Below are 50293 nucleotides of genomic sequence, written 5' to 3'. Positions count from 1 at the left end.
AGATCACGGTCACCGAAGGCGCCGGCACCGCGCAGGCGCGCACGATCCAGTACGACTACGACGCCCTCGGCCGCCGCACCGCCGAACGCCTCGATCCGGCCGGCCTGAACCTGATCACCAGTTACGCCTACGACGCCAACGACAACCTCGTGCGCCGCACCGACGCGACCGGCAACGTCACCCGGTTCTATTACGACGAAGCCGACCGAGTGATCTATACGATCGATCCGCTTGGGGTGATGACGCGCAATTGGCGCGACGCCGACGGCAAGGTCGTCGCCACGCGTACCTACATCGCGGGGACCGATCCGTCGACGCTGACCGATACCACGACGATCGCGCAATTGGATGCACGACTGGCGTGGACGAACGATCCGGGCGAGTACCGGGTCTACGATCGCGATGGCCGTGTGAAGTTGGTCGTGTCGGTGCTCGGCGCCGTGCAGGAGTACACGTACGACGCGGCCGGTCGGATTTCGGAGATCCGACGCTACGCGACGCTGACCTCGTTGAGCGATTGGAGCCCGAACGGTCTGGTCGACCGCTTGTTCCACGGCATCGCGCAGGTCGCCGACTTCAATCTGGCGGCACTGCGCAACGATGCCGCCGACCAGATTGTCTATCAAGTCTTCACCACGCTCGGCGAGCTGCGCACCACGGTCGATAACTCCGGCACGGTGATCTCCTACGTGTACGACGCGGCCGGTCGCCAGACCGTGCACAAGCGCTACGCGCATGCGGCCCAACTCAACCCGACCCTGCGCGCCAAGCTGACCGCCGGCACCGCCTCGCCGCAAGACGTCGTCGACGTCGTTGCGACCTCNGGCGCTGGTCGCGCGCGCTACACCGTCGATGGCAACGGCTCGGTGATCGAACTGCTGTACGACGGCGGCGGCCGCCCGGTCGGCACGCGCGCGTACGCGACCGCGATCGCGGTCAACACCGATGCGACGTTCAAGTCCCAGCTGATCGCCGGCGATCCAGCCGCGATGGGCATGGTGCGCGACCGCGTCGCGGCGATCGCCGACGACGCGCGCGACCTGCGCAACTATCAGGTCTATGACAGCGCCGGCCGCATCGCCGCGACCATCGACGGCGCCGGTTACGTCAGCACGCGCAGCTACGACGCCGCCGGCCGCGTCGTGCAGGAGCGGCGCCACGTCCAAGCCGCGACCATCGCCGCGCCGTTGCTCGCCAAGCTGAGCGCCGGCACCGCCAGCGTCGCCGACATCGCCGCGATCACGCCGGTCAACAACGCCGCCGACGCGGTCGTGCGCCATATCTATGACGCAGCCGGTCGCGAGCGCTACACGCTGACCCAGAACAGCGCCACCACTTATCTAGTCAGCGAACGCCGCTACGACGGCGCTAGCCGGGTCACCGCGCAGTATCAATACTCCGTGCCGATCGCACTCGGCCCGGTGGCGACACCGGCGCAGGTCGGCGCCGCGCTGAATGCGGCGGGCGCCTACAACACCGCCGACCTGTACCGCTCGACTCAATACGTCTTCGACGCCGCCGGTCGCGTGCGTTTCACCGTCGATGATCTGGGCGCGGTCAACGAACAGCGGTACGACGGCGCCGGCCGGGTCGTCGAAACCCGTCGCTACGGCAGCACCATTTCGATCAGCACCCCGATGAACGAAGCGGCGGTCGCCACCGCGGTCGCCGGCATCGCCGACGTGCGTAAGACCACGACGGCCTACGATGCGATGGGCCGGGTGGTTCGAGTCACCGATGCGCTGAACCAGTACGAGGAGTACACCTACAATCCGCTGGGCCAGATCACCGCGCTGCGCAACAAGAACGGGCATGTCTGGAACTACGAATATGACGCTGCCGGCCGCCGCACGGCCGAGATCAGCCCGGAAGTAGGCATCGGCAACGCCGACATCAATGGCATGCAGGGTTACCGCGTCGGCCGCATCGTCACCCGTACCGCTTACGACGCGCTCGGCAACGTCATCAGCCGCACCGAAAATGCCGACACCAATCAGCCGCGCGTCACCCGCTACGAGTACGACAACCGCGGCAATCAGATCCGCACGATTTTCCCGGACGCGGGCCGGCTCGATGCGAACAAGCAGTTGGTCGCAAGCGGCATCCAGTCGACCATCGAAGTCAGCTACGACGCGCTCGGCCGAGCCGTGGCGCAGAAGGACGTGCGCGGCTTCTACAGCTACAAGGTCTACGACAATCTGGGCCGGCTCGCCTACGACGTCGACCAGGAAAACTACGTCACCGCCTATGCCTACGACGGCTTCGGCCAGCAGACCAATCTGCGTCGATACGCGCAGAAATTGAATGTCGGCGCGCTGGGCGGCTGGGGCGAGGGCCAGCCGCTGTCGATGGCGCAGATGCAGGCCGCCGCCGCGACGTCGGTGGCCGACCGCACCATCACCACCCGTTACGACCAGCGCGGCCTGGCGGTGCAGATCGAACAGACCCAGGTCGCTTACTTCACCTCGACCGGCGCCAGTGCCGTCGGTTCGCCGACCGTGCGGGTCGAATACGACGGCTTCGGCAACAAGGTCAAGGAATCGGTCCTGCTCGAAGGCACGCCGGGCCAGGCCGACGCGCGTTGGGCCGACACCTATACCTACTACGATTTGGTCGGTCGGGTGACCATGACGGTGGATGCCGAAGGCTACGTCACTCGCACCGGCTACAACGTCGCCGGCGAGGCGGTCGAGACCATCGAATACGCCAAGGCGATTGCCACCGGCGGCCTGAATACCAGAACGCCGCCGGCGCAGCCGCCGTTGGGCGATGCGACCAGCGGCTACGACCGCGTGACCCGTTGGTCTTACGACGCGTTGGGCCGCAAGATCGACGAAACCATGGTGCGTCATTTCCAGGGACGCGATGGCAGCAGCGGCGTGCGCGATGTCGCCACCCAGTTCCGTTACGACGGTGAAAACCGCGTCACCCAGATCATCAACGACACCGGCACCACCTCCACCGTTTACGACGCGCTCGGCCGCGTGCTCAACGTGACCGAGCCGATGCGCAAGGTCATCAACGACGGCACGTTCGGCATGCTGGCGCAGAACGCCGGCTACGACCTGAATCATCCGAACGTGTATGCGGACGTTTCGCCGTTCACCGAGATGATGTACGACGCCTTCGGAAACCTGCTGCGCACCTGGAAGCACGTCAGCGGCAAGCGTCCCGATGGCAGCTTCGACAGCGATCCGAACAAGGACCAGATCGAGTGGATCCGCTACGACTGGCAGGGCCGCGCGGTCGGCAATACCGTCAGCAACGGCGATACGACGTATACGGACTACGACGCGGCCGACAACATTATCCATCGCTGGTATAGGCTCAGCGGCTCGGACGGCAGTCGCGACGTCGATGTCCATTCATGGTATTCGTTCGACAAGGCCGGTCGACAGACCGGCATGAGCCAGACACGAAACCGGGCCAGCGACGGTGCGCAGCTGGGCGTCGACATGGCGCAGCAGGCGACCTACAACGCCTTCGGCGAGATCGTCGAGAAGAGCTTCCCGGGTGTCGGCGGCACCCACAATTACAACTACGACGCCGCTGGACGCCTGCTCAGCAACAACGAGGCCTACGGCACCCGCAGTTTCGGTTACAACCTGGCCGGCCATCAGCTGCGCGAGTCGCACATCGCGTTCACCAGCGAAGGCCAGACCGTCGAGGCGGTCAGCTGGAACACCACCGATCGTCTGGGCCGTAATACCCTGACGCGGCTGCCGTCGCATACTGCCGATCCGGTGATGATCTCGACGATTCAGCAGCGTGTTGATCGCTGGGGCAACGTGCTCGAGGTGGTCGACGCGCGCGGCTACCGCACCAACTACCGTTACAACGAACTCAATCAGGTCACTCGCGACGAACGGCCGCTGGTGGTGGTCGTATCTGAAAGTGGCGTCGGCGTGTGGCAGCGCCCGGTCAATGAGTGGTTCTACGACGCACTAGGCCGTCTGCTCGCCACCCGCGATGCCAACGGCAGCGTGCGTAGCAACGAATACGATGCCGTCGGCCGTCTGATCACCTCCAAGGACGGCTTGGGTCAGGCGACGTTGTTCGCCTACGACGCGATGGGCAATCAGCGCATTACCCAGAATCCGCTGGGGTATCTGACCTACAAGGACTACGACCGCCAAGGCCGACTGGTCGAGATCGGCGACTACCTGGCCAGCGGTGGCGGCCGCGCCCGGGCCTCGCTGCAACGTTACGTGCTCAATCAAAGCGGCGATCGCCTGCAGGTATTCGACGCGCTCAACAATCGTTCCCTGTACGACTACAACAGCAATAACCAGGTGTTGCGAAGCCAGACCGCGACGGGCGTATGGACCAGCTACACCTACGATGTGATGGGTAACAAGACCGGCGAAAGCACCGCGTTGAGCGGTGCCACGTTCCAGGATCGCGACGGTGAGCTGGTCAACGGGAACGAGCTGACCTGGAATTACGACGCCTACGGCCGGCTGGTCGATCACAACAACCTCAGCGGCCGCGATTTCGATTACTACTACCACCCCACCAGCGGGCAACTGCAGTCGGAAACCCAGTCCGGCGGCCCCGCGGCCGACGCGGTGCGGCATACCGTCTACTACCCCAACGGCAAGATCAAGGCGATCTACGAAAACAGCGTCGCGCCGCGCTATCGCTACGAATACGACGCCGCCGGCAACCGTACCTTGGAGGAAGTGAACACCGTCGATGGCGGCGGCCTGACCGTACATACCATCACCCGCACGGTGTACGACAGCCATAACCGTATTCAACGCGTGACCCAGGACGATCTGTCGTCGGGCGCCAGCAAGCGCGTATTCGATCTGTCGTACAGCTACGACGCGGTCGGCAACCGCCGCAGCGCCGTCGCCCGCTCGGGCTACGGCCCGGCCGCCGACAGTGTTCCGGTAGACGCCAACAACGCGCCGACCCTGTTGCAGGGCATTCCGTGGCATTCGGTCCGGCCCGGCACCACCGGGGAATTCTCGTTGGTGTTCAGCGAATACTTCCGCGATCCGGAGCAGGACCCGCTGAGCCTGAGGGTCGACTTGGTCGGCGGCGGGGCCTTGCCGCCCTGGCTCACCGTGAAGCGCGATCCCGCCAGCAACCTGATCACCTTCATCGCGCGCCCGGACGCGAACGTGCCGGTCCAGGATCTGCAGATCCGCATGACCGCCTACGAGACCGCCAATCCATCGGCCGCGACCGAAGCTACGTTCGTGCTGTTCGTGCGCAATAACGTCGAGCCGCGGCTGCACAACACCAACACCGAAACGCTGCTGGTCAAGACCGGCCAGGCCTGGAGCAAAGACCTGTTCGCGGCCGATTTCTTCTACGACCTCGACATCGGCGACCAGATGCGCCTGAGCGTGGTCAATGCCGCGTCGTTGCCGGCGTGGCTGCAGCTCGATACCAGTTCGCCCGGCGCGCTTCGTCTGCGTGGCGTACCGCAAAGTGGTACCTACACGTTGCAGGTCCGCGCCACCGATCAGCTCGGCTGGGAATCGCAGATCAAGACCGTGCAATTGGTGGTGGCGCCAAACCACGCGCCGAGCGGGCCGTCGCCGCTGCCAGCCAAAGCGATCCCGGTCGATCGCGACTTCCTGTGGTCGATGCCGGTGTCGGAGGTGTTCTACGACGCCGATGGCGACGGCCTGGAGATTCGCGCGAGCGGCTTGCCGTCCTGGCTTACATTCCAGCGCACCAACGTGCAGGGCGTATCGCAGTTGCGTCTGGTCGGGCGACCACCGGAAGGGCTGGCGTCCGGTCTGGTTTACAACGTGGCCTTCACCGCGACCGATCCGGACGGCGCGACACGCACCGCGACCCTGACCTTGACCACGCGCGCGGGCAACCAACGGCCGACCGCGCCGCAGTTCACTTTCGCGGCCACCGGCGTCCTCGGTCTGGCGTATTCGTTCCAGCTGCCGGCGTTCCACGACGGTGACGGCGACGCGCTGACCTACCGCGCCACCAACCTGCCGCCCGGTTTGAGTTTCGACCCGGCCACGCGGATGCTGTTCGGCACTCCGAGTCAGCTAGGCGAATACGAATTCAAATACACCGCGACCGACGGAATGGGTGGCATCACCACCTTGCCGGTCCGACTGTTTGTACGCGGCAACACCGCCCCGGTGGCGCCGACGGTACCCGCCCAGAGCGTGATGGCCACGACCGGCTGGAACTACGCGTTGCCGTGGTTCACCGATGCCGACGGCGATCTGGCGATGTATACGATCACCGGACTGCCGCCCGGAGTCGGTTACGACGCGGACACCAAGACCATGAGCGGCGCGCCGACGACACCCGGCACGTACACCGTCACGGTCCAGGCGTTCGATCAATGGGGCGCGTCGACCGCCACGCAGTTCACTCTCACGGTGACGCCGCGCCCCCCGGAGAATCTGGCTCCGTACGTGAATCGCCAGGCGGAGGGCGCTTACTTCATCGTGGTGATCGACGAGCCGGGGATCCCTCCGCTGCAGCGTTACTACATGCCGGCCGACACCTTCCGCGATCCCGACGGCAATCCACTGACGTACTCGGTGATCGCGCCGTCCGGCTGGGGCGTCGGGATCTTCCACACCGGCGAACTCTTCGTCGAAGGCCGTCCCTACGCGGGCGTGGAGAACTACGAGTACGGCATGGAGTTCCGTCTGCGTGCGACCGATTCGCACGGCGCCTACGTGGACATGGTGTTCGGCGCGACCGTGAAGACAGTGCGCAACGGCGGTGGCGGCGGTCCGGGCTTCCCGCAGGATCCGGCCAGTCTGCCGGGCGGCGGCGAGCAGGCGGCGCTGGTGTTCGACATGGGGCCGGCGCAGAGCAGCGCGGTGGCCGAGAACCAGGACAGTTTCGACTCGGCCCAACCGGTGTCCGCCCAGGCCGTCGTCAGCGCGGCCGCGGCCGGCAATGCGCCGGTGCAGACCACGACCTACTGGTTCGTCTACGACGCCGAGAACCGGATCAAGATTAATAACGGCGATCTGGTGAACGGGCAGATTCTGGTGTCCAGCCGCAACTCGGAATCGTACGAAATCATGTACGACGCCGGCGGCAACGTCGCCGCCCGTGCGATCGCGATCGGCGACGACGTGCGCCTGGAACGCTACAGCTACGATTTGCGCGGCAACCGGGTTCTGGAGTTCCACCCGCTGACCCTGCGCGGCGGTCAGGTGGCCAACGACTACGAAGGCGTGTCCAAGCAGCTTTTTTACGATGCCAACAACCGATTGAAGGAAGTTCGTCAGTATTACGGCGCCAGCGCGATGTTCGTGCATAGACAGCGGGAAAACGAAGTCGACGAGGTCTACGGCTTCTATCCTTACGGCGGCTGGTTGTTCTATGGCGAGCGCTACGACTACGACGCCGACGGTCGCATGCTTTATCAGGAGACCTGGCAGAGGCCGCAATACGCGGACGAAAGTTGGGTCATGACGGTATATGGCGATGCCCAACGGCAGATGGAAGACATCACTGTGCTGCAACGGCGCAGCCGCACCGATAACGTCGGCGGTTACGACGTGGGCGGACGTCTGGCCAGCTATCGCTACACCGGGGTCTCCAACAACAACTCCGAGTACACCCACTACTACAACGTCACTTTCCAGGGCTGGGAGACGTATCAGGAAGAGTCGGTTACCGGTACCAGTTCGAACCACAACTACCGAACCACCACCAATACGCTGACCTACGATCCGTTCGGCCATCTGATGTCGCAGCGCGAAAACACGCCCTTGCGCAACGGATCGCTCGACGACCGCATGCGTTACTACGCCTATAACGGCGATGCCCGCGTGCTGACCCGCCGCGAAGGCAGCCTCAACAGCAGCGGCCAGTTCGTGCAGCCAGGCGATCAGGGGCCAAATAACTACATGCTGGTCCACGCGGCGGGCCAGCAGCTGGCCGAGCTGCGTCAGGGCAGCATCGCGAGCTTCAACAACAGCACGTATTTCACCAAGCAGATCCAGAGTCTGAGCGGCTTGGGCAACTACGACGCTGGCGACGGCAGCAGTGTGCCGGTGCAGGCAGGTGACACCTTGCGCAGCCTGGCCGTGCGCATCTATGGCAGCGACACGCTGTGGTACGTGCTCGCCCAAGCCAACGGTCTGGGTAACCCGGATCAGGAACTCGCGGCCGGCACGTTCATCACCGCGCCGAGCACCCGTGTCAGCAGCAACGATTCCAATACGTTCAAGCCGTACAACCCTGCCGAGGCGGTCGGGTCGACTACTCCGAATCTGCCGTACATACCGCCTCCGCCGAAGGCGCAATGCGGCGCGATGTCGAAGTTGATTTCGGTGGTGGTGACGGCGGTCGTCAGCTACTTCGCCGGCCCGGTCGCGGGCGCCGCGGCCGGCAACTATGCCGGCCAGATGAGTCAGCTGATGCTCAACGGCCAATACGACTGGGGCAGAGCACTACGTTTGGGTCTCAATCCCTTGGGAGGTAACAGCGACGATCTGGCCCGTTCGATCTACGACCCGGGCTCGCATGGCGCGCCCGGAATGATCGACTACAAGAGCATCGCGGTTTCGGCCGCGGCGGCTTATGCCGGTGGGCAAGTCAATGGCTGGGTCAGTCAAGGAATCGGAGGCACGGCTGGTGCCGTCGCTGGCACGGCGGTCGGCGCCGCGGTGAGTTATTCCACTGGCTATGCGGTGGGGCGTACGCTCGGGATGGAAACGCATTTCAGCTTGCGTGAAATGGCTGCTCAGTCCGCTACCGCAGTGGCCGGATACGGGATATCAAAAGCCTCGGGTGTCGAATACGAACAGGCCGGCGCGAGAAGATCCTGGATACGCTCAAGGCCGTTTTCCTGGCAGGCGATAGCGTCGGACATGCTGAGCAACTTAGCCGAATATGGCATTCGAAAAGCCGTCGGGGTCGAAGCGCATTGGCATACAAGCATGATGCTGGCGGATGCGGCAGGTAACGCGCTGGGCCATGCGCTTGTCGGCGGGGCGGCTGCACGCCGCGTCGGCCGTATCGAACAGCAGCACATGAGCCAGCAACTCTACGATGCAGCGTGGTCGAACGCAGGGCCTTTCGCTATCGGCTTGTCAGCGCAGCGCGTGAGTTCATCTTCTGTCAACTATCCGCAGACCGATCCAATGAGTGGCGTCAGCTCCGCAGTCGAAATGGGTCCGGGCCAAGCGGCTGCCGCGTTGATGGGCCTTAGCCAAGAACAGACGCAATTCATCGTGCGGGTCCAGAGAGAAAAGAATGCACCGGCATTCGATCCCGGCAGTGGTGACACGTTCGATAGCTACCACGCGATGTACAACACTGTCGACGGCTCAAAGCCATTCGACGTGCCTACCGTAAAGGCTTATGGTAACTATCAAGCGTACTTGGATGAATTAGCCACTTACAACCAGCAGTGGGCCGGTGTGGGAGTCAGGATGGCTCCCGTCGCGCAGCGTTGGGCCACGAATGCCGAGTTTGATCAGGCGTGGTACTGGGGCAGGAGCTGGGGCGCCATCAAACCTCTGGACGACTTCTTAGCGGGGGTGCAGTCCTACGCAAGTAGAGGCAGACAGATTGCTCGCGAATCCCTTGATAACTCTAGCTCCGAAGCGGAGTTACGGGCAAAGATCTATATAAATGGCGCGGTGGTGCTTGGAGATACGGTGCTCCAGGGTACGATCGGTACGGTTCGAACTGTCACCAGCCCTGATACGCGTGATTCCTTGGTGGCATTCCTGGCCGACCCGGAGCAGGGTTCGAAACGCGCAGCGAAAGCGATATGGGATATGCCGCTTGAGGACAAGTTTGCGACGGTATTGACGACTCTGATGGGCGGACAAGGCGCACGCCGTCTATTGCCCGAAGGGCGAGCGCGTTCGCCTTTTAGTCATAACATCGAAGGCTGGGGCGATCTCGGGCTGTCCGAGCGCCCGGATGTCGCCTCGACTCGCGGTAAATCAAAACCGAATCGATACGGTGAGAAGGTGTCGGGGGCGGCAGAAATGCACGCGACCGAACATCTGTGGCGGGACAACGATGTTCCCAGGACACTTGAGGGCGCCATCGATTTTGTTGATAGCAACGGAGCGTTCAAAGAGGGGCTTGTCGACTACACGGTGACTGCGCCTAATCAAGTTGTGGTTGATCACGGCGGTGGGTTGCGGGTCAAATATGTCATAGTCGAAGACGGCGTCTTCGATAAGAACTACGGGGTCGGCAAATATGCAAGCTATGAAACAAAGCAGTATCCAAATCTGACTCACAACAAGATCATGTCGTGGGGAGATTTATTCGGCGAGATGGCGGTGGTGCGCGTGCGGCAAAGCGTGCTTAACAGTGATCGAAAAATGACGGCAATTTTCGGTCACGAATTTCACGAGCTTCGTGGAATTCATGCCAAGGCAACCACAACCGCTCTGCCATATTTGTCAGTGCTGCCATTGATCGAAAGACTGCATGTTGGGGCTGTGGCTTTTGGTGATAATCTCGTCAACAAGATGGTCAAAGAAGGCATTTGATGAAAATCGATGAATTCAAAGCGGAGCTGAAAGACGTCGAGCGTCTTTGGCATGAAGATGTTTTTTCCGATTCGGTATTGGAGAAATTCATACTGTCTAACCTCCCGTATGACGAGATGGGGGGCTTGGTTCCGTCCGATCTGTTTACGCAGGCAGTGCTAGATTTTTTGGCGGAGAGAGGCGCCATGCAAATCAGTCATCGCGGGGGCGGTGGAGTTGGCTATTTTTCGGATGGTGCGTTTGTCGACACGTCTCATTACGCGAGTGTGTATCTTTCGATTTTTTCGAAATGGCAGGATAATGCCTGGGTGGTGATGGAAACATCCGAGTCGGGTGAGGTATCTATACGGTTCAATTCGTAATTTATTCTGATGCTGTTCTCGGCGAAAAGTGGTGTTTTCGCGAGAGCGTGGCTTCGTCCTCGTCTGACGGCATGATGGATTTGGGTGTCGGCCGAATTAGGGGCCGAAGTGAACTTTCCACTACCGCGACAGCCAAAGAACCAACGGCGGTAGCGGTTGAACGCAATCACGCGCTGCGCGTGGCGCTGAAGTTGCGGTCCATTTGCTCAGTTCACGGGCGAATCACTTTTGATGATCGAAATAAATTGAAGCGATCAGTTTGTCAGGCTGGCCGTCGAAGCGTTGCCGGAACGGTGTTTGGCAAGAGACCAAGCCGCTGTCGGGTACGCAGTCTCGATCGCACGCCAGGGCATGGATCGGCTTTTGAATGCAGTGGGATTCAGACGGATACCCGGGGCGCGACGCGCTTGCAGCCGGCGGTTCTCTAACCCGATGTCCACCGCGCGATGCATCGATGCCCAAGCGCAAGCCATCGAGCTGCGCGCGCAAGGGTTTCAGCCCGGGCGCAAGGCTGCGAGGCTTGCGATCGCAAGGCGAATAGCGTCGCGCGCGAGGCTCGCGGGGCCGGTCGCAAGGCAGATTGACTGGCGCTCGGGGTTTGAGGCTTGCGCGCAAGGCTCCGAGGGTTGCGATCGCGGAGCGTCGAGGCCGGCGCGCAAGCCTTTGAGCCTTGCGGTCGGGATTCGTAGGCTTGCGGTCCGAGCATAGAGCCTTGCCAGCGAAGCGTTAATCGCCAGCTTCGGTGGATGGCACTGCGTCCAGGGGCCGCAAAGGCTTCCGCCGCGACGAAAAACACTTGCCAGCGGGCCGCAATGGGCGGGCGATGGCTCGCCGGGCACCGCGCGTGGGTCGGTTAGGCCGGCGCTTGCGGTTGTGATTGATCCAGGTCTTGCGACGATAGCTGCGACAGCCGCCGGCCGGAGCAAGGGCGGGGGGCCGGAGACCAGAGGTCAGAGTGTATTTTCTCGAAGGGGCTGGCCTGGATAAGGACTCGATCCAGGATGAGGGATTACTCCAAGTCGTTGCCGGATAAGCGAAAATAAACCAACGTCGACTGGTCGAGCTGTTTGTGGCTCACGTGACCGCTCGAACGGCGGCCGATCTGGTCGGAATCCATCGCAACTGCGCCGAGCTGAAACTGAGGCCAGGGTTGGTCGCGGTAAAGCGCGCGCAGACTGGACTTTCGGATCCGCTTTAGTTAGTCCTGAAGCCACCACCGTCAATCGCCGGATGCGCGGGTAAGTAAGATTCACTTGTTACTCGTCATAAACCCACGCCAACCAGCCTCAGCCCGATGAACCTCGCCGTGTTTTCATGGAAGATCCGCGAACGCTCCGACGCGTGGCTGACGGCGATGCATTGGACGCGCGACGAATTGCTGGTGATCGCGGTGGACTTCGACGACTGGGACCAAGGGTTTCTTCGGCGCCGGGTCGAATTGCATTGCCAGTCGCCGACTCAGGTGCATTGCCAACTCGGCGGGGTCCGCGAGATCGCGTGCGATTCCAGTCATCCCTTGTTGCTCAGTCACCAGGGGCCGCAGTCGCAGTTGTTCTTTTCCAGCGTGGCCGCTTCGGCCGGCGAGGTCTATCTGGCCGCGCACGCGGCGATCGCTTCGGCATCGCAAGGCTGGCACGATCCGGCCGGCGTGCTGTGCTATCCGGTGGAGCGTTTCGAGCGCCTGCTGGCCAGCGGCAACGGCATGTTGGCGCAAGGGCCGGACGCGGTGATCCAGGCGCTGGCGCGGGCGTTGAGCGGCTTGTTGCGGGTCAATGTGGTGCCGGCGGATCCGTTGACGGGAAACGAGCAGAAGGTGGTCTTGACCCTGGATAGGCGTTGGGTCGTCTGCGATTCGGTGGAGGCGATCGAGCGGGAGGACTGAAGCAGGTTCAGGCCCGCGTGCCGCGTCGCTTACCGCCGCCCGCACGCTTGCGCACCGATGATGCGGCCGGCTCGAGCTCGGCAAGCAAGCGCGGAGCCCGCTCGCGGATGTAATCCCACAACCGATTCGCCACCGGCCCCTGCGGCCGGTCGCCGCGCCGCGCCGCGACCAATTCCTCGCTGCCGCCCGGCAGGTGACGGCCGGCGACGGAGTGCAGGCGGCCGTCGTGGAGTTCTTGTTCGATCAGGAACCGGGGCAGGTGGCCCCAGCCCATGCCGTGCAGGATCACTTCTTTCTTCATCGATTGATCGGCCACCACGCACTGATGCGCGCCTTCGATCATGAAGTAGTTGATGTCGGGCGAATGGCGCGCGGTGTCGCGCATGACGCATTGGGTGAAATCGCGCATCTGCGCCGGGGTGATCGCGCGGGTGACCGGAAACGGCAGCAGGCCCGGCGCGACCACCGGCAGCAGCGGGACCGTGCACAGGTCGATCCACTCCAGGCGCGGGTCGGTCTTGTCGATGCGATGCACGATCAGGTCGGCGTCGCCGTCGAACAAGCGCTCCCACGGGCCGGTCACCGCTTCGAAATGCAGGTGCAGGCGGGTGCCGGGGCATTGGCTGAAGAAGCGGCTGAGCAGGGCGAGCATCTGCGGGCGCGGGCACAGGTCGCCGATCACTACGCGCAGTTCGCTTTCCTCGCCCATGGCCAGTTGCGCGGCGTGAGAGCGCAGTTGTTCGGCTTCGCGCAACAGGCCTTGGGCGCGGCGATGCAGCGAGCGGCCGGCGTCGGTGGGCTGCACGCGATAGCCGCTGCGGTCGAGCAGGCTCAGGCCGAGCTGGGTCTCCAGTCGGGCGACCGCGGCGAACACCGCCGGGTGCGAGCGGTGCAGCACGGTCGCGGCGGCCTGGAAGCCGCCGGCGCGGATCACCGCATCGAAGCATTGCAGGTCGTGCAGGGTGAAGGCGCCCATGTCCGGTTTTCTTACAAGGTGTGTGCGATCTTTGTAATATCAGTTCGGTTCGGCCGCAATCACTCTATGGGCCACGGCAACCGCCGTTGCAGAGGCGATCGGGCCGGCGGCATCCGGCGCGGCGCTTCCAAGCACCTATCGAGAAGCGCCGATCATGAATGAGTTGTCCTTTGTCACCGCCGGCGACGGCACCCGTATCGCCTACCGCATCGACGGCGCCAGCGACCGGCCGGTGCTGATGCTGTCGAATTCGATCGGCACCGACCTGCGCATGTGGGACGGCGAGGTCGAGGCGCTGTCGCGGCATTTCCGCGTGCTGCGCTACGACACCCGCGGCCATGGCGGGTCTGGGATCCCGTTCGGGGCTTATTCGATGGATCGATTGGGCCGCGACGCGATCGAACTGCTCGATGCGCTGAACATCGAACGCGTGCATTTCCTGGGTCTGTCGCTGGGCGGTTTTATCGGCCAATGGCTCGGCGTGCATGCGCCGGAGCGGATCGACCGGCTGATCCTCAGCAACACCTCGTCCTATCTCGGCCCGGCCGGGCAATGGGACGAACGCATCGCCTCGGTGCTCGGCGCGGCGGATATGAGCGAGACCGCGCAGATGTTCCTCGGCAACTGGTTTCCCAAGGCCATGCTCGACGCCGGCGCTCCGGTCGTCGAAACCTTCCGCGCGATGCTATTGGCGACCGATCGCCAGGGGCTGGCCGGTTCCTACGCCGCGGTGCGCGACGCCGACTTGCGCCGCACGATCGCGCTGATTGAACGCCCGACGTTGGTGATCGCAGGTCAGTACGACACCGTGACCGCGGCCAGTCACAGCGATGCGATCGCGGCGACGGTGCCGGGCGCGAAACTGCTGGTGCTGCCGGCGGTGCATCTGAGCAATGTCGAATTTCCGCGGGAATTCGTGGCCGCGGTGCTGGAATTCCTGCGCGCGGCTTGAGTGCGGCATGCGCTGTCTGCCGCGACGTCAGGTGCGATGGATGCGGCGGCGATGAAAACGCTCGTATCGAACGCGCGGGTAATGCTCCTGGCTTGAGCCCGAAGCTCGAGGAGCGGATGCGTTACAACCATGACCGACGACGGCGGACCGCGATCACGTCGTCGTCCTGCTTCCGCTCACCGCGTCGAAAATCGAGGACGCGGCCCTTTGTCCAGAGTCGCCGTTCGTCTGGCTCGGCGTTGCCGCGGCGTTGCCCGGCGCCTGCGGCGGAAACCACTGCACCCGAGCCAGCCATCCGTTGAGGAAGCGGCGCAGCGCCGGATGCGCGCCGGCGAGGTTGCGGTAGTAGTCGATCCGGCCCTGGCGATAGCGCGCGTACAACGCGGCCTGATCGGCGCGTTGCAGCGCGCCTAGGGTCTGCGGACCGAAGCGGCCGTCGGCGGTCAGCGGCGGACCCAGCAACTGCTGCAGCAGCGCGATCGCGTGGAAACCGGCGTTGACGTAGAAGTCGAACACGATCTCGGCCAGGAACTGCAGTGGGATCGCGTCGCCGTCGATCGGGTCCCAGTAAATCTTGCGGTAGATCGCCCCGGCCTGCGCGGTGTCGAGCGCGCGCAGGTTGCCAAGGGTCGGCGCGAGGCCGAGCAGGGGATGCGCGTAGTGCTGGAAGGTGCTCAGGGTGATGCCCAGATTGGTCGCGCCGCCGGGATCGGCCGGGTCGTCGACCCAACCGCCTTCGAACTTGAGCAACTGCGGGAGATACAGGTCGAAATTCGCCATCCGTCGGGCTCCGTTTGGCAGGGGACGTGACGGGCTCGGCGGTCGGAGGCGCTTCGCCGCCGCCGATGCGCGGCACGCACATGGGTATCAACGCGGTTGCCGCGGATGTGTGAGTGCGAATGTCGGCAGGATCGTTTCGGCTAAGCTTTCTTGCCGGGAGGAACCGCGCAGTTCGCGCACCGATTCGCGCGGCCGGTTCGAACGCAGGCATGGGAGCCACCGATGACGTTGCATCGTTCGATCGAGGATTGGCAGGCGGCTTCACGCGAGCAGCGCGAGCGCGCCGCCCGTTCGCTGGCCTTGCCGCAGGGGTTCGAATTCCACGCGCTGCGTGGGTTCGAATGCGGCGCAATGGCGTTCGACATCGCTCAGTTCCGCTACGGCGGGACGATGTTCTCGTTGGTGCCGGGCGCGGCCGCGACGCTGGGTTTCGACGGCGAGCGCTGGGAGCCCAGCGCCGAGATGCACGACAGCTGGAACGAAACCGCCGAGGAATACGAGATCGACGAGGGCCTGGTCGAGCATGCGGTCGCCAACACCACGCCGGTCAGGCAATGCCGCTTCGGGCCGATGCTGGTCGAGTGTGAGTACCGCGAGGTCGGTTGGCGCGCGGTCGATCGCGATTCGCCGCGTGTGGTCGAAGCGTTGCGCCAGTACCCGCGCGGGGTCAGGCAAATGGGCGATCCGGCCTTGCGCGTGCGAGTCGGCGACGACGGCCGTGTCGATGCCGACGAAGCCGACCCGGCGCAGGACAGCAGCGCCGGCGTGGCCGCGGCGCTGGCCCGCGACGGTTTTCGCCTGCCATCGCCGGACGAATGGGAGTACCTGTGCGGCGCCAGTTCGCGCGAGCTATTCCGCTGGGGCCCGCATGTGCGTTGCGATCGCTATCCGACCGACGTCAGCCCCGAGGAATCGGTTTGGCGCCGGCTGTGGCCATGGTCGGGCGGCGCCCATCAACCGTCGCGGGCGAGCGGCGCGAAGGGCTTGTGGCTGCATCGGCAGGCCAACGCCTTCGGCCTGCGCATCGCCTTCGACCCGTACAAGGTCGAACTGACCGACGACCCGGCGATCACCCGCGGCGGCGACGGCGGAATGACCATCTGCGGTGGCAGCGGGTTCATGGCCGGCTGGCTGGCCTTGGCCAGCGCCTGGACCGATCAGATCCAGGCGGCCGAGACGGATCCAGAGGGCGGCAAGATCTACTTGGGCTACACCGTTGCGCGCCGGGTGGTGCCGCTGGATTGAGTCGGCTGGAGTGAGTCGGCTGGGGTGAGCGGGCTGTAATGGGCGGCTGGAATAAAACGCGCCCGGCGCCGGCCGCATCCGGCAAACCCCATTCGCATCCGCCCACGGCCGATCTTGTTATCGTGTCCGCCCCGCGAACGCGTAACAGGACCCCTTCCCGCAGTGGCCCGCCGTACCACCCCGACCGCCGACGCCCCCGACCTGCTCAGTGTCGATCGCGACGGCCTGCGTCCGCTGGCCGAGCGCATGCGCCCGCGCACCCTGGACGAAATGGTCGGCCAGCGCCGGCTGCTCGCGCCGGGCTCGGCCTTGCGCCGCGCGGTCGAGTCCGGACGCGTGCATTCGATGATCCTTTGGGGCCCGCCGGGTTGTGGCAAGACCACCCTGGCGCTGCTGCTGGCGCATTACTCCGATGCCGAGTTCAAGGCGATCTCGGCGGTGCTGTCGGGCCTGCCGGAGGTGCGTCAGGTGCTGGCCGAGGCCGCGCACCGGTTCGCCGACGGCCGCCGCACGGTGCTGTTCGTCGACGAGGTCCACCGCTTCAACAAGACCCAGCAGGATGCGTTCCTGCCGCATATCGAGCGCGGCACCATCATTTTCGTCGGCGCGACCACCGAGAACCCCTCGTTCGAACTCAACTCGGCGTTGCTGTCGCGCTGCCGCGTGCACGTGATGGAGGCGGTGTCGCCCGACGACATCGCCCAGACCTTGCGGCGCGCGCTGCAGGACGAAACGCGTGGCCTGGGCGAGCAGACGATCCGGGTCGAGGACGACCTGCTGATGCAGATCGCCACCGCCGCCGACGGCGACGTGCGGCGCGCGCTGACTCTGCTGGAAATCGCCGCCGAACTGGCCGCCGATGAGGACGGCGCTATCACCGCCGGCACCCTGGCGCAGGTGCTGGCCGACCGCACCCGCCGCTTCGACAAGGGCGGCGAGCAGTTCTACGACCAGATCTCGGCGCTGCACAAGTCGGTGCGCAGTTCCAATCCCGATGCGGCGCTGTACTGGTTCGCGCGCATGCTCGACGGCGGCTGCGACCCGCATTACCTGGCGCGGCGCCTGACCCGGATGGCGGTCGAGGACATCGGCCTGGCCGATCCGCGCGCCTTGCAGATGTCGGTGGACGCCTGGGACACCTATGACCGGCTCGGCAGCCCCGAGGGCGATCTGGCCCTGGCCCAGGTGGTGATCTACCTGGCGAGCACGGCCAAATCCAACGCCGCCTATGCCGCGTTCAACGCGGCCAAGCGCGACGTGGTCGAGCACGGCACCCAGGACGTTCCGCTACATCTGCGCAATGCGCCGACCAAGCTGATGAAGCAGTTGGGGTATTCGAAGGGCTATCAGTACGATCACGACGCCGACGGCGGCATCGCCCTGGACCAGACCGGTTTTCCCGATGCGATGGGCGAGCGGGTGTATTACCAGCCGGTCGAGCGCGGGCTGGAGATCAAACTGCGCGAGAAGCTGACCCGCTTGCGCGCGCAGCGCGAGCAGGCGCGCGGCGAGGGCGATGCGGAGTGAACTGGAGCAATGAACTCGTTGCTGCGTAGCTGTGAGGTTTTTTGTGGGCGGGGCTTCAGCCGCGATTCTTTTCGCTCAGATTGGTGAATCCGGGCAACCTGAGCGAAAAGCGTCGGGGCTGAAGCCCCTCCCACAAAAGACTTCGGACTTGCGGCGCTGCTCGTATTGACGTTGCATCGTCGATGTCGATGTCGATGTCGATGTCGATGTCGATGTTGTTGCTTGCATCACCGCCTGCACCAGCGCCATTCGAGCCACTCAGGGAGCCACCGGATGACCCGCACCGCCTTGCTGCAATTGCTCGCCGTCGGCCTGGGCGGCGCGTTCGGCGCGATGCTGCGCCACGGCGCCAATCTGCTGCTGCCGCGCGCGTCGGCGCCGTGGCCGGCGTTGTCGACCCTGTGCGTCAACGTGATCGGTTGCCTGTGCGCGGGCCTGCTGCTGGTCTGGCTGGGGCAGCGCGAGGACGCGGATTTCTGGCGCGCGCTGCTGCTGACCGGCGTGCTCGGCGGCCTGACCACGTTCTCGGCGTTCGGCGTGGACCTGCTCGCGCTGCTGCGCGCGGCGCGTTACGACTGGCTGGCGCTGACGATCGCGGCGCACGTCGGGCTGGGCCTGCTGGCGATCGTGATCGGCTGGCGGCTCGGGCAGTCGTTGTGGCCGAAGGTCTGAGGGCTGCGGTCGGGGTTCGCGATCCATGCATCGGCCACCGGTCGTTTCATCCGCACCCGCGGCCGCCCGCCTCGCTCACTCCAGCGGCGAATTCGGCCGCACCCGGGTCATCCGCAACACTTCGTCGCTCGGCGCCTGCGACTTGTTGGCCAGCACCTGCTGCAGCGATTCGACCTCGGCCCAGACCATATGCTGCAAGGCCTGCAACAAGGTGGTGCCGGCGTCCGACAGCGCCAGCCGGCCGTCCTGGCTCAGCGCCAGCCCGTCCTCGATCAACGCATGTTTCATATGACTGGTCTCCGGCTGCACCCCGCGCTGCAACCCCACCAGCACGCTCAACAGAGCGTGTTCCCGCAATGACACCTTGAACAAAGCCGCTTCCCCTCTCGCATAAAGGCGCACAGGTCTTTTGTGTGCCGATAATCACGATATGGGAGCCGATGTGATGACACCTTTGACAGGCATCGATGCACGCGAAAGTGGCGTTTTATAAGGGCTGACGGCACGATGGCAAGGTCATGGGGCGGCCGGCCCGATGCCACCGGGCCGGGGCCATGTGTCTTCCTGGCGTTGTAACTGTCACCTTGATCGCGCATCTTCGCCGCACCCGCCCCGGCGGCGGGACCTCGCCCCGGCTGAGCCACCAGGAACTGGAACACCATGCTGATCTACGACCGCGTCGTACCGTTGAACCGCCACACCCATCGCCGTCTGCGCCTGCGCACGGCCACGCACAACGCCCGTTTCGCCGCCCAGCTCAATTCGGTGCCGCTGACCACGGTCGAGTTCCCGCACGCCGCGTCCGAATACACGATCGTGTTCGCGCGCCTGGAGAACGGCGACTTCCTGCCGGCGGTCGTGGTCGGCCTGCGCAACCAGCACAACCTTTACGTCGACGAGAATTCGCGCTGGAAGCGCGGCTACGTGCCGGCGTTCCTGCGCCAATACCCGTTCATGCTGGCCGAGGACCGCGACAGCGGCACGCTGACGGTCTGCGTCGACATGGCCTACGACGGCCTGTCGGAGGAGGACGGCGACCTGCTGTTCAAGGAAGACGGCGAGGACAGCGAGAACCTTGCGCGGGCGATGGGCTTTCTGTCCGACTTCCACAACGAGTTCAAGCGCACCGCGGCGTTCACCGCGCGCTTGAAGGAGCTCGATCTGCTCGAGCAGCGGGTGATCCGTTTCGGCGGCGAAGGCGAACAGCGCGAACTCGGCGGCGTCTATGTGGTGTCCGAAGAGCGTCTGCTCAAGCTCGGCGATGCGGTGATTCCGGACCTGCTGCGGTCCGGTGCGCTCGGCTTGATCTATACGCACCTGGTGTCGATGCAGAACCTTGAGCGTTTGTCGGCGCTGGAGCAGGAAGATACGGCGAAGGCCGCGGCTGCGGCCGCGCCGAGCGCTGCGACCGCGAACGGTTCCGCGGGTTGAGCGGCCGAGCGAGTCGAGCGGACGAGCGAATTGAGCGGGCCGGCGAGTTGAGCGGCCGAGCGAACTAGCCGCAACCGCTCTTGTCGCGAGCGCTTTTGCTGTTGCAGTTCCCCCCTTTGGAAAAGGGGGGCAGGGGGATTCGCTTTTGCTCCCAGGCGACGTCAGCCGCAAGATCAAGATCAAAAGCAAATCCCCCGCATCCGCTGCGCGGATGCCGCCCCCTTTCATAAAGGGGGCAAGGGCCCGCTTGGGTCGAATGGTTAGTCCCTATCTGGCAGGTAACTCACTTGCGTCGGCGAGTCGTCCGATTCAACCGTTGCAGTCTCCGCCTTTGTAGTTCCCTCTTTGGAAAAGAGGGCGGGGATTCGCTTTTGCTTCCAACCGGCGCCGGAGGCGGCTTGAACACGTCGCGAAGGAAAACCACGCGCACATGTGACTGCCACAATTTGGTAATGCCGAATTCGCTGTGCGCATCAACGCTGTTGCAAGTTGCGCGCCGACACAATCGCAGTCGATCGATGCAACCGTCGTGCACAGTCGCGTTGCGGATCGTCGGCCGCGAACTCGAACACCGCGCATCGCCGCGATGGGTCGCTATCGACAAATTTCTCGGATCGCATCAGCCGATGATGTTGCGTAATCGCAACATCATCGATTTCAGCCAGCTGCACATGCGCACGCGAACCGCGCACAAAACGCCATAAAAACCGCAGGCAAACGAATGCGTCTACACGCTTCGAACCGAGTATCAAAAACCCGCAACCACAACGCGCAACATTTCTCACCTGTGTGATACCGCTCATCTCGCAATGAGATGACAAGTGATCCAGTGCGTAATTGATGCGTCATCGCATCAACTTGTGACATTCGCTCGCCGAGATTGACAAGCACATGACCAAGTTCATGTGCCTTGTCATGTAGCAGTTCCAACACCGTCACATAGCGAACCTACCTTTGCGCGGTCTGCCGACCGGTACTCGGGACGGCGCAACAGGGATGGTTTCGGCTCGATGTCTCTACGCCTCATCGCAGCCGTCGGACTGAGCTTGCTCGGACCGGCGCGCTTACACGCGCAGGAAACTTCGACGACGGCGCAAGCCGCCGCGCCGATCGCTCGCTTCGACGTGATGGCCTATCAAGTGGTCGGCAACAGCCAGCTGAGCAATCTCGATATAGAAAAGGCGGTGTACCCGCATCTGGGCCCGCAGCGCAGCGAACACGACGTCGAAGCCGCGCGCGCCGCCTTGCAGGCGCTGTACGACCAGAAGGGCTTTCCGACCGTCAGCGTCGTGATCCCGGAGCAGGACGCCTCGACCGGTCTGGTCACGCTGCAGGTCAACGAACAGAAGGTCGGCCGGCTGCGCGTCAACGGCGCGGATTATTTTTCGCCCGACGACATCGAGCGCGCCGCGCCGTCGCTGGCGCAGGGTCAGGTGCCTAACTTCAAGGATGTGCAGCGCGATATCGTCGCCTTGAACCAATGGCCCGATCGCCGCGTCACTCCGGAGATCAAGGCTGGCGCCACGCCGAACACGGTCGACGTCGACCTCAACGTCGAAGACAGCCTGCCGCTGCACGGCTCGTTGGAGCTCAACAACCGCAACAGCGCCAACACCACCGAGCAGCGTCTGGCGGCGAGCGTGCGTTACGACAATCTGTGGCAGCGCGGCCACAGCGTCAGCCTGTCGGCGCAGCTCGCGCCGCAGCGGCGCGAAGACGCCGAAGTGTTTTCGGCCTCGTACCTGGCGCGGTTCGGCGCGTCGCCTTATTCCTTGCTCGGTTACGCGGTGCGCAGCAAGAGCGACATCGCCGTGGTCGGCGATCTAAACGTGATCGGCAACGGCACCCTGGCCGGCGTGCGGCTGATGCGCTCGTTCGCCGCGCGCGAAGGCTTCTTCCACTCGCTGAGCCTGGGCCTGGACTACAAGGACTTCAACGAGAACCTGGTGCAGGGCGCCGACCGCGGTTCGGTGCCGATCGAGTACCTGCCGATCAGCGTCAACTACAACGCCGACTGGGTGAAAGAACGCTCGGTCAGCGACCTCGCCCTGTCGGCGGTGTTCAACCTTCGCGGCGTCGGCGACGGCCGCGCCGCCTTCGACGCCAAGCGCTATCAGGCTCAGCCGAATTTCTTCTACCTGCGCGCCTCGGGCTCGCACACCTGGAAATACAGCAACGACGCGCAGCTGATGCTGCGCCTTCAAAGCCAGTTCGCCGGCGAGCCGTTGATCAGCAACGAGCAATTCAGCATCGGCGGGCTCGACAGCGTGCGCGGCTATTACGAATCCGAATCGCTCGGCGACCTGGGCGCGGCGGCGACGCTGGAAGCGCGCACGCCGTCGTTCTCCGATTCGCTCGGCGATGCGTTCCAGGAACTGCGCCTGCGCGCGTTCGTCGATGCCGGTTATGCGCGGATCAACGATCCGCTGCCTGATCAGCTTCGCAGCGAGACCCTGGTCAGCGCCGGCATCGGCGCATCGCTGAAAGCCTTCGGTCATTTCAACGGCTCGGTCGATGTCGCCAAGCCGCTGTCGAGCCCCAACGGCCGCGACCGCAAACCCGACGGGGTCGAAGTCGGCGTGCGCCTGTGGGGCGAGTTCTGACCATGCAACACCGGTGCGCCGCCTTCGCGGGCGTCGCGACCTGTCGTTTTGCCGGCCCGGCGCGCATGCGGGGCCGAACTATACCTACTGGGGATGTGTCGTGAACCGATTGCGCGTGATGCTGGCCACTGTGTTGTTGTTGCTTTCGCTGCCGGCGATGGCGGCCTCGTGGTGGGACGGTAAGTGGAACTACCGGGCCAAGGTCGATCTCAACACCACCTCGGCCGGCGCCGGCGTGAGCGAGCCCGGCGGCCGCACCCAGGTGCTGGTGCGCCTGCATTCGGGCAACTTCAATTTCGCCGACGCCAAGGAGGACGGCAGCGACGTGCGTTTCATCGCCGCCGACGACCGCACGCCGCTGAAATACCACTTCGAGAAATACGACGGCCTGGTCGATCAGGTCGCGCTGGCCTGGGTCGATCTGCCGGACCTGCAGGCGAACGCGTCGGCGTCGATCTTCGTCTACTTCGGCAACCCCGAAGCGACCCCGGGCGCCGACGCCAAGGGCAGTTACGACGCCGACAGCGTCGCGGTCTATCACTTCGCCGACCAGGGCACCGCCGGCAACGATCAGACCGCCTACGCCAACAACGCGCAGCCCCCGCTGACCCTGGCCCAGGCCGCGTTGATCGGTTCGGGCCTGCAAATGAATGGTCAGATGCCGCTGAACGTGCCGGCCTCGTCGTCGTTGAACATCACCGCCGCGCAGGCGTTGACCGTGTCGGCCTGGGTAAAACCGGCCGCGGCGAATGCGAGCGGTGTGATCGTGTCGTTGCCCGGCGCGCTGACCTTGCTGCTCGACGCGGGCGTGCTGTACGCCGAAGTGCCGAGCGCCGCCGGCGTGTTGCGCAGTTCGGCCGGAGCGCCGCTGAAGGGCGATGGCTGGGCGCATGTCGCGGTGCGCGCCGGCGACAACAAGGTGACCGTCTATCTCAACGGCGCATCGGTCGGCGAAGTCGCCGCGGCCTTGCCGGCGGCGAACGCGGGCCTGACCATCGGCGGCGAGAAAGCCGCCGCCGACGGCAGCGCCGTGCGTGCCAACTTCATCGGCCTGATCGACGAACTGCAGGTGTCGAAAATCGCCCGCCCGGTCGGCCTGATCCAGGCCGCCGCGCACAGCCAGGGCCTGGACGCACGCCTGCTTACGTTCCAGCCGGTCGAGCAACGCTCCGGCGACGGCGGCCACAACTACTTCGGCATCCTGTTCAGCGCGCTGACCGTCGACGCCTGGATCGTGATCGTGATCCTCGGCTTCATGGCGGTGATCTCGTGGTGGGTGATGATCGGCAAGGGCGTGTTCGTCAACACCACCGCCAAGGCCAACGAGCGTTTCCTGCAGGCGTTCCGCAAGTACGCTGGCGAGTACCCGCTGCACGACACCGCCTGGGTTAAGGGCGCGCAAGACAACGGCCCGCTCAACGGCGAGAAATCCAATCTCGCGCGCTTGCTCGACGTCGGCCTGGACGAACTGCGCAACCGCGTCGCCGCCGGCGGCGGGCGTTCGGTGGTGCGCACCCAGTCGATCGCCGCGATCCGTTCCGCGCTCGATGCCGCCGCGGTGCGCGAAGGCCAGCGCCTGAACAAGATGATGGTGCTGCTCACCATCGCGATTTCCGGCGGCCCCTTCCTCGGCCTGCTCGGCACCGTGGTCGGCGTGATGATCACCTTCGCCGCGGTCGCCGCGGCCGGCGACGTCAACATCAATGCGATCGCGCCCGGCATCGCCGCGGCGTTGCTGGCGACCGTCGCCGGCCTTGCGGTCGCGATCCCGGCATTGTTTGGTTACAACTACCTGCTCAGCCGCACCGAAGCGATCGGCGCGGACATGCAGGTGTTCGTCGACGAACTGGAAAAGCGCATCGCCGAGGACTATGCCGGCGACGCGCCGCTGCCGTCGCAGCTGACCCGCAGCGTGTCGACGGAGACGCTGCCGTGAAGGTGCAGGGCAAGAAACCCTACGACGACATCAACATCACACCGATGCTGGATCTGGCGTACGTGCTGCTGGTGATCTTCATCATCATGACCACCGCGGCGGTGCAGGGGATCAAGGTCGACCTGCCCAAGGCTAGCGCGAGCCAGCCGCTGTCGGTGCCCAAGACCAAGGTGATCGCGATCGACAACGCCGGCCAGCTCAGCATCGACGCGGTGCCGGTCAGCATGAGCGAACTCGAACAGCAACTGCGCAACGCGCTGGCCAACGACGCCGAACTGCCGGTGATCCTGCGCGGCGATCGCGCGGTGCAGTACGACAAGGTCATGGCGGTGCTGGACCTGTGCAGCAAGCTCGGCATTTCCTCGATCGGTCTGGCGTCGCAGCGCCAGGCCGCCGGCTGAGCGGGATCGCCTCGTGGCCCGTTCCTACGGACAACCCTCGCGCTGGTCGCGCGCGCTCGCCGTGCTCGGCGCGTTGGGCGTGTTCGCGGTGCTCGCGTGGCTGGTGTGGTCGCTGATGCAGGATGCCGGCCCGACCCAGAAGCGCATGCCGCCGCGGATCACTCAAGTGATCCTGCCACCGCCTCCACCGCCGCCGCCTCCGCCGCAACCCGACAAGGTGCCGGAGGAAGAAAAACTGGTCGAGAACACGCCGTTCGAATCGATCGATCCGCCCAAGGACGATTCGGCCGATCCGCCCGGCGATCCGCTCACCGCCGACGCCGGACCGGGCTCGAACGAATTTGGCCTGACTCCGGGCAGCGGCGGTGGCGGTACCCGCATCGGCGGCAAGGGCGGTGGCGGCAATCCGTATGCCGGTTATGCCGCGATGGTCCAGCGCAACGTGCAGCAGTACCTGCAACGCGACGAGAAAACCCGCAAGGGCCGTTATTCGGCGACGGTCGCGATGTGGCTCGACGCCGACGGCACGATCCAGCGTTCGCAGGTGATCGCCTCCACCGGCAAGCCCGAACTCGACCGCGCCATCGTCGCAGCGTTGCAGGGCCGCGCGCTGCCGCAGCCGCCGCCGGACCAGATGCCGCAACCGATCAATCTGCGCATCGGCGCCATTTCGCCGGGCTAGCGCTGCCAGCGCGCCCGAATGTTTCGTTCGCATTTCCGCCTGAATTTTCGTCTTACCGGGACCCACCATGACCGCATTGTCCAATCCGCATCGCCGCCTCAAGCTCCGCGCATTGACGCTGGCGCTGGCCGCGCTGTGCATGACGCCCGCCGTGGCCGCGCCGCCGGTCGACGCGTCCAGGATCAGCCCCGAAGTCACCCTCAAGCTCATCGATCTGCTGGTCGCCAAGGGCGTGATGACGCGCGGGCAGGCTGACGATCTTATCGCCGAGGCGAGCGCCAGCGCCGCGGCGAAGCCAGCGACCGCGGTGGCCGCGCAGCCCGCGTATCAGACCGCGCCCGGCGCGGTGGTCGTGCCATATATTCCCGAAGTGGTGCGCCAGCAGATCAAGGATGAGCTGCGCGCCGAAGTCACCCAGCAGGCCAAGAGCGAAGGCTGGGCCGCGCCGAACGCCTTGCCCGAATGGACTCAGCGCATCAGCGTCTACGGCGACCTGCGCGCGCGCGCCGAGGACGTGCTCAACGACGGCGAGAACTACAACGACTTCCCGAATTTCGGCGTGCTCAACGCCGGCAGCGGTTACGACGTCAACGATCCGCTGTCGAATCCGCTGCCGACCGTCAACACCACCAAGAACCGCGGCCGCATGCGCATGCGCGCTCGGCTTGGCGTGCATGCGCAGATCGCCGACTGGGTCGAGGCCGACCTGCGCATGGCCACCGGTAGCGATCGCAGCCCGGTGTCGACCAATCAGACCCTCGGCGCCGGCGGCAATCTGTCCAAGTACTCGCTGTGGCTCGATCGCGCTTACCTGCGGCTCAAGCCGACCGATTGGCTGAGCGCCGACATCGGCCGCGCGCCCAATCCGTTCTGGACCAGCGAACTGTTGTTCGACAACGACCTGAGCTTCGACGGCGTGGCGGTCAAGACCGAATTCGACCTGGGCTCGGATTTCCATCCCTACGTCAATGTCGGCGCGTTCCCGATCTTCAACACCGACTTCGATTTCGGTTCGACCCAGCGCGCCGACAAGGCCAGCAGCCGCGACAAATGGCTGTACGGCGTGCAGGCCGGCGCGGACTGGAAGTTCAGCGACGACGTAAAGCTGAAGTTCGGCCTGGGCTATTTCCTGTTCGACCACATCAACGGCGAGTTGTCGTCGCCGTGCGTCGCGCCGACCTCCAAGGACGTGTGCGATACCGATCTGTCGCGGCCGCAGTTCCAGCAGTTCGGCAACACCATGTTCGCGATCCGCGACATCCTGCCGGCCTCGGGCGCGCCCGACGGCCCGCAGTTGCAGTACTTCGGTTACGCCAGCGAATTCGGCGTCGCCAACCTGCACGCGGCGCTGGAAATCGCCAGCTTCGATCCGGTCAAGATCGTGATCGAGGCCGACGTGGTGAAGAATCTCAAGTACGACGCCAAGCGCATCCAGGCGTTGGGCCCGCTCAACAACTTCAAGCCCAACATCGAGCCGTTGCAGCACGACGGCGGCGACAGCGGTTACTACGTCAACCTGCTGGTCGGTCAGCCGAAGATCGAAAAGGCCTGGGACTGGAACGCGAGCATCGGCTACAAGCGGCTGGAATCTGATGCGGTGCCGGATGCCTTCACCGATTCGGATTTCCACCTGGGCGGCACCAACGCGCGCGGTTTCATCGTCGGCGGTTCCCTGGGCCTGGCGCGCAACACCTGGCTGGGGCTGCGCTGGCTCAGCGCGAACGAGGTGACCGGTGCGCCGTATTCGGTGGACGTGGTCCAGCTCGATCTCAGTACTGAATTCTGAGCACGGGAGCGATGAAGAAGATGAGTCTGCGTCCTGAGCGTTTGGGTGGGGCCGGCCCGGCGGGTCGCGATGCGGTGTCGGTGGTGACCGATGCGGTTGTGACCTGTGCGCCTGCGGGCGAGGTGCGCGTCAATGACGCGAGCCGGATCGTGCGCCGTTCGATCGCGCGCGGGCTGTCGTTGGCGTTTGCACTGTGTTTCGTCGTGCCTGGTGCGCAGGCGCAGACCGCCAACGAGACCCGGCTGCGCGATGCGCTGCGCGACACTGGCGCGCGCTTGCGCACCGCCGAGGCGGCCTTGGCCACGCAGCAGGCCGCAACCGCCTCGGCCGAGCGCGAACGCGATGCGCTCAAGGTCCAGGCGGCGAAACCCGCGGCGCGAGACGACAGCGCGCGGCTGGCGGCGTTGCAGCGGCAGGTCGAACAGAATGCGGCCGCATCCGAGGCGGCGCGCGCGAGCGCCGGCAAATGGCAGGCGGCGCAGCAGCAGGCCGCGCAGCTGGCGCAGCAGAAGGAAGCCGAGCGTATTGCGCTGGCCAAACAGCTCGACGCCGCGCAGGCGCAGTCGGCGCGTTGCGCGACCGGCACCCAGGCGCTGTACGCGACCGGGCGCGAGTTGGCCGGGCTGTATCGCGATCCGGCCTTCATCGCGTTCGTGCGTGCCCGCGGTTTCGGACCGCTCGGGTTCAATCGCGTCGAGAAGGAAAACCAGGTGCGCGCGCTTGAGGACAAGCTCGATCGTCAGCGCGATGAAATCGCGCAGTGTGCGGGCGATGCAGATGCGCGCGCAGCCAATGCCGCCGCCGATAAGGACGTCGGTGCCTCCGGTGGTCTGAACGCTGGTACCACGGTGGACGGCGGCGGCATGGCTGGCGACAGGATCCGCGATACAGGCAAGTCGGGCGGCGGATGAGCCATTGGCGCGCACTCGTCGCGGTCGTGATGCTGACCGTTGGGTCGGCCGGCGCGCAGCAACGCCTGTTGCCGGCGTCCAAGCCGGTCAACGCGCCGTGCGTGCAGGTGCGCATCGGCAACGACGAAGCGGGGCGATGGTCGTGCCTCAATCAAGCGCTCAAGGCCGAGGTCGACAAAGTCGCGCCGGTGATCGCCGACGAACCGCCCGGCGATCGCATCGCACCGATCGGCCTGGGTCTGGCGACATCGGCCGCGACCCGGCAGCGGCTGGGCGACCAGTACGGCCGGTCGGTCGTACCGCAGCGTCCCGCGCGGCAATTCGCGCCGCCTGCATTGAAGCCGGTGCGGTGATCGTCATGGCCGAGCCCGCGCCCCATGCCAATCGTCAGCGTCCTGCTTTTCCCCCCTTTGCAAAAGGGGGGCTGGGGGGGATTCGCTTTTGCTTTGAGCTAATGCGTACGGCAACCGCAACAACAGAATCAAAAGCAAAAGCAAAAGCGAATCCCCCGCGTCCGCTGCGCGGTCGCCGCCCCCTTTTGCAAAGGGGGCAAAAGCTGCTCGCGTCGTTATCTGAATCACGACCGCATGTGCAGTCGAAACCGCGATTGCGACTGCGACTGCACCCGCAACTGTCTTCGCCTAGCCACTCGAAAGTCCAGTCATTCAATCCCCACCGCCGCGAACCTCCCGCCGCGCCGTCACGCCGTACGCAAAGGAAGCCGTCATGACCCGCAAGCCCGTTCGTGGTTTCCGTACCAGTCCGCTGCGCATACTCGCGCTGAGCGCGGCGATCTCGATGGCGTTGATCGGCGGCACGGCGCAGGCCGATCCCAATCCGTTCGCGCGGCGCGGGCTGGATCCGTCCGCGCAGGCGGCGCGCGCGGCGCAGCAGCAGGGGCTGCAATCGGTGCGCGCGCAGCAGGCGGCGCAGAAATCTCTGGCCGCGTTTGGCCGCGCCGCGCAGGTGCGCAGCGCGCTCGATGCGGCCCAGGTCGCCGCGCGCGCCGCGGCGGCGGCTTCGCAGATCGGCAACAACGTACCCAACGGCCTCGGCGAAGGCGGCTTGAAGATCGCCGCGGGCGTGCGCATCGAACCCGGCGCGATCCTCGCCAACGATCCGCGCCTGGGCGAGTCCAAGTTGTGGCTCGGCGCCAAGGCTCCGACCCAGCGCGTAGAAGGCGCCGACACCACGGTCACCATCGAACAGACCCAGAAGAAAGCCATCCTGAGCTGGGAAAGCTTCAACGTCGGCAAGCAGACCACGGTCTATTTCGACCAGCGCGGCGGCAACCAGAGCGGCGGCAACGACTGGATCGCGCTCAACCGCATCGACGATCCGAGCGGCCGGCCCAGCCAGATCCTCGGCCGGATCAAGGCCGAGGGCAGCGTGTACCTGCTCAACCGCAACGGCGTGGTGTTCGGCGGCGGCAGCCAGGTCAATACGCGCTCGTTGGTGGCGTCGTCGTTGAACTTGTTCGACAACGACGTCGCCAAGAGCAATCGCATCTTCATCAACGAAGGCATCCAGCGCGCCCGGCAAGATACCCAGGATGCGTTCGTGCTGACCTCCGAACGGGTCGACTACAGCGGCAGCGGCGCGTTGCCGAGCCAGCCGGGCGATATCAAGATCGAAGCCGGCGCGCAGATCAAGACCACGGCCGGCGGATACGCATTAATCGCCGCGCCGAACATCAGCAACGCCGGCAGCGTGCAGGGCGAAGACGGGCAAGTGCAAATGGCCGCGGTGATCGGCGCGCGCGCCGGTCAGCCCAGCGGCGGCAACGACCTGCGCCTGCGTTACGGCGATATCGGCACGGTCGCCGGCACCGATCCGGCGGCGCTGGGCTACGGCCGCTTCGACAACACCGGCATCATCGCCAGCAAGCGCGGCGAGGTGACTCTCACGGGTCACGACATTCGACAAGATGGTTATGTCGGCACCACCACCGGGGTCAGCCGTCCCGGCAAGATTTCGATCATCGCGGCCAACCACACCCGCGCCAGCGACGCCAACACCGCCGCAGAACTGGCCGACCGCATCGGCGGTTCGCTGAGTTTCGGCCGCGATTCGGCGACCGTGATCCTGCCCGAGCGCGACGGCGAAACCACCACCTCCGCGCCGAGCGCCGACAAGGCGTTCCAGCCGCCGAGCGCGACCCTGGCCGGTGCGCAGATCCGCTTCCAGGAAAATTCGCTGGTGCTGATGCCCGGCGCCAAGCTCGATCTGGTCGGCACGGACGCGCTGCGCCAGGCCGGGGTCAAGCCGCCGCCGGCGCGGATCCTGCTCGAACACGGCGCGACCCTCAACGTCGCCGGCCTGACCGATGTGCAGCGGCCGATGTCGGACAACTACGTCACCATCGAACGCATCGGCGAAAACGAACTCGCCGATTCGCCGCTGCTGCGCGGCGGCGGCCTGTTTCGGCAGAAAGTGCAGCTCGATATCCGCGAGCACGGCGTCACCGACGACGGCCGCGCCTGGGTCGGCAGCCCCTTGCTCAACGCCGCCGGTTACGCCGATCAGGTGCCGCGCAAGATCGATCAGATGCTCGTCGATGGCGGCTCGATCAACGTCATCGGTCGTGAGTTCATCGCGCGCTCGGGCTCGACCATGGAACTCGGCGCCGGCTACGTGCACTACCTCGGCGGCATGGTCGAATCGCGCCGCCTACTCGGCGCCGACGGCCGCCGCTACAGCCTCGCCGATGCCGATCCGAGCCAGAACTATCTCGGTTTCGCCGATGACTACACCCTCGACCATCAGCGCTGGGACGTGCAGGAAGTATTCGGCTCGCCGCTGGGCGGGCGCGAACGCCGCTACGAATCGGATTATCTCGAAGGCGGCGATGCCGGCACCTTGAGCATCCGCTTGAAGCAGGATGCGAGCGGGGGGGACAACGGGGTCGAAAGCGGGCTGCTGCTCGCCGGCGACATCCATGCCGACGCCGAATCTGGCCGCCATCAGATCGAGCGCGGCGAACTCGCGCGTGGCGGCGTGTTCAAGCTGTCGGTCGACAACGGCCCGTTCACCGACTGGCGCCTGCAATCGGCGCGCAGCGAGGACGCGCCGGCCGGGTTCGGCATGAACACGGCGTTGCCGCAGCAGTTCGCCGCCGATGGTTCGCGCGTGACCAACCTTTCGACACAACTGCTCAATGCGGCCGGCTTCGGCACGGTCGAGCTCAACGATCCGCGCGCCCATATCGAAGTCGCCGCCGACGCGCAGTTGCAGGTGCAGGCCGGTGGACGCATCGCTTTGAGCGGTTCGCGCATCAACGTGGACGGCAGCCTGCAGGCCGAATCGGGCGATATCGTGCTGTCGGCCGCCGCCGAGTTCGACAACGATCTAAAGGCCGGCGAACGGCGCGGCATCACCGTGGGGTCGGGCGCGCGCCTGTCGACGCGCGGACAATGGGTCAACGACGGCGATCGCATCGCCGAACAACGCAGCGGCGGCGCCAATATCGACGGCGGCAGCATCCGCCTGAGCACGACCTCGCGTTTGCAGAACAGCGGCGGCGAATTGCGCGACGCCAGCGGCGCGATCGTGCTTGAACGCGGCGCGGTGCTCGACGTGTCCGGCGGCGGCCGCATTCTGCCTAACGGCAGCCTGGCGCAGAAGGACGGCGTGCCGCTCGGTCGTGGCGGCGACATCGCGCTGCTGGCCTACCAACCGGCCGCGGGCGACGAGAATTCGCTCAACGGCAATTTGCCGGCGTCGTTCTATGCGGCCGACGGCGAAGCGGGACAGTTGCGCTTCCAGGATGCGACAGTGCATGCGGGAGGTCTGGCCGGTGGCGGGCGCTTGAGCCTGCAGGCGCGCGATATCCAGATCGGTGGCGCTGCGAACGGTGATGCGCGCACCCTGCACCTCGACGCGGGTTTCTTCGAACAAGGCGATTTCGGCAGCTACGACCTGATCGCCCAGCACGACGCGACCATCGCCGCGGACACCACGGTGCGAGTCTCGCAACGCAACTTCGTGCCTGACCGCGAAGCGCTGCGTCTGTTGCCGACCGGCGCGGACCTCTACGCGGGTTTGAACCTCGACGGCCGCGGCGACAACGGCGCCTTCGGCCTGATCGACACCTACCATCGTCCCGCCGCCGACTTCGCCCTCGAAGCCGGCGCGGCGACCGGCCGCACTTTACCCAATCATCCGCAGTTGTCGCAGTTGCGCGACACCTTGTTGCTCGACGAAGGCGCGCAGTTGCAGCTCGACGCAGGCGGCGACGCGCGGCTGGGCTCGCGCGGCCAGCTCACCGTGCTCGGCGGCGTGACCGCGCACGGCGGCAGCATCGCGCTGTCGGGCGATACCTCGGTGCAGGGTCTGTCGCCGTCGCACAGCCCGGCGCCGATCGATTACTGGCGCGGCTCCAAGTCGGTGTGGGTCGGTCAGAACGCGGTGCTGGACGTTTCCGGCGTGGCCTTGCTCGATCCGTTCAAGACCCCGCTGCCGCAAGGCGGCGCTGTGCCGCGCGACGGCAAGCTGCTCGACGGCGGCCGCATCAGCCTGAGCAGCGACAGCGGCTACGTGGTGGTCGAGCAGGGCGCGCAACTGGATCTGTCCGGCGCGCGCGCGGTGTTCGATCTACCGGCCGACGGCAACGGTCTGGGTGATGCGCCGCTGGCGCCGCGCACGGTGTGGAGCGACGGCGGCGAACTGGTGCTGTCGTCGGCGGCCGGTCTGTATTTCGATGGCGATATCCATGCCGCCGGCGGCGATGCGCGGGCGCGCGGCGGCAGCGTGCAGTTGCTGGCGGCGCAGAGCACGCGACCGCTCGACAACAGCGGCGGCCGCGCGCCGCTGGCGACCAGCGCGATCGTGTTCCATCAGGACGGCAGCCGCTTGAACGCGTCGGCCAAGCCCGGTGAAGCGATCGAGCCGGATGCGGCGACGCCGTCGGGCAAGATGTATTTCGGCGCCGATCGTCTCGACGGTTCCGGCATCGACACCTTGCTGGTCGGCGTCGGCGAGGACGGATTGCCGCAAGGCCCGTTGGTGACCCCGGTTGTGTTCGACGGCGCGGTCAATTTGTCGCTGTCGCGTGCCTTGATGATGAACGCACGCGCGTTCGTCGCCGGTGGCGCCAGCGGCGAAGCGAAGCTGTCGGCGGCATACGTGTCGCTGCAGGGCTTGTTGCCGGGCAGCGAACGCGGTCGTACCTTGGCCGAACCGGGCCGTCCGGGCGATGCGCGTTTGTCGGTCGAGGCCGGTTTCATCGATATCGGCGGCCGGGTGACCTTGCAGAATTTCGGCGACGCGCGCTTCGCCAGCCGCGGCGATCTGCGCCTGCATACGCCGACCGAATACCAGAGCGTCGCGGTGGCCGGCGAAACCCGCCAAGTACCGGGCGAACTGCTGACCTCGGGCGATCTGACCTTGTCCGCCGCGCAGGTGTACCCGGCCAGCGGTGAGACCTTCATCGTGCGCGCGCTCGGCGCACGTAACGGCGCCGGCGCCAACGCGCCGCGCGACGAAACCACGATCCGCATCGAAGGCAACGGCAATGCATCGGCGCTGCCGTTGTCGGCCGGCGGTCGGTTGTTGTTCGACGCCAGCCATATCGAACAGGCCGGCGTGGTGCGCGCACCGGGCGGACGCATCGTGCTCGGCGCGGGCGCGGCCACCGATCCGGACACGCTCGCCTTGTTCGGCGGTCTCGCGCTCACCCCGACCCAGAGCGTGAAACTCAGCGCCGGCAGCCTGACCTCGGTGTCGCTCGACGGCCGCGTGCTGCCCTACGGCAAGACCGTCGACGGCCTGCAATGGAACGTCAGCGATATCGAAGTCAACCTCAACGCGCCGTCGGCGCGGCAGGTGCGCATCGACGGCGCCGACCTGGCCCTGGACGACGGCGCGCGCGTGGATCTGTCCGGCGGCGGCGATCTGCAGGCGTTCGAATGGATCGCCGGCACCGGCGGCAGCCGCGATGTGTTGTCGGCGGTCGGCACCAGTTATGCCGACGGCGGCAGCGGCAGCGCGGCGCATCTGTATCCCGACCAGCGCGGCGTGTACGCGGTGGTGCCCGGCGTGCAGTCGCCGCTGGCGGCGAGCGATCCGCTGCTGAGCCAGGGTCAAGTCGGCAGCGAAGTCGGCAAATCGGTGTACCTCAGCGGCGTGCAGGGTCTCGCCGACGGCGTCTACACCTTGCTGCCGGGCCGTTACGCGACCTTGCCCGGCGCGTTCCGGGTGGTTCAGCGCAGCGGCGGCCAGGACAGTCTGAGCAGCCGCAACCTGACCGCGCCCGACGGCACCCAGGTGGTCGCCGGTTACTACGTCGATTCGCTCAGCGGCGCGCGCGATGCGCGCAGCAATCGCTTCGAAGTGCAGTCGCGCGAGGTCTGGGGCCGCTATTCGCAGTACCAGCTCAGCAGCGCGAACACCTTCTTCGCCGCGCGCGCGGCCAAGGCCGGGCTTATCGCGCCGAACCTGCCGCGCGACGGCGGCCAGCTCGTACTCAGCGCGCAGAGCGCATTGGAACTCGGCGCGCGCCTGGATGTGGCCGCGGCGGCCGGTGGCGCGTCCGCGCAGGTCGATATCGTCGCCGATGCGATCCAGATCCGCGGCGATGCGCAGGCCGCGCGCGACGGCTATGTACAGCTCGATGCGAAACAACTCAGTACCCTCGGCGCCGGCAGCCTGTTGATCGGCGGCGTGCGCAGCCAGACCGCCGAGGGCACTCGCATCGATGTGCGCACCCGCGACTTGATCGTGTCCAACGATGCGTCCGCGCCGCTGCAAGGCGCCGAGATCGTGTTGGTCGCGCGCGCCAGCGACGGCGCGCAGGGCCTGCGGATCGAAGACGGCAGCGTGATCCAGGCGCGCGGCCAGTTGGCCGGCGCGAGCGATCGTCCTCTATTGATCGGAGCGGTCGCCGACACTGCAAGCAACACCGCCGCGGTCAGCGGCGACGGCGCGCTGCTGCGCGTGTCCAACGCCGGCGCGGTCGACGTGCAGCGCCGCAACGTGCCGGCGTTCGAACAATCGCGCGGGTTGCTGCGGGTCGGCGAGAGCGCGCGGCTCGACGGCGGCGCGTCGTTGACCCTCGACAGCACCGGCCAGGCCGTGGTGGACGCCAGCTCTTCGCTCGGCGGCCGCGACATCCAGGCCAACAGCGGCCGCATCGCCTTCACTCAGGACGACGGCGACTATGAAGGCTTCGTGATCGGCCGCAACACGCTCACGCAGTTCGCCGCGGCCGAGCGAGTGAGCCTGCGCAGCTACGGCGACATGGCATTCTTCGGCAACATCGCGGTCGATACCGATCGCCAGCTCAGCCTCAGCGCCGGCCGTTTCGTCGGCGATGGCGGCACGGTCAGCTTGCGCGCGGACCGGCTGAGCCTGAGCAACGATCTGGGCGCGGCGAGCACCGCCAACGCTGATGCGTCCGGCAACGGCGTGCTGGAATTGCGCGGCGGCGACGTGGTGTTCGGCGGCGGCGAAAAGCGTCTGTTCGGCTTCGGCGCGGTCAATGTCGACGCGAACCGCTCGATCGCGGTCCAGCAACGCGGCGACTTCGATTTTGGCGCGGCTTCGCTGAGCATGCGCTCACCGCTGATCCAGGCCGACGCCGGCGCCGACAACACCCTGCGCACGACCGGCGCGATCGCGCTCGCGCGCAGCGCCGGCGGCGCCGGCGGCGCCGGCAGCGCGCGTCCGCAGGGCGGCGCGATCCAGCTCGACGGCGCCAGCATCAGCGGCAATGCCCTGATCCGCGCCAATTCCGGCCGGGTCGGCCTGCATGCGCGCAACGGCGATCTGCGCCTCGACGACGGCGCGGCGATCGATACCTCGGCGGTGCCGAAGACGATCTTCGATCAAACCGTGTACTCGCCGGGCGGCCGCATCGAATTGCAGGCCGATCATGGCGCGATCCGATTGGCGAGCAACGCCAGCCTCGACGTATCGGCCGACGCCGGCGGCGGCGATGCCGGCGAACTGCGCATCGTCGCGCCCGAACGCGAGGCCGAACTGCTCGGCGCGCTCAAGGGTTCGGCATCGAAGGGGCGCGGCGGCCGGATCGATATCGATGTCGGCGCCGCGCTCGATCTGGACGGCCTGTCGCAGCGCTTGAACGACGGCGGCATCAACCAGCGCGTCGCGGTGCGCACCCGCAGCGGCGATCTGCAACTGTCGGCCGGGCATACGCTGAAGGCGCGCGAGATCAGCCTGACCGCCGACGGCGGCGCCGGAGCGACAACGCGCGATCCCGATAACGGTCATGTATCCATTGCCGGCACGCTCGACGCCTCGGGCACGTCCGGCGGCAAGATCGAGCTGTGGGGCCGCCACGGCGTCGATATCGACGGCCGCCTGCTGGCCAACGGCAGCGCCGCCAACAAGCGCGGCGGCGAGGTCAAGATCGGCACCGGCGGCGTCACCGACGGCACGCTCAACGCCGATTACGGTTATCAGAACGTGCGCGGTGAAGACGCCGGCATCATCCGCATCGGCCGCGAGGCCTTGATCGACGTGCGCGGCGGCAGCGCCGGCGGTCTGTCGGGCGGTCGTGTCGATCTGCGCGCGCCGCTGTTGCAGGGCGGCGACGTAAATGTCGTGATCGAGGACGGGCAGGGCATCGTCGGCGCGCGTGAAGTCGGGCTCGAAGCGTATGCGGTCTGGAGCACCACCGACGCCCACGACGACAGCACCGCCGGCAAGCACTTCGACGGCATCGTCGATCCGGCCGGCTGGTACGACGCACAAGGCCAACTGTTGCCGGGCACCTGGACCGACGTCAACGGCGTGGTCCTGGCGCCGCCGAGCACGCCCGAACAATTACAGCAGTACCTCAATCGCCACTTCTTCGCGCCCGATCAGGCCAATCGCGCCCACCAGACCTTCTACGGTTACGTCGACGGCGACGCCGAGCAACATCAGCCCGGCACCTTGATGGGCTTCGTGCGCAATCCGGGCTTCGCCTTCGGCAATCGTTTCGCCGGTGTCGCCAACTTCCGCGCGCGTCCCGGCGTGGAACTGCGCAATCCCGATCCGGGCATCAACGGCGGCGCGATCCGGGTGTTGACCAACTGGAACCTCAACTCTGGCGAACTGGGCAACCTCGACTTCCGCTACAACGGCGCCGCGCCGGTGCTGACTCTGCGCGCGGACGGCGAGGTCGAAGTCGCCGCGACCATCTCCGATGGCTTCTACAACTACAACGCCAGCGGCGGCGGCGCGGTCGGCTCGTATCCGGTCTCGCATCAGCGCTACACCGATGCGCTCAGCGTGATCGATCCGATCGCCTACGAATACTTGCCCGAACCGGTGCAGTACGACGGCGATTCCGAAGAGATCGGCCAGTACTACGGCCAATACGACGAACTGCTGAAGATGTTGACCGATCCGGCGCCGGAACTCGACGATGTGTTCGGCCCGGGCACCAGCTTCCTCAAGGCGATCGAACAGTTCCTGCTCAGCGGCCCGGTCGATCCCGATCCGCCGATTCTCGGGCCGGCGCCGCCGACTTCGCCGTCGGGTTACGGCGATTACGTCAGCGGTTATCGCGATTACCTGTTGCGTCTGACCCAGCAGGTGTTCGACCCGGGCATCATCCCGACCGTCAACGAACGCCCGGTGCTGCCGGTGCTCGGACCGGTGCCGGCCGCGGCCGACCGCACCCCGAGCCTGCAGGCGTCCGCGCTCAAGCCGATGCCGTTCGCCGACAAGATCCTCGCCGGCGGCGACAGCAGCAGTTACCGCTTCATCGCCGGCGCGGATTTCTCCAGCGTCGCGCCGGGCGCGGTGCGTGGCGATCAGAATGCCGACCTGAAGTTCGACGGCCACACCACCTTGCTGCAGAACGGCAAGCGCGAACTGCTGATGCCGAACATGCTGCGCACCGGCACCGGCGCGATCGATCTGGCCGCATCGCGCGATATTCGTTTCGCCGATCGCGACGCGCCGGCCAGCGTCTACACCGCCGGCCGTCCGGGCGAGGGCACCACGGCCGATCGTTCGCGCCCGACCGTGGACTCCAACCAGTCCGCGTCCAACACCGCGCTCGATGTGATCGTCACCGGCCCGGTCAATCCCGAAGCGGCCGGCGACATCGGCCTGCGCGCGGGCCGCGACATCGTCGGCAATCGGCAGATCTACGACGACGCGGCCGGCAGCCGCAGCGGCAACGCCGGCAGTTACCTCGGCCAGTACTGGTGGCCGTGGATGCAGACCGGCAACGTGCTCGCCGACGATCAGCGCACGCTGCTGTCGACCTCGATCAACTTCGGCGGCTTCGCCCAGGGCCTGCTCAGTGTCGGCGGCGATATCGAGATCAGCGCCGGCCGTGATATCCGCGAAGTGTCGGCTTCGGCGCCGACCACCTGGATCAAGGACGGCAACGCACTGCGTCTGTTCGGCGGCGGCGATATCCGCGTCGACGCCGGCCGCGATCTGCTCGGCGGCGATTTCTTCGTCGCCAAGGGCGAGGGCGAAATCAACGCCGGCGGCCGCATCGGTTCGGCCTTCGATCTGGACGCGCTGGTGTTCATCGACAACATCTCCGCCGTCGCCAGCCGCATGCGCAGCGCGGTCGCGCCGATCCTGGCGATGCAGGACGCCAACTGGCGAGTCACCGGCGCGCAGGACGTGGAAATCGGCCGGGTGCTCAATCCGTCGTACGCGCGTCTGCCCGAGAACGTCGCCGACTCGCAGTCCTACGGCCGCGACACCCAGCTCAGCGTGACTTCGGTGGCCGGCGATCTGTCGTTCGATACGCTCAGCCTCGGCGATGTGCTGTTCGCTTACGGCAACCGCAGCACCTCGCGCGCGCATGCGCCGTACGAGATCCATGACAATCCGATCTTCGCCCAGGTGCTGCCGTCACGGCTGTCGCTGAGCGCGGCCGCGGGCGACCTGAGCCTGCACAACGGCGGCCAGCTGTTCCCGTCGGCGCGCAGCCAGCTCAGCCTGTTGGCCGGCGGCGATCTGCATCTGTTGTCGGATCAGTTCCCGCTGGTCGATACCTTGCGCATGCTCGATATCGATCCGGACTGGATGCCGTCGCCGTTCCGGCAACTGGCCAGCCTGCCGGGCGAAACCGCGTTCGACTACGCCTTGATCGATCGCTTCGAACCCGATCGCAACCAGCGCGCCAACCTGCATCGCGACGATGCCGAGCTGGTGCGGATCTACGCGCTCGGCGACATTCTCGGCGGCATCCAGAGCGAACGCTCCAGCCTCAACACCTTGCGCATCGATCTGCCCAAGCCGGCCACGGTGCGCGCTGGCCGCGACATCGTCGATCTGGATTTCCGCGGGCAGAATTATCGTGCGTCGGATGCCACCCGCATCCTCGCTGGTCGCGATCTGTACTACCGGCCGCTGGCGCGCGGCAATGGCGCGTTCAAGACCTCGCAATCGTGGTTGCAGGTCGGCGGGCCGGGTACGTTCGAAGTGCAGACCGGGCGCGATCTCGGCCCGTTGACCTCGGCCAACGAGGCCTACGCCAACAACCAGCTCAAGCCCGAGGGCGGCGGCATCCGCAGCATCGGCAACCGCGACAACGCCGGCCTGCCGTTCCAGGGCGCGGACCTGGTGGTGCGCTTCGGTGTCGCGCCGGGCGTCAACACGCGGGCGTTCGCGCAGCGTTATCTCGATCCTTCGAGTACGGATGCGGCTTCGTATTCGGCGTTGCTGATCGCCTACGTGCAGCAACTGCGTCAAGACGAACTGACCCGCAACGGTACTGCCGGCGGCGACGCGCCCGCGCTCAGCGCCGAACAGGCCTGGCAGGCGTTCGCGCAGCAACCCGAAGCGGTGCAGCAGCGGCTGGTCGACAAGGTCTTCCTCGACGTGCTCAAGCGCGCCGGCCGCGACAACAAGGACCCGGCCAGCCCCGAGTTCGGCAAGTACGCCGCCGGTTATCGCGCGATCAACACCTTGTTCCCGGCCGCGCTGGGCTACACCGCCAATCAGCTCGAAGGCGGGCAGAACGGCGCCGAGAAACCCGTGTCGACCGGCCAGCTCGACATGCGCGGTTCGACCTTGCAGACCCAGCAGGGCGGCGATATCCGCATCCTCGGCCCGGGCGGCGATATCCAGGTCGGCAGCGTGGCCGCGCCGCCGATGGTGGTGAACAATCAGGGCGCGGTGGTGATCGGTCCGAACCAGCAGGGCATCCTGACCCTGGACATCGGCGACATAGGTTTGTTCGCCGATCGCAGCGTGTTGCTCGCGCAGAGCCGCATCTTCACCCAGCGAGGCGGCGATCTGCTGATCTGGGGCTCCAACGGCGACATCAACGCCGGCAAGGGCGCCAAGACCTCGTCGGACAAACCGCCGGTGCGTTACGTGTGCGATATCGACCACAACTGCCGGATCGACGCCAAGGGCCTGGTCAGCGGCGCCGGCATCGCGACCTTGCAGACTGTGCCCGGCGCGAAGGCCGGCGACGCGGTGCTGGTCGCGCCGCGCGGCACCATCGACGCGGGCGACGCCGGCATCCGCATCAGTGGCAATCTGATCGTCGCCGCGCAGACCGTGGCCAACGCCGACAACATCCAGGTCGACGGCGATTCGATCGGCATCCCGGTCGCGCGCGGCGTCGACACCGGCGCCTTGTCGGCCGCGTCCTCGGCGAGTTCCGGCGTCAACGCGGTCGCCCAGGACATGGCCGGGCAGCGGCCGGCGTTGGCCACCCGCGATATTCCTGCATTGATCTCGGTGCAGGTGATCGGCTTCGGCACCTGCGGGGTGGACGATCCGCGTTGCGTGAATTCGCCGTAGCGATGTGGGCTGATCGGCCGCAAGCGGATTGCTTGCGGTGAAGCGGTAGAGTGATCGGGTAGGGCGGCCAGTAGGCCGCCCTTTTTTTGAGCGAGGTCAAAGCCGCGACGCCTACCTGTAGGAGCGGCGTAAGCCGCGACCGCGACAGCGCAACTACGGCGAAACGTTCGACGTAGGTGCGATCCCGCGGTCGCGGCTCACGCCGCTCCTACAGGGGGATTGCACGAAAGGTCTTCGCGAGGCTTTTCAATCGTCGATACAACGGCGACGCAATGCTCATTGAAAACGTGATGCGCAATCACAACATGCCTCGTCCCGTTAAAGAACGAAAGTTTCGATGCCTACCTGTAGGAGCGGCGTAAGCCGCGACCGCGACAACGCAACTACGACGTAATTTGCGGAGTAGGCGCGATCCCGCGGTCGCGGCTTACGCCGCTCCTACAGGAGGCATCGTGATATCGGCATTGGAATGGCGCCAATGAAATCTTTACTGGCGGCGATCAACCACGTACGCACAACGTTGCACATCCGAATCATCACGCAACAAATCGCACGCATACATCAAGACGCACGCAGCGCAACCCACCGTCGATGACATCGAATTAAATCGCGCACGCCGTCATCTCAACGCATCGAGACATGACAGTCGCATCCAACCCAGCGATACGCGTGATCGCACTGTGATGCATTGCGCATCGCGCGTGTCATCTGAGTAACCGACGCCATCCGCATCGACACAAATGCTTAGCACTTGCGAATCGAAAACGAATTCGCACGGCTAACTCCGCGTCGCGCATGCCTTTTGGCGATGTCACAAATTCCGACTCGCGCGGTCGTCGCCATGGCATACGCGGCGCGCATCGTGTGCCGGCGTCAAGAAGTTCGTGATGGACGCACCGCATCGATTGGATTGATTCGCGGGCAAGTGCCCGTAAACCCAACAAGGAGAAGTCTCGTGCATCGCAACAAGCTTCATATCAGCCTGCTGGCTGTCAGCGTTCTCATGGCCGCCGGTTCGGCGACCGCGGCCGACCTGTACGCCGGTGGCGCCACCTTCCCGGCGCCGGCTTATGTCGGTGACCTGTACAACTCGCTGACCCCGAAGGCGCGCCTGTCGCGTGACGCCGCGATCACCGCGCCGGTCGTCGGCTTCAGCGTCGCCGGTCTGGGCAATTCGACCGGCAGCAACGTTCCGGTGTTCGCCAAGTACCACACCCTGTTCGCCAGCGACGCGGTTTCCTACTGCCAGACCGGCAGCGGCACCGGCAAGAAGGTGTTGAACAACGACACCCTGGTCGCCAGCGGCAACTGCGGCGACGCCTCCAGCGCCGCGGCCACCGGCTTCAGCGCGCTCGGCACCGCGCCGGACTTCATCGGCACCGACTCGCCGATCAGCACCGCCGACTACAACACCTTCAACACCAACGTGTCGTCGACCCGCACCGCGATCGTGCAGATCCCGACCATCGCCGGCGCCATCGCCCTGCCGTTCAAGGACAACGCCGCCACCGGTCTGACCTCGGTCGCGCTGACCACCCAGCAGGTCTGCCAGATCTATTCGGCGCAGATCACCGATTGGGCCGACTCGCGTCTGGGCCTGACCCTGAGCGGCTCGCCGCACCCGATCACGATCGTCTACCGTAGCGAAGGCAGCGGCACCTCGTTCGCGTTCACCAGCTACCTGGCCGCCCAGTGCAACGGCAAGTTCGGCGTCGCCGCCGGTTACTTCAAGCCCGACCAGAGCTTCGCCGCCGCCGTCACCCAGGCCGGCAGCCTGCCGGCGTATGCCGCCGTCTCGCCGCAGAGCGGCAACAGCGGCGTGGTGTCGAAGGTCAAGACCACCACCGACACGCTCGGCTACGCCGACGTCGCCGAAGTGCTGTCGCAGGGCGTGATGTACGCCAGCGTCAACGGCTTCGACCCGGCCGCGCTGCCGGCGTCGATCAGCATCACCCCGGCCAACCTGCTGTCGGGCCAGGTGCTCAACGGCGCCACCACCGCCGCGGTTCCGGGTTCGGCTCCGGCCGCCGCCAAGAACTGCCTGCGTCTGGTCAGCCCGACCGCGCCGATCTCCAGCGCCTACCCGATCGTCGCGATCACCTACGTCGCCGGTTACTACGCCGGTAACGGCGCGGCGAAGATCACCCCGATCAAGAACCTGTTCAAGCTGTTCTACGACACCACCAACCGTCCGGCCCTGCCGACCGGCTATGCCTACGTCGACGGCAACGCGCTGTTCCGCAGCTCGGTCGTCTCCTCGATCAACAGCTGCATCAACTGATCGCGGGCGCGGCGGCGGAAGGATCCGCCGCCGCGCATGGGCGGTCACGCAATAAAAAAAGCTCCCCGGTCGCATCGGGGAGCTTTTTCTTTGGCCGGACGTTTGCCGCTTGCTTCGTTGTAGCGTTGGTGCGATCAGCGCATCAGGTACCGCAGAAGCAGGTCGCGTTGGCGCCCGCGCGGGTGCCGGCCGGGGTGTCGATGAACAGCGAGCACTGCGAGGTATCGCTGCTGCCCTGGGTCGGCGTGCTCTGCGCGCTGGCGTTGCAGGTGCTGACGGTGCCCTTGCGGCCGCTGCTCACGGTCGCGGTCTGGCAGTTGGCCGAGATCTCGTCGCCGGTGCTCAGCAGCGCGCTGTTGTCGACCGCGACCACCGAATCGGGCGAGGACGCCAGGCCGGCGCCGAACACTTCGACCTTGCGCGAGCTCTTGGGGCAGGTGAACGTGGTGGTGCAGAACTTCGATTCCGACACGCCGGCATTGGCGTTGACGCTGCCGTACACCTGCACGACACCCGGGAAGAAGCTGACCGTGTTGCAGCTGGCTTCGGCGCGGGCCTGCGGCGCGGCGAACACGCTTACGGCCAGCATCGCGGCGGTCAACAGCAGTTTCGCGCCGATCGCGCGGTTGAGGTAATCCATTTGTGTCTCTCCATGAAAGCGTGAAAGGTGGGATGAATCCGGCACGGATGTGCGACATCCGCGGGTCGGGGAGACGCCGTGCACGGCCGGACGCGAATGCGGCGGCCGCAGATCGAATGCAGATGGACGGCCAAGGCGCGCGTCGTGCCGGACGGCGGCGGCCTGCAATGCTGAAAGTGTCGCGGGCGTTCCTTTCCCCACCGATAGGAGAACAGCTTCACGTGTCGGCGCTGTTGCATGCGCGTGAACCTCGCGCCGGCGCAAGGATTTATTTGCGGGTTTCGGGGTACGGCGCATGTCGCGGCGAAACCACGCAATCTCCCTGTAGGAGCGGCGCAAGCCGCGACCAACCGAAGTTACGCACGTAAGCGACACGTCCGAAGCCAGCTGGCCCTGAGCACTGCAGCGACAGCTTGCCGGGCGTTACGGCTTCAGCGGGTCGAGTGGTATTCGGCCTCTTCGGTTGGTCGCGGCTTACGCCGCTCCTACAAGGCGAGCCCGAAATCACGCAGTCTCCCTGTAGGAGCGGCGTAAGCCGCGATCGCGGGATTTCGGCCACGACTGAGGTGTCGTCGCAGTCGCGCGGTCGCAGTTGCGGCTCACGCCGCTCCTACACGGGCGAGCCCAACGCTACCGACTCAATCGCGCAGCCGCGCCAAGCTCCGCTCGCGCCGATGCATCAGCACCCCGGCCAGGCTCACGCCGATCGCCACCAGCACCACGATGATCGTGGTCAGCGCGTTGATCTCCGGGGTCACCCCGATCTTGACCTTCGAATACACCAGCATCGGCAGGGTGGTCGAGCCTGGGCCGGAGGTGAAGCTGGCGATTACCAGGTCGTCCAGCGACAAGGTGAAGGCGAGCAGCCAACCCGCCAGCAAGGCCGGCGCGATCAACGGCAGGGTGATCACGAAGAACACCCGCCACGGTTTCGCGCCCAGGTCCATCGCCGCCTCTTCCAGGCTGGCGTCCATCGAGGTCATGCGCGAACGCACCACCACGGTGACGTAGCAGGCGGTCAGGGTGATGTGGGCGAGGGTGATCGTGGTCATGCCGCGCTCGGGCCAGCCGAAGATCTGTTGCAGACCGACGAACAGCAGCAGCGAGGACAGGCCGAGCATCACGTCCGGCATCACCATCGGCGCCGAATTCATCAGGCTCAGCAGCCCGCGCCCGGGAAACCGGCCGAAGCGCGACAAGGCCAACCCGCTCGCGGTGCCGAGCGCGACCGCGGCGGTGGCCGAGATCGCCGCGATCGTGAGGCTGCGCTGCGCCGCTTCCAGAATCTGCTCGTTGCGCAGCAGCGCGCCGTACCACTGCAGCGAGAACCCGCCCCAGGTGGTGGCGCGGTCCGAACCGCTGAACGAATACACGATCACCGACACGATCGGCAGATACAGAAACGCATAACCCAGCGCCATCAGCGTGTACAGCGCGAACGGCCGCCGCTTCATGACTGCGCCTCGCGCGCGACGCGGCGGTTCTCGACGTATTCGAACAACAAGGTCGGCAGCACGATCAACAGCAGCATCGCCACCGCGATCGCCGCGGTCAGCGGCCAGTCGCGGTTGGTGAAGAACTCGGTCCACAGCACCCGGCCGATGGTCAGCGCATCGGGACCGCCGAGCACGTCGGGGATCACGAACTCGCCGACCGCCGGGATGAACACCAGCAAGGTGCCGGCGAGAATGCCCGGAAACGAGAGCGGCAAGGTCACCCGCACGAACGCCTGCCACGGTTTCGCGCCGAGGTCGGCGGCGGCTTCGAGCAAGGTGAAATCCAGGCGGATCAGGGTCGCCGCTAGCGGCAGGATCATGAAGGGCAGATAGTTGTAGGCGATGCCGATATACACCGCGAGGTCGGTATGCAGCACCGCCTGGCCCGGCTCGATGATGCCGACCGCGGCCAGCGCCTGGCTGATCACGCCGTTGGCGCGCAGCAGGCCGATCAGCGCGTAGGTGCGCAGCAGCGAACTGGTCCAGAACGGCAGGATCACCAGTACCAGCAGCAACAGACGCAAGCTGCGCGGCGCGCGCGCGATGCCGTAGGCGATCGGATAGCCCAGCAGCAGACAGCACAGGGTCGAGACCGAGGCGAACAGCAGCGATTTCAGATACGCGGCGATGTACAACGGATCGGCCAGCAAGGCGGCGTAGTTGCTCGCGTGCAGGCGCAGCGAGGTCGCGCCGTCGGCGCCGGTTTCCAGCAACGGCGTATACGGCGGCACTTGCCCGAATACCGCCTGGGCGAAGCTGATCTTCAGCACGATCAGGAACGGCACGCAGAAGAACAGCGCCAGCCACAGCATCGGGATCGCGGTGACCACGAAGCGTCCGCGCCGGGTGCGGAACTCGTCGCCTACCGCGCGGAACCACCCGAACAGGTTGTAAACGACATCCGCCCAGAACCCCCAGGCCCCCGAGTCGCGCTTTTGCTCGCGGCCGCTCACGACGTCAACACCACCGCACTGGCCGCATCCCACGACAGCCACAAGGTATCGTCCCAGTCGTAATGCGGCTCGGAACTGCGCGCGACATGGGTTTCCTGCACCCGCACGATCGCGCCGGCTTCGGTCTGCACGTGGTAGATCGACACATCGCCGAGATAAGCGATATCGCGGACCTTGCCGACCACCACGTTGTCCATGCCCTCGGGTCGGGTCTCGTGGACGTCGATCTTTTCCGGCCGCACCGCGATCCCGACCGCGGTACCTTCCGGCAACGGATCGGGATGGCGCGCGAGCAGTTCGCCGCCGACTTCGTCGCATTGAATGCGCAGATTGCTTTCCTCGTGACCCAGCACGCGGCCGTCGAGCAGATTGATGCCGCCGATGAACTCGGCGACGAACCGCGTCGACGGGTATTCGTACAGCACCGCCGGGGTCGACACCTGGACGATGCGGCCGGCGTCCATGACCGCGATGCGCGAGGACATGGTCATCGCTTCTTCCTGGTCGTGGGTGACCATGATGAAGGTGGTGCCGACTCGTTCCTGGATGCTGACCAGTTCGAACTGGGTGTGCTCGCGCAGCTTTTTATCCAGCGCGCCGAGTGGCTCGTCCAGCAGCAATAACTTCGGTTGCTTGGCCAATGCGCGCGCCAAGGCCACGCGCTGACGCTGACCGCCCGACAGCTGATCGGGCCGGCGATTGCCGAGCTGCGGCATCCGCACCAGTTCCAGCATCGCCTGCACGCGATCGCGGATCTCGCCCGCGCCGAGCCGGTCCGCGCCGCTGGAATGCTTGAGCCCGAACGCGATGTTCTGCGCCACGCTCATGTGCGGGAACAGCGCATAGCTTTGGAACATCATATTGACCGGCCGCTGATACGGCGGCAGATCGGTCACGTCGACACCGTCGATCAGCACGCGTCCGCGATCGGGCGATTCGAACCCGGCCAGCACCCGCAACAGCGTGCTCTTGCCCGAACCCGAGCCGCCGAGCAGGGCGAAGAACTCGCCGCGGTACACGTCCAGGGAAATATCGTCGCAGGCGTAGACCTTGCCGAAGGTCTTGGTCACGCCCTCGATGCGCACGAACGGCTGCGCGGCCGGGTCGCGCCAGGGTTCGACCGCGGCTGGTGTCGCGGCGGAGCGGGGCGTGGAGGCGCTCACGCGCTCAGTGCCCGCTCTTGATGCTGGTCCAGGCGCGCACGCGCTGGCGTTGCACGTCTTCGGGCAGGCTCTTGGGATCGATCAACTTGGCGCGCACGTTTTCCGGCGGATACACGCCGACGTCCTGGGCGATCGCCGGATCGACCAGCGCGGTCGCGTCCTTGTTGGCGCTGGCGTAGGCGACGTGGTTGCTGATCGCGGCGGCGACTTTGGGATCGAGCAGATAATCGATGAAGGCATGGGCGTTGCCGACGTGCTTGCTGTCCTTCGGGATCGCGATCACGTCGACCCAGCGGATCGCGCCTTCCTTCGGGATCACGAAGCGCAGGTTCGGCGCCGGCTGCCCGGCTTTCTTGGCCGCATCGAAGGCGTCGGTGCTGGCTTGGGCGATATCGCCCGAGTAGCCCATCACCAGGCAGGCGTCGCCGTTGGCGAAAGCGTCCTTGTACTCGGCGTTGTTGAAGGTGCGCACGTACGGGCGGATCGCGCTGTAGACCTTGCGTACCGCGTCGATCTCGTCGGAGGCGCCGGCATTGGGATCGCGGCCGAGCCAGATCAGCGCCGCGCCGAAGGTTTCCTGATCGTCGTCGAGCACGGTGATGCCGCACTTCTGCAATTTCGCGGCGTTGGCCGGATCGAACAGCAGCGACCACGAATCCAGCGGCGCGTCGGCGCCGAGCGCGGCCTTGATCTTGTCGATGTTGATGCCCAGCCCGGTGGTACCCCACATGTACGGCACCAGGTGGGCGTTGCCCGGATCGATCGCGGCGAGGTTCTGCAACAGCTGCGGGTCCAGGTGATTCCAGTTCTTGAGCTTGCTCTTGTCGAGCGCGGCGTACATCCCGGCCTTGACCTGGCGCTGCGCGAACGGCCGCGCCGATGGGAACACCACGTCGTAGCCCGAGGCGCCGGCGCTGAGCTTGCTTTCCAGGGTTTCGTTGGCGTCGTAGACGTCGTAGTTGACCTTGATGCCGTTGGCGGTCTCGAAATTCTTGACCGTGTCGTCGGCGACGTAGTCGGACCAGTTGTAGACGTTGAGCACCTTCTCCTCCGCGCCGGCCGGCGTGGCCGCCGTCGGGGCATCGGACGGCTTGCCGCCGCCGCAGGCGGTCAGCAGCAGGGCGCAGGCGAGCGGGGCGAGGCGCAGGATCACGGCGAACTCCGGAGCAACGAGGCGTTGCGGGGATGTTCGGAGCGAGGGGGCACGGTGTCAATGCGGGTATGGAGCAATGCTTGCCACTGCAGTCCTGGTTTGAAGCCCCTCTCCCGCGAGCGGGAGAGGGGTTGGGGTGAGGGCCTGCGCCGTCGCGAACGCGACCTCCGCTCAAACCTCGGCAGCACGCCGCCCATGCACCTGGGCTGCTGCGTTATCGTCTGCCTCAGCACCTGTCCAAGCCCACCACCACCGTTCGGGGAGAACTGTGATGCCGATCCGCCCACACACCCATTCCCCGCTCGCGATCGTGGCGCGGGCCGTCGCGCTCGCTTCGCTCCTGCTGCCGCTACCGGCACTGGCCCAGACCGATCCAGCCGCCGACCCGGTGAGTTCCGACGCCCCGTGGTCGGTCCGCGGCAGCGTCACCGCGATGAGCGACTACGTCTGGCGCGGCGTATCTCAGACCCAGGAAGATCCCGCCGTGCAGGCCGAGATCAACCTTGAGCACAGCAGCGGCTTCTATGTCGGCCTGTGGGCGTCGAGCATCGACTTCACCGGCGCGGGCGAAGAGGACGACGGCATCGATTACGAACTCGACGGCTACCTCGGCTGGGCCGGTGAACTGCGCCCCGGGCTGGAACTCGATCTGGTCCTGACCCGCGCCGCGTACCCGGGCGCGCGCAAGGGTTTCGACTACGACTACACCGAACTCGAAGGCACCTTGAGTTTCGCCGAGCACTACCACGTCGGCCTGGCGTATTCGCCGGACATCTTCGGTCTGGGCGGCAAGGGGTATTACTGGAACGCGGGCGGCGAGTGGCCGTTGGGCGACAGCGGTTTCGGGTTGAAGGCGCAGGTCGGTCACTACGATCTGCAGGACGCGGCGGGCGACAGTTACAACGACTATTTGTTGGGTGTGACGCGCGAGTTCGGGCCGGTCAAGGCGGAGCTGCAGTACACCGATACGTCCAGCTATGGGTCGAAATTATCGGAGGCGTTGGACGATGCGACGTTGGCCGATGGGAAGGTGACGTTGCTGGTCGGTTGGGAGTTTTGAGGGGGGAGGAGGGTGTGCGGGCGTGGCGGTCTTCCGCTTTGCCTCGCATTGCCGGCATAAGGCTGGTTGCGAGGTGGACGCTATGACGCGATCGCGGCTCGCGCCGCTCCTACAGGTAGGCCATGTCGCTTTTGTCTGGGCCTGAAGCCGCGCAGTTCATCCAGCGCTGCGAGGCTTGTAACTCGCGAGAACAG

The 50293-nt window shown here is 65.9% G+C and carries 26 protein-coding genes and 2 pseudogenes; 20 read left to right on the top strand and 8 right to left on the bottom strand.

Annotated elements, in window-relative coordinates; genetic code table 11:
* The first annotated feature begins 866 nt into the window (after window positions 1-866).
* From ASD86_RS19945 to ASD86_RS19935, 4 genes and pseudogenes are all read left to right on the top strand, one after another.
* On the top strand, window positions 867-10475 hold the full coding sequence (locus tag ASD86_RS19945; RefSeq protein ID WP_235567826.1) for a putative Ig domain-containing protein: 9609 nt from the start codon (window positions 867-869) through the stop codon (window positions 10473-10475).
* Complete coding sequence (locus ASD86_RS19940) at window positions 10475-10837, top strand: hypothetical protein (protein ID WP_056114713.1); 363 nt, start codon at window positions 10475-10477, stop codon at window positions 10835-10837. Before ASD86_RS19945 ends, ASD86_RS19940 begins: the two co-directional genes overlap by 1 nt.
* Window positions 10838-11845: 1008 nt before the next feature.
* Window positions 11846-11966, top strand: a pseudogene (locus ASD86_RS28010) (IS1595 family transposase); the annotation flags it as partial.
* A 165-nt stretch (window positions 11967-12131) separates the two neighbouring features.
* On the top strand, window positions 12132-12719 hold the full coding sequence (locus ASD86_RS19935) for a hypothetical protein (RefSeq protein ID WP_056114710.1): 588 nt from the start codon (window positions 12132-12134) through the stop codon (window positions 12717-12719).
* Between the two features lie 7 nt (window positions 12720-12726).
* Here the strand turns inward: ASD86_RS19935 and ASD86_RS19930 are convergent, their stop codons facing one another.
* A complete protein-coding gene (locus tag ASD86_RS19930; protein WP_056114708.1) occupies window positions 12727-13695 on the bottom strand; it encodes a LysR family transcriptional regulator in 969 nt (322 codons plus the stop codon).
* A gap of 154 nt (window positions 13696-13849) precedes the next feature.
* Here ASD86_RS19930 and pcaD point away from each other — a divergent pair, with 154 nt between their 5' ends.
* Window positions 13850-14647, top strand: coding sequence for a 3-oxoadipate enol-lactonase (pcaD, locus tag ASD86_RS19925; protein ID WP_056114704.1), 798 nt, complete (start codon window positions 13850-13852; stop codon window positions 14645-14647).
* Between the two features lie 267 nt (window positions 14648-14914).
* Here pcaD and ASD86_RS19920 read toward each other — a convergent pair.
* Window positions 14915-15427, bottom strand: a pseudogene (locus ASD86_RS19920) (glycosyl hydrolase 108 family protein); the annotation flags it as partial.
* Window positions 15428-15649: 222 nt separating this feature from the next.
* Here ASD86_RS19920 and ASD86_RS19915 point away from each other — a divergent pair.
* The 3 genes from ASD86_RS19915 (at window position 15650) to ASD86_RS19905 (ending at window position 18871) form a co-directional block, all read left to right on the top strand.
* The gene (locus ASD86_RS19915; RefSeq protein WP_056114701.1) at window positions 15650-16672 is read left to right on the top strand and encodes a hypothetical protein; all 1023 of its coding nucleotides are present in this window, start codon (window positions 15650-15652) and stop codon (window positions 16670-16672) included.
* 162 nt (window positions 16673-16834) lie between these two features.
* Window positions 16835-18199 carry a replication-associated recombination protein A gene (locus tag ASD86_RS19910; protein ID WP_056114699.1) on the top strand — a complete coding sequence of 455 codons (1365 nt, stop codon included), beginning with the start codon at window positions 16835-16837 and terminating at the stop codon, window positions 18197-18199.
* A 273-nt stretch (window positions 18200-18472) separates the two neighbouring features.
* Window positions 18473-18871 (top strand): CrcB family protein, encoded by a 399-nt coding sequence (locus ASD86_RS19905; protein ID WP_056114695.1) that lies wholly within the window; start codon window positions 18473-18475, stop codon window positions 18869-18871.
* A gap of 75 nt (window positions 18872-18946) precedes the next feature.
* Here the strand turns inward: ASD86_RS19905 and ASD86_RS19900 are convergent, their stop codons facing one another.
* Window positions 18947-19159, bottom strand: a complete 213-nt coding sequence (locus ASD86_RS19900; protein ID WP_157476894.1) for a hypothetical protein — start codon at window positions 19157-19159, stop codon at window positions 18947-18949.
* Between the two features lie 372 nt (window positions 19160-19531).
* Here ASD86_RS19900 and ASD86_RS19895 point away from each other — a divergent pair, with 372 nt between their 5' ends.
* From ASD86_RS19895 to ASD86_RS19845, 11 genes are all read left to right on the top strand, one after another.
* Window positions 19532-20302 carry a SapC family protein gene (locus ASD86_RS19895; RefSeq protein WP_056114689.1) on the top strand — a complete coding sequence of 257 codons (771 nt, stop codon included), beginning with the start codon at window positions 19532-19534 and terminating at the stop codon, window positions 20300-20302.
* 452 nt (window positions 20303-20754) lie between these two features.
* A complete protein-coding gene (locus tag ASD86_RS19890; protein ID WP_157476892.1) occupies window positions 20755-21006 on the top strand; it encodes a hypothetical protein in 252 nt (83 codons plus the stop codon).
* A gap of 306 nt (window positions 21007-21312) precedes the next feature.
* Window positions 21313-22905, top strand: a complete 1593-nt coding sequence (locus ASD86_RS19885; RefSeq protein WP_082578534.1) for a ShlB/FhaC/HecB family hemolysin secretion/activation protein — start codon at window positions 21313-21315, stop codon at window positions 22903-22905.
* 100 nt (window positions 22906-23005) lie between these two features.
* The gene (locus ASD86_RS19880) at window positions 23006-24841 is read left to right on the top strand and encodes a DUF2341 domain-containing protein (protein ID WP_162253706.1); all 1836 of its coding nucleotides are present in this window, start codon (window positions 23006-23008) and stop codon (window positions 24839-24841) included.
* Window positions 24838-25242: a biopolymer transporter ExbD gene (locus tag ASD86_RS19875; RefSeq protein ID WP_036102888.1), complete on the top strand. Its 405-nt coding sequence runs from the start codon at window positions 24838-24840 to the stop codon at window positions 25240-25242. Before ASD86_RS19880 ends, ASD86_RS19875 begins: the two co-directional genes overlap by 4 nt.
* Before the next feature lie 13 nt (window positions 25243-25255).
* Window positions 25256-25924: a TonB family protein gene (locus tag ASD86_RS19870; protein WP_056114680.1), complete on the top strand. Its 669-nt coding sequence runs from the start codon at window positions 25256-25258 to the stop codon at window positions 25922-25924.
* 67 nt (window positions 25925-25991) lie between these two features.
* Complete coding sequence (locus ASD86_RS19865; RefSeq protein ID WP_056114677.1) at window positions 25992-27710, top strand: putative porin; 1719 nt, start codon at window positions 25992-25994, stop codon at window positions 27708-27710.
* A gap of 20 nt (window positions 27711-27730) precedes the next feature.
* Window positions 27731-28621 (top strand): hypothetical protein, encoded by an 891-nt coding sequence (locus ASD86_RS19860; protein ID WP_157476890.1) that lies wholly within the window; start codon window positions 27731-27733, stop codon window positions 28619-28621.
* On the top strand, window positions 28618-28974 hold the full coding sequence (locus ASD86_RS19855; RefSeq protein WP_056114671.1) for a hypothetical protein: 357 nt from the start codon (window positions 28618-28620) through the stop codon (window positions 28972-28974). The genes ASD86_RS19860 and ASD86_RS19855 overlap by 4 nt, the downstream gene beginning before the upstream one ends.
* A 373-nt stretch (window positions 28975-29347) precedes the next feature.
* Window positions 29348-41353: a filamentous hemagglutinin family protein gene (locus ASD86_RS19850; protein ID WP_056114670.1), complete on the top strand. Its 12006-nt coding sequence runs from the start codon at window positions 29348-29350 to the stop codon at window positions 41351-41353.
* Window positions 41354-42308: 955 nt separating this feature from the next.
* On the top strand, window positions 42309-43634 hold the full coding sequence (locus ASD86_RS19845; RefSeq protein ID WP_056114667.1) for a substrate-binding domain-containing protein: 1326 nt from the start codon (window positions 42309-42311) through the stop codon (window positions 43632-43634).
* 142 nt (window positions 43635-43776) lie between these two features.
* Here the strand turns inward: ASD86_RS19845 and ASD86_RS19840 are convergent, their stop codons facing one another.
* The 5 genes from ASD86_RS19840 to ASD86_RS19820 all read right to left on the bottom strand — a co-directional run bounded on the left by ASD86_RS19840 (window position 43777) and on the right by ASD86_RS19820 (window position 49039).
* Window positions 43777-44274: a hypothetical protein gene (locus tag ASD86_RS19840; RefSeq protein ID WP_056114664.1), complete on the bottom strand. Its 498-nt coding sequence runs from the start codon at window positions 44272-44274 to the stop codon at window positions 43777-43779.
* Window positions 44275-44912: 638 nt separating this feature from the next.
* Complete coding sequence (locus ASD86_RS19835) at window positions 44913-45728, bottom strand: ABC transporter permease subunit (protein ID WP_036115281.1); 816 nt, start codon at window positions 45726-45728, stop codon at window positions 44913-44915.
* Complete coding sequence (locus ASD86_RS19830) at window positions 45725-46582, bottom strand: ABC transporter permease subunit (protein WP_056115209.1); 858 nt, start codon at window positions 46580-46582, stop codon at window positions 45725-45727. The genes ASD86_RS19835 and ASD86_RS19830 overlap by 4 nt, the downstream gene beginning before the upstream one ends.
* 137 nt (window positions 46583-46719) lie before the next feature.
* The gene (locus ASD86_RS19825) at window positions 46720-47886 is read right to left on the bottom strand and encodes an ABC transporter ATP-binding protein (RefSeq protein WP_056114661.1); all 1167 of its coding nucleotides are present in this window, start codon (window positions 47884-47886) and stop codon (window positions 46720-46722) included.
* Between the two features lie 4 nt (window positions 47887-47890).
* Entirely contained in the window at window positions 47891-49039 is a 1149-nt protein-coding gene (locus tag ASD86_RS19820; protein WP_200957274.1) for a polyamine ABC transporter substrate-binding protein, read from the bottom strand.
* 271 nt (window positions 49040-49310) lie between these two features.
* Between ASD86_RS19820 and ASD86_RS19815 the strand changes: the two genes are divergently transcribed.
* Window positions 49311-50099, top strand: a complete 789-nt coding sequence (locus ASD86_RS19815) for a TorF family putative porin (RefSeq protein WP_056114657.1) — start codon at window positions 49311-49313, stop codon at window positions 50097-50099.
* Window positions 50100-50293 lie beyond the last annotated feature (194 nt).

It is taken from the genome of Lysobacter sp. Root690 (genome assembly GCF_001427785.1).
Classification (GTDB): Bacteria; Pseudomonadota; Gammaproteobacteria; order Xanthomonadales; family Xanthomonadaceae; genus Lysobacter.
The sequence above is the reverse complement of the archived record's forward strand: the minus strand, read 5'-3'. Positions and strand labels throughout refer to the sequence as shown.

What these genes read in the sequence shown, in the direction of transcription:
- ASD86_RS19815 (WP_056114657.1), top strand. Translation starts at nt 49,311, where the DNA reads ATGCCGATCCGCCCACACACCCATTCCCCGCTCGCGATCGTGGCGCGG.
- ASD86_RS19860 (WP_157476890.1), top strand. Translation starts at nt 27,731, where the DNA reads ATGAGTCTGCGTCCTGAGCGTTTGGGTGGGGCCGGCCCGGCGGGTCGC.
- ASD86_RS19865 (WP_056114677.1), top strand. Translation starts at nt 25,992, where the DNA reads ATGACCGCATTGTCCAATCCGCATCGCCGCCTCAAGCTCCGCGCATTG.
- ASD86_RS19855 (WP_056114671.1), top strand. Translation starts at nt 28,618, where the DNA reads ATGAGCCATTGGCGCGCACTCGTCGCGGTCGTGATGCTGACCGTTGGG.
- ASD86_RS19890 (WP_157476892.1), top strand. Translation starts at nt 20,755, where the DNA reads ATGCCGAATTCGCTGTGCGCATCAACGCTGTTGCAAGTTGCGCGCCGA.
- ASD86_RS19835 (WP_036115281.1), bottom strand. Translation starts at nt 45,728, where the DNA reads ATGAAGCGGCGGCCGTTCGCGCTGTACACGCTGATGGCGCTGGGTTAT.
- pcaD (WP_056114704.1), top strand. Translation starts at nt 13,850, where the DNA reads ATGAATGAGTTGTCCTTTGTCACCGCCGGCGACGGCACCCGTATCGCC.
- ASD86_RS19830 (WP_056115209.1), bottom strand. Translation starts at nt 46,582, where the DNA reads ATGCTGTGGCTGGCGCTGTTCTTCTGCGTGCCGTTCCTGATCGTGCTG.
- ASD86_RS19895 (WP_056114689.1), top strand. Translation starts at nt 19,532, where the DNA reads ATGCTGATCTACGACCGCGTCGTACCGTTGAACCGCCACACCCATCGC.
- ASD86_RS19850 (WP_056114670.1), top strand. Translation starts at nt 29,348, where the DNA reads ATGACCCGCAAGCCCGTTCGTGGTTTCCGTACCAGTCCGCTGCGCATA.
- ASD86_RS19935 (WP_056114710.1), top strand. Translation starts at nt 12,132, where the DNA reads ATGAACCTCGCCGTGTTTTCATGGAAGATCCGCGAACGCTCCGACGCG.
- ASD86_RS19900 (WP_157476894.1), bottom strand. Translation starts at nt 19,159, where the DNA reads ATGAAACATGCGTTGATCGAGGACGGGCTGGCGCTGAGCCAGGACGGC.
- ASD86_RS19915 (WP_056114701.1), top strand. Translation starts at nt 15,650, where the DNA reads ATGACGTTGCATCGTTCGATCGAGGATTGGCAGGCGGCTTCACGCGAG.
- ASD86_RS19930 (WP_056114708.1), bottom strand. Translation starts at nt 13,695, where the DNA reads ATGGGCGCCTTCACCCTGCACGACCTGCAATGCTTCGATGCGGTGATC.
- ASD86_RS19940 (WP_056114713.1), top strand. Translation starts at nt 10,475, where the DNA reads ATGAAAATCGATGAATTCAAAGCGGAGCTGAAAGACGTCGAGCGTCTT.
- ASD86_RS19885 (WP_082578534.1), top strand. Translation starts at nt 21,313, where the DNA reads ATGTCTCTACGCCTCATCGCAGCCGTCGGACTGAGCTTGCTCGGACCG.
- ASD86_RS19905 (WP_056114695.1), top strand. Translation starts at nt 18,473, where the DNA reads ATGACCCGCACCGCCTTGCTGCAATTGCTCGCCGTCGGCCTGGGCGGC.
- ASD86_RS19840 (WP_056114664.1), bottom strand. Translation starts at nt 44,274, where the DNA reads ATGGATTACCTCAACCGCGCGATCGGCGCGAAACTGCTGTTGACCGCC.